A 56326-nucleotide genomic window follows, 5' to 3' on the forward strand; every position below is an offset into this window, starting at 1 on the left:
GCGCCACCATGTTTTGCGAGTCGGACAACGAGGTCATCAGCCACGCCGCACCCACGGCCTGAACCAGCCCGCCGAAATTCGACGCCAGCGCCGCGATCCAAAGGGACCGGAACGTCTGGTTGCGGAACAATATCAATGGCGAAATGCGGTCTGGCACGGACAGGGTCCCTTCTGAGCACCTTGTCTAGGTACGTGGTCCCGCCCCCGTCTGTCGAGGGGAATACCCGCACAAACAACCACTTCCCCATTCGAACTGGTTATTGTGTCATGCGCCTGCGCGGCCTGCCCTCAGGCCACGGGCAGCCATACGGTAAATTCTGCCCCTCCCCCGTCGCGGTTGCGGACCGAAATCAGCCCCCCTGCCCGCTGGATCAGCGTCTGCGAGATTGACAGCCCCAGCCCCGTGCCTTCGCCCCGCTTGGTGGTAAAGAACGGATCAAATACCGAACCCAGTTGATCCTCGGGCACGCCCGGCCCGGTGTCCTGTACCACCAGCGCCGCGCCACCACGTGGATCGGGGCCCAACCGCAGGGTCAACTGCCCGCCGTTGCCCATCGCCTGCACCGCGTTGACCACCAGATTGACAATCACCTGCTGAATCTCGCCGGTGTCCACGCGCACCAGTGGTACCGGATCAAACTGGCAGGTGACGGTAATCTGGTGCTGGCTGATCAAATGGTCAACCAACACCAGACAGTCGCGGACCACGGGGGCCAGATCAACCTGTTGCTGGTGGTCGGCAAAGTCCGACGGTGCGGCGAATTTCAGAAGCTTGCCGACGATGGCTTCAATCCGCGATACCTGTTTGTCGATCAGGTTCAGTTCGGTCTGCACCGGGGCGGCCCCCTCGCCAAGGGTCTGCCGGATGACATCGACATTCCCCAGGATCACCGCAACAGGGTTATTGATCTCGTGGGCGACCCCTGCGGTGATTTCCCCGATCGAGGCCAGCTTTTCGCTCATCACCAGTTGGCGGAATGTCTGCTCCAGCTTGGCGTTCGCCTCGCTCAGTTCCGCCGTGCGCTGGTCGACGCGTTTGTTCAACTCTTCGTTCCAGGCGCGCAGCCGCAGGTCGCGGTCCTGCACCTGTTCCAGCAACCCGTCGAGATGCTGCGCCACCTCCCCGATCTCCCCGCGCGCGCCCACGGGTCCGATCCGCGCCGACAAGTCGCCCTGCCCCACACGGTTGATCACCTGGGTCATCTTTTCCAGGGGCGCAAAAATGCCCCGCGCCATCCACAAAAACACCGGTGCCGAAAGGATCAGCACAGCGGCAAAGGCCGCCATCATCCACAAAAACGCATCCCGCTTGGCCAGGTTAAACGGCGCTTCGAGGAAACCAACGTACAGCATCCCCACACGGTCGCCAAAGCTGTCGGTGATCGGCAGATAACCCGAAATATACCAGTCGTTGACCACAAAGGCGCGGTCGAGCCAGATGCGCCCCTCGCTCAGCACGGCCTCGCGCACTTCGGCAGACACCCGCGTGCCAAGCGCGCGCACATCTTCGAACAAGCGCACGTTGGTCGAGATACGCACGTCATCCAGAAACAGCGTGGCGGTGCCCTGGCGCGCACCAACCGCGCCCGCGTGGGCATAGACAAGGTCGTTGATCGTGTCGATGAAATCCAGATTCCGGTTCAGCAGGATGCCCCCCACCAGAACGCCCCGATGCCCGCTCCGCATGATCGGGCTGGCCGCGTGGATCACCATGCCACGGGCTTCGACCGCGCGTGTGGTTGGAACGGCGGCCGGGGTTGCGATCAGCGGTATCCGTGCGACCTGTGCCACCTCGGGCGACAGTTGCGCCAGCGTATCATTGGCCATGATGTCGATCTGTGCGCTGCCCTGCCCTGCGACGGCCTGCGCAATCACGGGCCATATCTCACCAGCTTGGGTCGCTTGCTCGGCCGGCAAATAATACAGGAACGTCAGACCCAAGCGCGCACGCGTTTCGTCGAAATAGCGGGCGCGTTCTTCCTCGGGACGGCCCAGCCAGGCGTTGAACTCGACCGAGTCGGTAACGGCATTCAACTCGTCCCCCGTCTTGGCCCGCAAGCGCGACAGGTACTGGCTGGCAATTTTCAGATCACTTTCAACATTGGCGATCAGAACCTTGTCATAGTCCGCGGTCCAGCGTGTCATACCCAGCAGCAGCAACAGCGGCATCAATACAATCAACGGCGCAAGAGCAAGAACCAAAAGACGCAGGCGAACGGATGTCATGGGTGGGTTTCCCTAGGGCTGCGCCAGCCTAGTTCCGGCATCTGATCGGTTGGATCGAGTTTGAATCTTTCCGGCTCCGTTGTCCAGAATTTGCAGTGTATTCGGGTTTTGTCACACGAAAGTTCTGACAGGATCCCTGTCGCAAATCCAGTCCGGTATCTGGAAACATGAGGAGTTGGGCACCGAGAAAATACAAGCCCACGGTCCGGTTCGATCCGGCAATGATCTGGTCACCACTTCCGCGGGGCTGGACCGGGCGGCACCGGATTGCAACAGGTGGTGCAGCCTGCCGCAAATCCGTCGCCTCCTTCCGATCAGTCATTCTTCTACAGCGTCCCGCCTTTAACCTGATACACTCCGTATCGCCGATGTCCCGAGAGCGCGAAGCGCGGCAGGGTATCGGCGATACAAGTTTAAGGCGGGGCGCTTTAAAAGCGTCAGAATGCGCTGCGTAAGATCGCCTCATAGGCCCGTACCGGCAGCGGCACCGCATTTTTCTGACTGGAAGAGGCTTTGCTGCCCAGTTCTGCCAAAGCTGTGATGCGATCCTCTGACAGTCCCAAGTCAGACAATCTGGGCAACCCCTTTGCATTCACCCAGGCCTCGAAACCCGACAGCCGGTCGTTGGTGCGGACCGGGGCAAATGCATCAACGACGGCTTGCAGACAATAGGCGATCCTGTCCTGAACTTCCGGGTCTTCACGGCTGTACTCATGATTTACGCGCAGGGTCGGGATCAGCAATCTGCCACAGAGCGCGCCATGTGGTGCCCCAAGCTGTGCACCAAGCACGGAGGCAAGCCCATGCGCCGCGCCCAGTCCCGAGTTGGCAAGCGCAAGCCCGCTGAACAGGCTGGTCCAGCACATGTTTTCCCAGGCCTTTGTGTCGGGCGTTTCGATGACCTGCCGCAGGGCGACGAGGCCCAGCGGTATGGCGGGGCGGCACAGGGCCATTGAAAAGGGTGTCGCCGCACTGGAGGTGTAGCTTTCGATCACCTGTGTGACAGCATCCAGCCCGGAGGCGAGTGCGACGCTGACAGGGGCCGTTTGCGCCAGTTCCGGATCGACCAGGGCGATATCGGGGATCAGCGCGGCACCCCTGATGCTGATCTTTGCCCCCATGGCAGGCACGTCGATGACAGCATTGGCTGTCACCTCTGCCCCTGTTCCGGCAGTCGTTGGCAGGGCGATCAGGCGGATGTTCTGCCGCGCCGTCAGCGGCGGCAGCGTCGCAAAATCCGCCGGCAAGGTCAGGCCGTGTTCAGCCAATGCCGCCAGCGCCTTGCCCATGTCCAGCACCGCACCGCCACCGCAGGCAATCACATGGGTCGGATGGCCCAGCTTAGCCAAGGCCGCGTTGACCGTTTCAACCGACGGCTCGCCGGGGCAGCAGACAAGGGTGACATCGTGACCCGCCCCGCGCAGCGCCGCAAGAACCCCTGCTGCGGCCTGGCCGCTGGCCCCCTGAACAAAGAGGATGCGCGCCGGTGCATCCGGCAGCAATCCTGGCAGATCCGCGGCCCGGCCTGCGCCAAAGTGTACCGCCGTGGGGCAGGAAATGCCGAAGTGTCTGGTGCCCTCCGCCAAGATCAATACGCCAGCGTACTGTCCACGGCGCGCTTCCAGTTGGCGTACTTCCGGTCACGGGTCTTGGCATCCATCGCCGGTTCGAATTGCCGGTCCAGCGCCCATCCCTTGGCAAAGGCATCCCGGTCCGGCAACGCGCCTGCCTTCATCCCGGCCAGCCATGCAACGCCAAGCGCGGTGGTTTCCAGCACCTTGGGACGGTCGACCGGCGCGTCAATGATGTCGGACAGGAACTGCATGGCCCAGTCCGATGCGCTCATCCCGCCATCGACGCGAAGCACGGGGGCGGCGCCCTGCCCGGTCCAGTCGGCATGCATCGCCTCCAGCAGGTCGCGGGTCTGGTAGCCGACACTTTCCAATGCCGCCTTGGCCAGTTCCTGCGGGCCGGAGTTGCGCGACAGCCCAAAGATCGCGCCCCGGCAGTCGGGGTTCCAATAAGGCGCGCCCAGCCCGGTAAAGGCGGGAACCAGCACGACCTCCTGTGTCGGGTCGGCGGCTTCGGCCAGCGGCTGGGTCTCCGAGGCTTCGCGGATGATTTTCAGCCCGTCGCGCAGCCATTGCACCACGGCCCCTGCCACAAATATCGACCCCTCCAGCGCATAGGTCGGCTTGCCGTCCAGCTGATAGGCAATGGTGGTCAGCAGACGGTTTTGCGACCTGACCGGCGTGTCACCGGTATTCAGCAAGGCAAAACATCCGGTGCCATAGGTGGATTTCAACATGCCCGGCTCAAAGCACGCCTGCCCGATGGTCGCGGCCTGCTGGTCGCCTGCCACCCCCAGAATGGGGATCGGACGGCCAAACAGATCGGCACGGGTTTCGCCAAATTCGGCGGCGCTGTCGCGCACCTCGGGCAGCATGTTCATGGGAATGTCGAACAGATCGCAGATGGTCTGGCTCCACCGACCCTTGCGGATGTCATAGAGCATGGTGCGCGCGGCATTGGTGGCATCGGTCACATGGGAGGCACCGCCGGTCAGTTTCCAGATCAGGTAGGTGTCCACTGTACCGAACAACAACTCCCCCCGCGCCGCGGCATCCCGCGCGCCTTCGGCATTGTCGAGAATCCACTTCAGTTTCGTCGCGGAAAAATACGGGTCCAGCAGCAGGCCGGTGCGGTCCGCGAACATCTCGGCATGGCCCGCCTCGCGCAGCTTGCGGCAGAACTCGCCGGTGCGGCGGTCCTGCCAGACGATGGCGTTATGCACCGGTTCGCCGGTCTTGCGGTTCCACACGACAGTGGTTTCGCGTTGATTGGTGATGCCGATGGAAATGATGTCTTTTGCGTCGATTCCGGCGCGTTCGATGACCTGCCGGCAGGTGCCAGCGGTCGTGGCCCACAGATCCCTTGGGTCATGTTCGACCCAGCCGGATTGCGGGAAAATCTGGGGAAATTCCTCTTGCGCGGTGGTCCGCAGGTTCAGCGTTTCGTCAAACAGGATCGCGCGGGAAGACGTGGTGCCCTGGTCAATGGAAAGTACGTATTTCATGGCGTGTCCAACGGGTCATTAAGGGTCTTGAAATGGCATGGGGGGCCAGCGCCCCCCACACCGTTATCATGATCGCAGATTATTCCCAGGACTTGATCAGCTCGTCATAGGCGACGGTCTTGGGCTCTTCGTCCTCGTTCTCCAGCTTGGGATAGGGCGCACCGGGCTGTTCGAACCAGTATTCGGCGGTTTGCTCTTCGTTCAGCTTGGGGCCAAGGTCGCCCTGCACACCGGCACGTTCCAGACGCTCAAGTACGCGTTCCTGATCGGAACACAGCGCATCGAGTGCTTCCTGGGGAGTTTTCGCACCGGACATGGCGTCGCCGATGTTCTGCCACCACAATTGCGCCAGCTTGGGGTAATCCGGTACGTTTGTACCAGTGGGCGACCATGCCACACGGGCGGGCGAGCGGTAGAATTCCACCAGACCCCCCAGGCGCGGGGCGCGTTCTGTGAAGTGGTCGCTGTCGATGGTCGATTCACGGATAAAGGTCAGACCCACATCCGATTTCTTCAGATCAACCGTTTTCGACACCACGAACTGAGCATAAAGCCAAGCGGCCTGAGCGCGGTCCACGGGGGTCGATTCCATCAGCGTCCAGCTGCCTGCATCCTGATAGCCGATCTTCTGGCCCTCTTTCCAATAGACACCGTGCGGCGAAGGGGCCATGCGCCACTTGGGCGTGCCGTCTTCGTTCATCACGGGCAGGTCGGGTTTCACCGTGTCAGCGGTAAAGGCCGTGTACCAGAACATCTGTTGCGCAACATTGCCCTGGGCGGGGATCGGGCCCGCTTCGGAGAATGTCATGCCGGCAGCGGCGGGCGGCGAATAGTTCTGAAGCCATTCGATTGCCTTGGTCACCGCATAGACGGCAGCGGGCGCATTGGTCGCCCCGCCGCGAGTCACACAGGAACCTGTGGGCTGCGACTGTTCGTTGACGCGAATGCCCCATTCATCGACCGGCAGGCCGTTGGGTTCACCGACGTCGCCCATGCCAGCCATGGACATCCACGCATCGGTATAGCGCCAGCCCAGGCTCGGGTCCTTCTTGCCATAGTCCATGTTGCCAAAGACGTCGCCTTCGACGCCCATGCGGCTGAGATCGCGGCCGGTAAAGAATTCCGCGATATCCTCATAGGCCGACCAGTTGACCGGCACGCCCAGATCGTAACCGTACTTCTCCTTGAAGTCGGCCTTGTTCTGTTCGTCGTTGAACCAGTCATAGCGGAACCAATAAAGGTTCGCGAACTGCTGGGTCGGCAGTTGGTACAGCTTGCCATCGGGGCCGGTTGTAAACGACGTGCCGATGAAATCTTCCAGATCGAGGGACGGCAGGGTCACGTCCTTGCCTTCGTTTTCCATCCAGTCAGTCAGGTTGCGCACCTGTTTGTAACGCCAGTGGGTGCCGATCAGGTCCGAGTCGTTGATATAGGCGTCATAGATGTTCTCGCCCGACTGCATCTGTGTTTGCAGCTTTTCGACAACGTCGCCTTCGCCGATCAGGTCATGGGTGACCTTGATGCCGGTGATGGCTGTGAACGCAGGTGCCAGCACCTGTGATTCATATTCATGGGTCGTGATGGTTTCGGAAACCACCTTGATCTCCATGCCCTGATAGGGTGCTGCCGCATCGACAAAGAACTGCATCTCTGCTTCCTGGTCTGCGCGGCTGAGCACCGAAGTATCGCCGATCTCGGCATCCAGAAACGCCTTGGCGGCATCCATGTCGGCAAATGCCGGACCGCTGAGCATTCCAAGTGCCAGCACAACGGCTGTACTTGATTTCAAATTAAGTTTCATCGTTTCCTCCCTTATTTTCGAAACATCGTTTGATCGTATGCAGCCGGACGACAGCCCGACTGCGGCGGAACCACATTGCCTAGACCCAGCGAAATACCGCCGCTGCATAGACAAGGCAGACAATCAGCGCGAAAGGTTGGTTCGCGCCGACAATTCCAAGCCACACCAGATTGATAAAGGCGCTGCCCAGAAGTGTGATGAAAAGACGATCGCCGCGCGTCGTCTCCATGCCCAGAACGCCACGGCGCGGCGTCTCGGGGAATTTGATCGCCAGAAAGGTGAAGGTGATCAACGTGCAAGCGATACAGATAAAGAAGATCGCGGTGGGCCATGTCCATGCCATCCAGTCCATGTCAGCGTGCTCCTGTCTTTGCGATTGTGTCTTGATGTGTAACGTCCGCACTGCTGCACGAGATCCTCGGGTCAGGCCCGAGGATGACCGCCGGTCTGCCGTGGGTAGCCCCGTCATCCTCGGGCTTGACCCGAGGATCTCGACCCGTCTGCCCTGCGCTCAGATCACGCTGCCGCGGCCCGGCTGGCCCAGGATATCCAGCCACAGGTCCTGCCAGTCCGGGTTCTCGCGTGCGATCAACGCAGTCTTCCAGTTGCGCTGCCAGCGCTTGAGCGATTTTTCCCGCTGGATCGCGACCGGTGCCTCCGTATGCACTTCGAACCAGACCAGCCTGGTGAGATTGTAGGTATTGGTGAAGCCCCGTACCATGTGATTGCGATGTTCGTAGACGCGCCGCAGGAGGTTGTTCGTCACGCCGATATACAATGTACCCTGCGGCTTGTTGGTCATGATGTAGACGAACATATTGCCCGGCATGACGTCGCCCATTCCCACTACTCTCCGAGATCCTCGGGTCAGGCCCGAGGATGACGGGGAAATGGTTAATGATTGGTTGCATCACACCCTCCCCAGGGCAAAGCCCTTGGCGATGTAGTTGCGCACGAAATAGATCACCAGGGCCCCCGGCACGACGGTCAGGATGCCCGCCGCCGCCAGCACGCCCCAGTCGATGCCGCTGGCACCCTGGGTCCGTGTCATGATGGCGGCGATGGGTTTTGCATCCACGGTGGTCAGCGTGCGGCTCAGCAGCAGTTCGACCCAGGAGAACATGAAGCAGAAGAATGCCGCGACGCCGATGCCGCTGGCAATCAGGGGCATGAAAATCTTGATGAAGAAGCGTCCAAAGCCATAGCCGTCGATATAGGCGGTCTCGTCGATCTCCTTGGGCACGCCGCGCATGAAGCCTTCCAGAATCCAGACCGCCAGCGGCACGTTGAACAGGCAATGCGCCAGCGCCACCGCGATATGGGTGTCGAACAGGCCGACGGATGAATAGAGCTGAAAGAACGGCAGCGCGAAAACGGCGGGCGGGGCCATGCGGTTGGTCAGCAGCCAGAAGAACAGATGCTTGTCGCCCATGAAATGATAGCGGCTGAAAGCATAGGCCGCAGGCAGCGCCACGGTCAGGCTGATCACCGTGTTCATCACCACGTAGATCAGCGAATTGACATAGCCCATGTACCACGCCGGATCGGTCAGGATGGTCGCGTAATTGTCAAACGTCAGGTTGCGCGGCCACAGGGTAAAGCTGTTCAGAATTTCCGTGTTGGTCTTCAGGCTCATGTTCAGCAGCCAGTAGATCGGCAGCAGAAGGAACAGCAGATAAAGCGTCATGACCACGGCCGAGCCGTTGATGCGCAACCGCCGTTTTGCGGGCGCACGGGCGGTCATGTCGGCGGGGATGGTTGCGGTATCGGTCATCTTATCCCTCCTTCGCGTCAATGGTGGTCATCACGGTGTAGAACACAAAGGAGATGAGCAGGATTACCAGGAAATACATCAGCGAGAACGCGGCAGCGGGGCCAAGGTCGAATTGCCCCAGCGCCATCTTGACCAGGTCGATGGACAACAGCGTCGTGGCGTTGCCAGGGCCGCCCCCGGTGACCACGAAGGGCTCCGTGTAGATCATGAAGCTGTCCATGAACCGCAGCAGGATCGCGATCATCAGCACGCCTGCCATCTTGGGCAGTTCGATGAAGCGGAACACGGCCCAGCGGTTGGCCTGGTCGATCTTGGCGGCCTGATAATAGGCATCGGGGATGGATTTCAGCCCGGCAAAGGCCAGCAGCGCCACCAGCGAGGTCCAGTGCCAGACATCCATCACCACGATGGTCGCCCAGGCCGCGAACGTGTCCTGCGTATAGTTGTAGGAAATCCCAAGTGCGTCGAGCGTATAGCCCAGCAGGCCAATGTCCACGCGGCCAAAGATCTGCCAGATGGTGCCAACCACGTTCCACGGGATCAGCAGCGGCAAGGACATCAGCACAAGGCAAAAGCTGGACCAGAAGCCGCTTTTGGGCATGTTCAGCGCCACAAAGATGCCCAGCGGAACCTCAATCGCCAGAATGATCCCGGAGAACATCAATTGACGTCCCAGTGCCGCCCACATGCGGTCGGAATCGAGCATCTCTTCGAACCATTCGAGACCGGCCCAGAAGAACTGGTTCTGGCCAAACGTGTCCTGCACCGAATAGTTCACAACCGTCATCAGCGGGATCACGGCGGAGAAGGCGACAAGGATCAGGACCGGCAGGACCAGAAACCATGCTTTTTGATTGACTGTCTTGTTCATGCTGCTGCCCCTTCCTTGCGCCAGTCATCGACGTAGACGTTCACGTGATCCGGGGCGAAAGTAACGTGGTTCATGTCGGGTGAAATCTCTTGCCCTTCGGCGGCGACGATGTTGATTTCCTTGCCAAAAAGATCAGCGCGCACGATCTTGTGGCGGCCCACGTCTTCTACCCGGCGCACCTTGACCGGCAGGCCCTCGCCGCTTGTCAGGTTGACGAACTCGGGCCGCACGCCCAGGGCGACGCTGCCCGTCAACGCGCCGTAGTTCTGCGGCAGGGTCAACGCGGTGCCATTGACCACCGCCTGCGTGCCCGAGACTTCGGCAGGGATCACGTTCATCCCCGGAGAACCGATGAAATAGCCGACAAAGGTATGTTCGGGACGTTCGAACAATTCCTGCGGCGTGCCGATCTGGACCACGCGGCCATCGTACATGACCACCACCTTGTCGGCGAATGTCAGCGCCTCGGTCTGGTCATGGGTCACATAGATCATCGTATGGCCGAATTCATGGTGCAGGGATTTGAGCTGTGTGCGCAATTCCCACTTCATATGCGGGTCGATGACCGTAAGCGGCTCATCGAACAGCAGCGCGTTCACATCCTCGCGCACCATGCCGCGGCCTAGCGAAATCTTCTGCTTTGCATCCGCCGTCAGCCCCCGCGCACGGCGGTTCAAGTCTTCTTCCATGCCAATCATCCGTGCGATCTTTTGCACACGCTCTGCAATATAGCTGGGGTCTTCGCCCCGGTTGCGCAGCGGAAAGGCCAGATTGTCGCGCACCGTCATCGTGTCGTAGACCACCGGAAACTGGAACACCTGCGCGATGTTGCGCGCAGCGGTGGTGGCGGGTGTGACGTCCTTGTCATCAAACAGGATGCGCCCCTGGCTGGGGTGCAGCAGGCCGGAGATGATGTTGAGCAGCGTGGACTTGCCGCAGCCCGAAGACCCCAGCAGCGCATAGGCCTCGCCATCGGTCCAGACGTGGTTCAGCTCCTTCAGGGCAAAGTCATCCTCGCCCTTCGGATTGGGCAGATAGGAATGGGCGAGATTGTCGAGAGTGATCTTGGCCATGTCCTGCTCCTCAGGCTGCCAGCGCGTAGGACGCTGGTGCCACCAGGTCGCCCGTTTCGCTGAAGATGTAGATGTGACGTGGATCCAGATAGACGGGCAGCGCGCTGCCCAGCTTCAGATCATGCACGCCGTGAATAAGGCCGACCCACTTGCGCCCTGCATAGTCCAGGTGAACGAAGGTTTCGGACCCGGTCAGTTCCGTGACGGAAAGGCGGGTGTCGAACATGATGGCCCCGGCTGCGGGCTGCGCGATTTCGACGTGGTTGGGCCGGAAGCCCGCAATATAGCTGCCATCGGCAAGCTCTGCCAACGGCCCCGTTGCCGGGGCGGTCTGCCCCTGCCCAAAGGTCAGTGCCTCGCCCTTTTTGGTTAGGTCGAGGAAATTCATCGGGGGGTCGCTGAACACCCGCGCCGTGGTGGCATCGACCGGCTGGCGATAGACCTTGGGGGTCAGGCCGAACTGGGTCACGCGCCCCTCCCACATGGTGGCGGTATTGCCGCCCAGCAAAAGCGCCTCTTCCGGTTCGGTGGTGGCATAGACGAACACCGCGCCGGATTCCTCGAATATCTTGGGGATCTCCACGCGCAGTTCCTCGCGCAGCTTGTAGTCAAGGTTGGCCAGCGGTTCGTCCAGCAGGACAAGGCCCGCGTTCTTGACCAGCGCCCGCGCCAGCGCGCAGCGCTGCTGTTGGCCACCGGACAGCTCCAGCGGCTTGCGGTCCAGCATCGGTTCCAACTGCATCAGCGCGGCGGCCTGTTTCACCGCCGTGTCGATCTCTGCCTTTGACTTGCCCATCAGCCGCAGGGGCGAGGCGATGTTGTCATAGACGGTCATCGACGGGTAGTTGATGAACTGCTGGTAAACCATGGCGACCTTGCGGTCCTGCACCCGCATCCCGGTCACATCGGTGCCTTCCCAGAAGACCTGACCGGCGGTGGGCACGTCCAACCCCGCCATCAGCCGCATCAGTGACGTCTTGCCCGAGGATGTCGGCCCCAGAAGCACGTTCATCGTGCCCGCCTCAAGTGTCAGGTCCGTCGGGTGAATATGCGTCTCACCGTTCACCACCTTGGACACGCTTTTGAATTCCAGCGCCATCTTCCCCCCAGTTACTCTGCGGCCTTTGAAACAGGACGATCCGCCGCGTCGGCGATCCACCCGTCAAGAGCCTTGATTTCAGCCGCCGTCATCCGCAGACCCAGCTTGCTGCGCCGCCAGACCACGTCATCGGCGCGTTGCACATATTCGTTATCCATCAGCCAGCGCACTTCGCGTTCGGTCAATCCCGCCCCGAAATGCCGCCCCAGATCAGCAGCGACCTTCGCATCGCCAAGCATCATTCGGGCATGGGTGCCATAGGCGCGCACCAGACGGCGGGCCCATTTCGGGTCAAGAAAGCTGTAGTCGCGCATCAGCCCGTCCATCAGCGGCAACACCCCGTCGACCGGGAAATCCCCGCCCGGCAGGGCCACACCGGCGGTCCATGGCCCCTTGACGTGCAGCACCTCGCCAACCTTTTCCAGCGCGCTTTCGGCCAGCCGCCGATAGGTCGTGATCTTGCCGCCAAAGACGTTTACCGCAGGGGCGCCCCGACTTTGATCCAGATGGATGGTATAGTCGCGGGTCGCCGCCGTCGCGCTGCTGGCCCCTTCATCATAAAGCGGGCGCACACCAGAATAGGTCCAGACGATGTCATCGGTCGAAATCGGATCGGCCAGATATTCGTTCACGAAGTCGATCAGATATCGCTGTTCTTCCGGGGTGCATTCCGGCTTTACGTCAGGGTCGTGATGTTCCTGATCCGTGGTGCCGATCAGGGTAAAATCGGTCTCATAGGGAATGGCAAAGATGATCCGCCCGTCGGTCCCCTGAAAGAAATAGCATTTGTCGTGGTCGAACAGCCGTCTGGTCACGATATGGCTGCCGCGCACCAGCCGCACGCCGCCGGTCTGGTTGCTTTTGATCGTGCCGCGCAGCACATCACCCACCCAGGGGCCCGCCGCGTTCACGATCATCCGCGCGGTGACCTTGATCTCCCGCCCGGTATTGGTGTCCTGCATCGTCACGGTCCAGCCGTCATCGCAAGGGTCCGCGCTGACAACCTTGTGACGCGGCAGGATACGTGCGCCCCGCATCTCCGCATCGCGGGCGTTCAGAACCACCAGGCGTGAATCCTCGACCCAGCAGTCCGAATATTCATAGGCATGTTCGAACTTGGCGTTCAGCGGCGCGCCCTCGGGGCTGTTGCGCAGATCGACACTGGTGGTGCCGGGCAAGATCTTGCGACCGCCCAGGTTGTCATACATGAACAGCCCCAGCCGGATCAGCCAGGCGGGCCTGCGCCCTTTCATCCAGGGCATCAGCGTGTTCAGCAGTTTCGAGGTCGGCGTGGTTGTGTCGAACCGCATCGACGCGTGGTAGGGCAACACGAACCGCATCGGCCAGGAAATATGCGGCATGGCCCGCAGCAGCGTTTCCCGCTCCACCAGCGCCTCGCGCACAAGGCGCACTTCGAAATATTCCAGATACCGCAGCCCGCCGTGAAACAGCTTGGTGGAAGACGCCGATGTGGCGGACCCGATATCGTTCATCTCGGCCAGGCAAACGGACAGACCCCTGCCCGCCGCATCGCGTGCGATCCCGCAACCGTTGATGCCCCCGCCGATCACCAGCAGGTCGAATTCGGGCGTCATGGTGTCCTCCCCCAGCGATTCAATGCTCGCTTTCGCAAAATGTGACAAGAAACGCATCAAAAAGGAAGAGAAAAATGTTCGTTTTTGTGCGTTTTCGATAGCATACTGAAAAATATCGACAATTTTTGCCGGATGAAGGGGTCGAACATCAGGGATCGGGCGTAGAACCGGGTGCATATCTCCGTGAATAACGTGACTGGGGCGAACCAAACGGTGTAGCAAGGTCGCAATCTTTCGAATCGAGGGGAAGAATGAGCCAGACCTTGCGCAAACCGGAGATCATCCAGATCGCCCGCCGTGAGGGCAAGGTCACGGTCGACGGGCTGGCGGAACATTTCAGTGTGACGCCGCAGACCATCCGCCGTGATCTGACCGAGCTTGCCGACGATGGCAGGCTTGAACGCGTCCATGGCGGCGCGGTCCTGCCTTCAACCACCACCAACATCGGCTACAGTGAGCGGCGCGAGCTTAATCAGGCGGCCAAGGTCGACATCGGCAGCGCCTGTGCAAAGTTCATTCCCAATGATTGTTCCGTGTTCCTGAACATCGGCACCACCACCGAGGCCGTCGCGGCAGAGCTGCTGCACCACGAGGGGCTGCTGGTTGTAACCAACAACATCAATATCGCGATGATCCTGTCGCAGAACCACAACGTCGAGGTGATCGTTACCGGCGGGCACCTGCGCCGGTCGGATGGCGGGCTGGTCGGTGACCTTGCCACCCAGACGATCCGGCAGTTCCGTTTCGACTACGCCGTGATCGGCTGCTCAGCGCTGCGCCACGACGGCGAAATTCTTGACTTTGACGTGCAGGAGGTCGGCGTCAGCAAAACGATCATCCAGCAGTCGCAAGAGGTCTTTCTGGCCGCCGACAGTTCAAAGTTCGGGCGCAAGGCACCGGCGCGGATTGCCTCCATGGCCGATGTGGACCGGTTTATCACCGACAGGCCCCTGTCTGCCCAATGCCGCCTATTTTGCGAAAAAGCAGGCACCAAGGTGCATTATGCCTGACCGCAACAGCGGCACCTCATGAGCGGCTTTATCGGCATACTGATGCTGGACACCGCCTTTCCCCGTGTCCTCGGGGATGCTGGCAATCCTGACAGCTATGCCTTCCCGGTTCGGCTGCGCGTGGTTGTTGGGGCTGGTCCTTCCGACATCGTGCGGGGGTGCACGCCTGATCCGAAGCTGACGGCTGCCTTTATCCACGCGGCCCGCGCGCTGGAAGCGGAAGGGGCCGTTGCGATCATTTCAACCTGCGGGTTTCTGGTGCATATTCAGGCCGAGCTGGCAGCATCCGTGAATATTCCGGTAATGGTGTCGGCGCTGTCACTCTATCCGGTCCTGCGGCAATCGTTCGGCGCGCAACCCATCGGTATCCTGACCGCCTCGCGGGACAGCCTGTTGGGCGGCACTCTGCATTCGGCAGGGATTGATCCGCGCACGGTACATGTTGCCGGCATGCAGGACTGTCCTGCCTTTGCCGATGCCATCCTCAGCGACAAATCCGATCAGCCGGATGTGCTGGACAGCGAAGCAATCGCGCGCCATTGCACCGATCTGGCTGTGGGTATGGTGGCGCAGGACCCCAAGCTGAGCTGCTTCCTGCTGGAATGTGGAAACCTGCCGCCCCATGCCGCCGCGATCCGGCAGGCCACGGGGCGTCCTGTCTATGGCATTCTGGATGCCGCCGCGCTGTTGTGGCGCGGTGCCCAAGGTTGAAAGCCGCAGCGCCGGACGGTAGCCTTGCAATGCACTCATGGAACGGCAACCAAAAGGAATTCGCAATGCGCGACGTCACCTTGTCCCGCAGACGTCTGCGCACCTGGATCAGGTTGCTGCGTCTGACCCGGAAGACCGAAAACACCCTGCGCGAATACATGCGGGTCAGCCATGGCACCACCCTGCCCCGCTTTGACGTGATGGCAGCGCTTTACCGCGCCGATGCACCGATCAAGATGAGCGCACTCAGTCAGATGTTGCTGGTCTCCAACGGCAATGCCTCCACCGTGGTGGACCGGCTGGAAAAGGATGGTCTGGTCATCCGCATCGCCGCCGCAAACGACAGGCGCGTGGTCAATGTCACCCTGTCCGACAAGGGCCGCACCCAGTTCGAGGATCTGGCCGCAGGGCACGAGGCCCTTGTTGACCGGATCTTTGCCGGGCTGGGGCCCGAAGACCTGGACCTGATCCGCGACCTTTTGCACCGCGCCGAAGCTGAAGTGCCCGCGCCCGGCGCAAGCCGGGTCAGCGATGTAACCTAAAGCGCCCCGCCTTAAACTTGAATCGCCGATACCCTGCCGCGCTTCGCGCTCTCGGGACATCGGCGATACGGAGTGTATCAGGTTAAAGGCGGGACGCTGTAAACCCGGTTTTGCCCGACAGTTGGCGCTACGGCAGAACCGCTGTCGCTTCGATCTCCACCAGCGCCTCGTCCTCGATCAGCCCGGCAACAACAACCATCGCCATGGCCGGAAAGTTGCGGCCCAGCACCCTGCGATAGGCTTCGCCCATTTCGCGTTGCCTGGCCAAGTATTCGCGCTTGTCGGTGATGTACCATGTCAGGCGCACCAGATCCTCGGGCTTGCCGCCAGCGGTTTCAAGCACGGCCAGAATGTTGCGCAGCGCCTGTTCGGTCTGCCCAATGAAATCATGGCTTTCGAACTTCTGCTCGGCGGTCCAGCCGATCTGGCCGCCGATATAGACCTGTTGTCCCGCCGCTTTCACACCGTTGGCATAGCCTTTGGCCGGGGCCCATCCTTCGGGCTGAATAACCTCATTTGCCATCTGGCGTCTCCTTTTTGATAAATCTGTCCAGCCGGGTGCGGATTGCATCCGTCCATGGTGCGGACCGGCCATTGCCGTCGATGAAAACAACAGTCGAGGTTGCCGTGAAACGCAGCTCCCCCTTGCAGCGCGCGTCATAGGCTAAGCCAAGGCTGCTCCGACCCAGCCGGGTGATGGTCAAGGCGATCTCAAGCTGATCACCCAACCGGCTGGGGGCCTGAAACTGCGCCTCGATGCCTGCCGTGGGAATACCGCAATCCTGGTGCATATCGGCAAAAGGAAGCACTGCGACCTTTTCAAAGAAATCTTCGACCGTGTCGTTCATCATCTCGAAATAGCGGGGATAAAAGACGATGCCCGCCGGGTCGCAATGCCTGAACTTGATCTTCTGATGATACACAAACGGCACAGCTCAGACCCCCAGGTACTGATCTTTGACGGCACCGGACAGATCGTCCATGCTTCCCGTCCAGACAGATTTGCCGCGTTCCAGGATGACAACCCGGTCCGCAATCCGGCGCAATTCGCTGATTGTCTTGTCCACCACAAGGATCGACAGGCCCGCATCCCGTTTCAGCGTCGCGATGGCCGCCCAGATTTCCTGCCGTACCACGGGGGCCAGCCCTTCGGTCGCCTCGTCCAGGATCAGCAGGCGCGGGTTTGTCATCAGCGCGCGGCCAATCGCCAGCATCTGCTGTTCGCCCCCCGAAAGCGAGCCCGCCAACTGATCGCTGCGTTCCTCCAACCGGGGAAACAGCCCATGCACGCGGGCAAAATCCCAGGCACCGGGGCGGGCCGAGGCGTAGAGGTTTTCGCGCACCGTCAGATTGGTGAAGCACCGCCGCCCCTCGGGGACCAGCCCAAGACCCAGCTTGGCGGCACGATGCGCGGGCATCCCGGCCAGATTCTGGCCCGCAAACTGCACCTCGCCATGGGTGTTTTGCAACAGACGGCAGATCACCTTGATCGTGGTCGATTTGCCCATGCCGTTGCGGCCCATCAGCGCCACGACCTCGCCCTCGCCCACAGTCAGGTCGACCCCGAACAGGGCCTGCGACGCACCATAGCTGGCGGTAATTCCACTGAGCGAAAGCAGGCTCATGCCGCGTCCTCCTCGCCCAGATAGGCGGTTTTGACATCCGCATTGCTGCGGATTTCGTCAACACTGCCGGTCGCGATGATCTTGCCATAGACCAGCACGCTGATCCGGTCCGCCAGGGCAAAGACCGCGTCCATGTCATGTTCGACCAGCAGGATCGGTGCCTGATGTTTCAACTCCCTAAGAAAGCCGGTCAGCTCCCGCGACCCTTCGGCCCCCATGCCGGCCATCGGTTCGTCCATCAGAAAGGCCCTGGGGGCCAGTGTCAGCGCAACCGCAACTTCAAGCTGTCGCCGCTGGCCGTGGGACAGTTCAGACGTCACCGTGCTGGCATGATCGGCCAGACCGACCCGTTCCAGCGCCGCCCCGGCGATGTCCAGCAGCGCGCGGTCCTTCATCGCGGGGCGGAAGAAACCAAAGGTGCGCCCGCTTTGCCCGATCGCCCCCAGCACGGCGTTTTCCATCACGGTATACTCCATCGCCAGCGCCGAAATCTGGAACGTCCGCCCCAGACCTGCCTGCGCCCGCTGCGCCACTGACAGCGCGCTGACATCGCGCCCCATGAAATGCACCGCCCCCCGGTCGGGCTTCAAACCCCCGGCAATCTGCTTGATCAGGGTCGATTTTCCCGCCCCGTTCGGCCCGATCAGCGCATGAATCTCGCCCGCCCGCAGATCCAGCGAAATACCGTCACTGGCCTTGAGCGCGCCAAAGCTCTTGTGCAGGTCCCGCACATCCAGGATCACCTCATCCGGCATGGCGCACCTCCCGTCTGGACAGACCACCAACCAGCCCACCCTTGGCAAAGAGCACGACAAACAACAGGATCGCGCCAAGGTAAATGTGCCAGTATTCCGACAGCCCCCCCAGCACATGTTCCAGCAGGATATAGACCGCCGCACCCGCCACCGGACCACAGAGCCGCGCGACACCGCCGAGAATGATGAACACCATGATCTCGCCCGAGGTGTGCCAGCTGAACATCGTCGGGCTGACAAATCGGTTCAGATCGGCAAAGAGCGCGCCAGCCAACCCGGTGATCGCGCCCGAGATGACAAAGGCGGTCAGCCGCAGGCGGTAGACGTTGATCCCCACGGTGCGCGCGCGTTCCTCGTTCTGGTGCGCGCCGTTCAGGGCCAGGCCAAAGGGGGATTTGTTCAGCAGGTTAACAACAAAAAGCACGATCAGTAGAACAGCGAAACACAGGCCGAAGAACTGGATCGGGTCCAGTGTGTTCAGGCCGGGGAATCCGTTGCGCACATAGATCGACAGCCCGTCCTCACCGCCATAGGCAGGCCATGAGATTGCGAAGTAATAGAGCATCTGGCCAAAGGCGAGCGTCACCATGATGAAATAGACCCCAGAGGTCCGCAACGACAATGCGCCGACCAGCAGGGCCACCAACGCGCTGGCGACAATCGCCACCAGCCAGATCACCAGCATGGACTTGGTCCCCTCGATCAGGAACGGCACCTCCATGATCGGCGTATAGCTTTGCGCGTGGCTGGCGAGGATGCCCATGGCATACCCCCCCACCCCGAAATAGGCGGCATGGCCAAAGCTGACCAGCCCGCCCTGCCCCAGGGCAAGGTTCAGCCCGACGCCTGCCACCGCAAGCACGGCCGCCTTTGTCGCCAGTGTGATGATAAAGGGTTCATCCATGGCCAGCGCCACCAGCGGCACCGCCAGCAGCAAACCAAGGATCAACAGGTTGATCATGCGTTCCGGCAACATGTCAGGCGCTCCCGAAAAGGCCGGTGGGTTTGAACAGCAAGACCCCCGCCATCAGAATGTAAATCAGCATCGAAGCCAGCGCCGACCCGACCGAGGTCGCGGCAGAAGGCTCCATGAAACTGGCGAATAGGACGGGCAGCAGCGTGCGGCCCAGGGTATCGGTCAGCCCGACCAGAATGGCACCGGCCAGCGCCCCCTTGATCGACCCGATACCGCCGATCACGATGACCACAAAGGCCAGGATCAACACCGGCTCTCCCATGCCGACCTCGACCGACTGGATCGCGCCGACCAGCGCACCGGACAGCCCCGCCAGCGCCGCCCCCAGGGCAAAGACCATGGTGTAGAGCACCGAAATATCGACCCCCAGCGCGCCGATCATCTCGCGGTCGTTTTCACCGGCGCGGATGCGCATGCCGACGCGGGTCTTCGAGATCAGCAGGAACAGGCCCACGGCAACCGCCAGCCCGATCAGAATGATCGCAAGACGGTACTTGGAATACAGGATGCCCCCCGGCAGCGTCACGGTGCCGGACAGGAAATCCGGCGTGTCCAGAAACAGCGGGAAAGAGCCGAAGACCCAGCGCGTCGCCTCTGAAAAGATCAGGATCAGGGCAAAGGTTGCCAACACCTGATCCAGGTGGTCGCGGGCATAAAGCCTGCGGATCACGGTCAGTTCGATCAGCGCGCCAAACAGCGCCGCCGCCATGAGCGCGGCAATCAGGCCCAGCACAAAGGACCCGGTCGCGGCAGCACCGGCTGCGGCGGCAAAGGCACCGATCATGTAAAGCGATCCATGCGCGAGGTTGATCAGCCCCATGACACCAAAGATCAGCGTCAGGCCGGCAGCCATCAGGAACAGCATCACGCCGAACTGCAGGCCGTTCAGGATTTGCTCTATCAGCAGAATAATCGACATGCCGTTCCCCGGAACAAATGTGGCGGCCCACACCGGGCCGCCATTGCCAACTCAGTTGCTCAGGCCGCACTCGGCAGCATAGACATCCTGGTGGTCCGTCAGAACAGTCGAGATGATCTTGTTGGTGTAGACGTCACCTTCCTTGATCACTTCCCGCACATAGATGTCCTGAATCGGGTGGTTGTTGTTACCAAAGCTGAACTTGCCGCGCACCGAGTCGAAATCGGCCTCTTTCAGTGCCGCGCGGAACGCGTCGTGATCGGCAATGTCGGCCTTGGCGGCAGCCGACAGGATCAGGTTCGCCGTGTCATAGGCCTGCGCTGCATAAAGCGATGGCAGACGGCCATAGGCCTCTTCGAAGCCTTCGACGAACGCCTTGTTGGCTGCGTTGTCGATATCCTTGTTCCACTGCGACGTGTTGTGCACACCCAGCGCGGAATCGCCAACCGCCGGAAGGATCGTCTGGTCAAAGCTGAAGGCTGGCCCGATCACCGGCAGGTCGATGCCGCTGTCGGCAAACTGCTTGAGGAACGAGATCCCCATGCCGCCCGGCAGGAAGAAAAAGATGCTGTCGGCATCGGATGCACGAATCTGCGCGATTTCGGCGGCATAGTCGGTCTGGCCCAGCTTGGTGTACAGCTCGCCGGCCAACGCGCCGCCGTATTGGCGCTTGAACCCGGTCAGTGAATCCTGTCCGGCGGGATAGTTGGGGGCCAGGATGAATGTGTTTGTGTATCCGGATGCCTTGGCATGCGCGCCTGCGGCCTCGTGCAGGTTGTCGTTCTGATAGGACACGGCAAAATAGTCCTTGTTGCATCCCTTGCCAGCCAGTTGCGCCGGTGCCGCATTGGTCGAGACATAGAACTTGCCCTGCGCATTTGCGGCGGGTGCCACGGCCAGCGCCAGGTTGGACCATACGATGCCGGTCAGGATGTCCACCTTGTCGGACTGGATCATCTTGTCGGCGACCTGCACGGCGATATCCGGTTTGCGCTGATCGTCCTCGACCACGACTTCGACGGCATCATTGGCCGCCTGGTCGATGGCCAGCATGAAACCGTCGCGGGTATCAATGCCCAATGCGGCCCCACCACCGGTCAGGGTAGTGATCAGACCGATCTTTACTTTTCCCGAATGCGCATCTGCCAGCGCGGCGTTGCCAAAGGTCATCGCCAATGCAGCAGCGGCAAGGGCTGTGAATTTCATTGTCATCATAATCTCCCAATTGGACCGGCGCGTTTTGCGCTCGACTGAGCTTGTAAAAGTTCTGCGCCGCACGCAAGCGACTGCATGACACCCTTTTGGCTCAGACCCCAATTTAGCGGTCACGCAAATTTACTTCAAGCAAAAATATTTTGAGCTTGAAATTAATCATTGAAGAAAACTCGACGGCCGCCCTCTCCGTCAGCGGCATACCCTGAAACCGCACTTGTTAGACGTCAGATGACTTTGACCTTTACGTCATCGACTGACCCAAACCTTAGATTGTTGCCCGCCTGCCATTCGGACAGGGAAGATGGCCGAGGCGTTCCGGGCGCAAGCCTGTCTGCCGGCTGTGGCCTGGAGCAGGATGACACGCCCAAAGGGGGGGGCAGTGGCCAGCGGTCGTTTATGGAAAATGCAGCGAAGGCCCGGTTTGTGTCGATTTTGTTGAAAAACTCCATCGCTCTGCGAATGCAGGCCTTGAAACGGAATTTCGTTCTGCACGCGGTCGATTTTGTCATCCCAGCTGGGCGTTGTCGTAGTTTGGCAGAACATGGGTTCTGAGAATTTTAGCCGTTTTGTTCGGGGCCGAGTTTCTCAACAAAGTCTGTCCCGCTCTACCGATTTTCTGTAGTGCGGCGAATGTCGCCTACCGTGAGGTTTGCCAAAAACGTGTAAAAAATGGCAAAGGTTTTGCCAAGGGTTTGAGCCCACAAACTTTCTACCGTTTTCGGAATTCAACACTACTTGGACAAAAACCACCGTTTTTGGCGTATAGGTATTGGCAATAGGTTTATGGCCCGTGCGCGGGACGGAGTGATTGGTCGACACCTGCCGTCCTGCTAGACTCCGAGTTCTTTGATTTCCCGTTGAATGGACCACTCAATGAGCTCTGCCCAAAGCCTGACGGCAAGGTCGGGGTCCAAACCTTGGTTGGTCGCAGTTGCGCTGACCTTTTGAAGCACTTCTCCTACGCGATCCGTTGTTCTGGCAGGCAGGCCATCAATCTTTTTCAAGTCAACCGCGCGGTCAATATAGTGGCTGCGGATCACCAGCAGCGAAATGAGTTCAACGTCAATAGCGTCGATCTGCTCGCGAAGCTGCGCCATCGACTGGCAGGTTTCGGGCGGTGCAAGGGTGTCCATGTTCGGTGTCCAGTCTGTATTTGAGTGGGTGATCAGATTAATTCAGCAATCGGCGAAGGTGGCTTACGGCGCGTTCCGCGCGGTCCTGGCAGAAGGTCTGTGAGGGGCGTGGCTGGCGGCCAATGACGCGCCGGATCTGCTGGTCCCCGATCAACAAGTCGAGGTAGAGACCGACCGCCTCTCCACTGTGTTCGAAGGTAAGCTGGCCTTCCTCTCTGGCGCGCAGAAGCACCTGTTCCAATAAGGGTAAAACGGCTTCACGACCGGCCATTGACAGGGTTGTCCCCAGCTCGCCGCTGCTGTCTGCCGCTGCTGCCCGATTTAGGGCTACGGCTCTGTCCCCGATCAGCAGGGTCAGAAGTTTCGGGCCAAGTGTGCCTAGGATCGACAAAGCGTCGTTGTCGCCCTGCAGCTCGGCTTGGAGGTGGGTCTTCACCTCCTCGGCGTTGCGCGTGACAAGTGCCTGAAACAGGCCCTGCTTGTCGCCATACCAATTGTAGAGCGTCTCGTTCGAGGCACGGGCCTGTTTCGCAATGCCAAGCATCGACGTACCGCCATACCCCTTGGCCTCCAAGACCTCGTAGGCCGCCGCCTCGATCTGCTGTTGACGCAGGGATCGTTTTTCTTCGCGCATTTCTTTGCTCCGCTGTGTTGACAATCTACCGTAATCCTGATTACGGATATACACAACCGTAATCCTGATTACGCTTATTGGAGAAAACGACATGATACAATCTGACCGCCACACATATGCGGCACTGGCCACGCTGATCCTGTTGCAAGTGATCATGCTGTCAGCGCTTTACGCCGGGATCAGGCCGCATCCGCCGGTGGCCACACCGCTCTTTGGCATCGCGCCCTTTCTTGGGGCCTCGATCTCCGTTGCCGTGTGGGCCATGATTGCAGGGCCGTTGGCACACACGGCGGGGCGGGCGCTGAGCATTCTAGCCGCGCTGATGGCGCTGGTGTCGTTTGGGCCGCAAAAATACCTTGATGCGCAGTTTGCCCTGATCTGGCCTGCGGTCGTCCTGGGTCAAATCGCCGCCTTGGTGATTTTCAGCCAGGTGTTTTGTGCGATCCGCGCGCGCAAAGAGGTGAGCCTGACAAGCAATGCAAGCGCCGGGCAAATCTGATGGGTCGCTTGCTTTTGCCACTGTCGATGCTCTCACTTCTGAGCATCGGCGCGATCTTTGGGTTCTTCTACGCCTGGATATGCTCGACCATGTGGGGACTGGATGCCCTCGACCCCAAGATTGCCATTGTCGCGATGCAGGCAATGAATGCCTCTGTTCGAAATGCGGTGTTCTTTCCGGCCTTTTTCCTGACCCCTGTTATTCTGGCAATGACCGCGTTCATCGCAGTCATTCAGCATCGAAGACACTCGGCCATATTGTTCGCCGCAGCTGCCACGATCTATGTCGCGGGTGCGCTTCTTGTCACTGCCATGGTTAATGTGCCGATGAACGAGACCCTTGCTGGGGTTGTCATTCCAACCGACAGCGAAGCCGCACGCGACCTGTGGCAAACCTACTCAGCCCCTTGGCAGTTCTGGAACACCCTCAGAACCCTTGTCAGCGGTCTTTGCCTCATTCTTACCGGCCTTGCCATATATCTCCTCAACCAAGGGAAAATCTGATGGAAATCTCGCATTTGACATTTGCCGTGATGGCTTTGGTCATCGTCATAACACCAGGGCCGACCGTTCTGCTGGCGCTGTCCAATGGGTCGAGACTCGGACTTGGCCGGGCGAGTTTCGGGATAATGGGCGCTGCGCTATCTGACGCCGTCCTGATCGCGGCGTCGGCGCTCGGATTAGGCGTGGTTCTCGCAACCTCAGCCTTCTGGTTCACTGTCGTGAAATCAATCGGTGTCGCTTATCTTATCTGGCTCGGTGTCCAGATGCTGCGATCTTCGGGGGCACTTGAAGCGGTGCCAGTTGACACCGCCGCGGACAGGGCGAAAGGCTCGAACCGTTCGTTGCCGGTCTTCAGGAAAAGCCTGTTGGTGGCGGTGACCAATCCGAAGGGCTACCTGTTCTTCACAGCCTTTCTCCCCCAATTCGTGATCCTGTCCGAGCCGCTCTTCGCTCAATACCTCACGCTGGCGCTGATCTTTATTGCCGTCGATGTCGCGGTAATGGCTGCCTATGCAAGCCTCGGGGCAACGGCAATGCAGTTTCTGAGCGAGCGGGGTGTGCGCTGGATCGACCGGACCTGCGGTGGTTTCCTGGTTACCCTCGGCATCGCCTTGGCCTTTGTGCGTCGCAGCGAGGTTTGATTGGCGAGGCAATCAGAGGGGGCGATTCCTGGTGCATTCAGCAGTATCCGTAACAATGAGCTCAAATCGAGCCTCGGGTGCGGCGCAGTATGTGCCAAAACTCAGACCTTTGCGCCACCGGCACATAGGACCGTTTTTGGCTGGTTTAAATGTCTGAATGCGAACCTTGGCGCAACCGCAGAGAACTGGTGCTTCGTTCGCCCACCGGCCCTTGACCCATCCTGCGCCCAAGGTCCGGTCTGGATCGGAAATGTTGACGGTTGGTTCAGGATTGCCAGACGCGACCCACCGACAGGATTAAGAAAATCGGCGGCTCCGCGAAGGCAGCACCGCCAATCTTTGGCCGGCCGCCAAAGGTCAGTCTGTCGCTTCGACCTCGGGACCGACAGACACCAGATAGGCCCAGAGATTCCGGGCGTCGTCTTCGTCACGCAGTTTGAACGACATCTTGGACCGCGCCTTGCGGTCATCGAGATAGTTCTGCAGAAAGTCGCGCGGGTCCTGAACATAGACAATGAAATCCTGTTCATTCCACGTCAGCCCGGCCTCTCCCGCCTCGGTCATCGAGCCGCCGTATTTGCTGGCGAATTCTTCCTCTGTGCCTGCAACGCGGGTGTAGATGCCATAAAGGTTTGGGCCGGTCCGACCCCCTTTGACAAGCTTGTTGCCCGCCGCATCGACAATCGCATGGCACGCCTTGCACTTGGCAAAGACCTTTTTGCCCGCTTCGGCATCGCCTGTTGCATGACCGTCCGCAAACGCAGGCCCGGCTGCCAGCGCAAAACCAAGTACGGCTGTCTTTACAATATTCATGGCAAACTCCCGTTTTCCTACTTCACCCATGATACCTACTGCATCTTCCGCGACAACAAATGCAACCATCCAAACCCCAGGCTTCATCCGAATATGAACGCAGTCGGCCCTCACCACCAATGATAACATTACATTACATGAGACCCGCAATCGCCCGCTGCGTTCATATGTCGCCCTCGGCTGCATCCGAAAAGGGTCGGCACATGGCCGATCTCAGGATCGGACGGAAGACCTTGCGCAGCCAGCAGGATTGGTGGCAGTAACCGCCCGTTGAGAGACACATCAGGAACGGCAGCATGACGCCCACCGACATCATGATCCCCGCCTGGGTCGACGGCACCCTGACGCCGGTCGAAAAACTGGCCGCGCACCGGCGCGGGCTGCGGCACCTGGCTGTTTCCGTCTTTGTCGTGCGGGATGGAGAAATCCTGATCCAGCAACGGGCGCTTGGCAAATATCATACGCCGGGGCTCTGGGCGAACACCTGCTGCACCCATCCGGAATGGGGCGAGGCGGCGCTGGCCTGCGCCAACCGCCGCCTGGACGAGGAACTGGGCATCACCGGGCTCGACCTGCATCATCGTGGTCAGGTCGAATACCGCGCCGAGGTGGGCAATGGTCTGATCGAACATGAACTGGTCGAGGTGTTCCTTGCCGAAGCCCCCGCCGATCTGGCACTGGCCCCGAACCCCGCCGAAGTGATGGCGACCCGCTGGATCACCCCCGCCGCGCTGACGGCAGAGATCGACGCAACGCCTGCCCTCTTCACCCCATGGCTGCGCATCTACCTGGCACAGCACAGCGGGATGATCTTCGATTGAGGCTTATCCCGTGGCCATCTGCTCTGCCGGTGCCCATGCGGGCGCATCGGATGTGAATTCATGATAGCTGACACGCAGGCCCGGATCGTCGTCCAGACATTGCGCGTTGATCGGAAAGGCGTCGTACGGTGACAAAGGCTCACCCAGTGATGTGCCGCAGGCCTTGCAGAAAGAGCGCATGTAGGTGCTGCCCGCCGGTGGCGCGATCGTTTCGAGCATGTCTTTGCCCCGCGTCAACCTGAACTGATCCCGCCCGACAAAAACCACCGTCGATGAGCCCAGCTTGCGGCAGCGCGCGCAGTGGCAGGTCCCCATGCTCTTTGGCGCCCCGTGATGACAAACGCCACTGCACCACAAAGGCAGCTTCCCTCGATTTCCATGATCCGTTCCATTTCCTGGTTGAGTACAGAGCGGATATATCTGCACCATGCTGACAGCGTGGTGGCAGCAGCATGTCACCATGATACCGGCAGAACGAAGGAGACCCAGATGCGACGCGGCGACCGATTGTTCGAGATCATCGAGATCCTGCGCCGCACCCATGGCCCGATCCCGGCAAGCCGCATCGCCGCCGAACTGGAGGTCTCGCAGCGCACCGTCTACCGCGACATTGCCGCCCTGATGGCGCAGCGCGTTCCGATCCTGGGCGAGGCGGGCGTGGGCTATGTCCTCGAAAGCGGGTTCCACATGCCGCCACTGATGCTGAAAGCGGAGGAGATCGAAGCCGCCGTCCTCGGCGCGCAATGGGTGCGAACACGCGGAGAGCCGGAACTGGCCCGCGCCGCCGATGCCCTGCTCGCCCGACTGGAGGCTGTTGCCCCCACCGCCACGCAGGCCCTGTTCTATCAGCCAGCAACCAGCGTGGCCCCCGTGACCCCACCGGCGGAGATGCTGGAGGCCTCAGCGATCCGCGAGGCCATTCGTGAACGATCAAAGATCAGGCTGACCTACCTGGATGATGGCGGAACCAGAACCAACCGTATCATCTGGCCAGTCCTGCTGGGCTACCGCGACGAGGGCAGGATCATCGCGGCCTGGTGCGAACTGCGGCAGGCCTTTAGATATTTCCGGACCGAACGCATTGAAAGCGCCGAGGTGCTGGAAGACAGGATCCCGCGCCGCATGGATCATCTGCGCGGCGACTGGAAAACCGCGATGGACGCGGAACGCGTGCGTTTCGAGGCTCTGCAAGGGCCTTTAGGCACTATTTCAGTCACTGACATTGGTCTTTCGGCAGGGCCCCGGCATCCGTTTTCGGCTGTTGTCACTGCCATGGTTCCACTTTGGTTCAGATCGCCTGTGGTCGGGTTCCGTTCACCGCAGGCCGCAGCAATGTGACAATATCCCCGGCGTCGAACGCGCGCGGATTCGAATATTTGTTGCGCGTGGCAATCTCTGCCGCGCGGGGCAGGTCCTTTTCCGTGAACCCAAGGTCGGACAACGCCAGCGGTGCACCCGCCGCCTTGGCAAAATCCCAAAGGCCGCCGCCCAGATCTTCACCAAAAAGCGCTGTCGCCGGGGCAATCTGCGCCCTGGCCGCCGGGGCATTGAACCCCGCCGTATGGGGCAGCAGGATCGCATGGGTCTGTGCATGGGGCAGGTCAAAGGAACCGCCCAGAACGTGGCAGAGCTTGTGATGCAGGCCCATCTCGGCCTGTCCCAGAACGGTCGAGCACAGCCAGGCCCCATACAACACTTCGCGGCGCCCTGCCGCATCTGCCGGATCGGCCACCACCCTCGGCACACCTTCGAAAAGCGCGGCAAGGCCCGCGCCCGCCATCTGGCTGATCACCGGATTGCCGTCCGAGGCGTAGAGCGCCTCTATCGCATGGGCCGCTGCATTCAGCGCCGAGGTCACTGTCATGTCAGTCGGCAAGCCCAGAGTCAGGGCAACATCGTAAATCACGGTTGCGGGGCGAATGCCCGGATCGCGGCGGGTGGTCTTTTCGCCGTCCCTGGTCTCGCCCAGGATATCGGTCATCTCGGACCCTGCATAGGTCGTAGGCACTGCCAGATGCGGCAAACCCGTGCGGATCGAAATCGCCTTGCCCAGCCCCACGGTGGACCCCCCGCCCAGCGAGACAAGGCAATCCGCCCCAAGGGTTCTTGCCACCTCCAGCGCCTTTTCGGTGACGGCAACAGGCGTGTGCATCGCCGCTTCGGAAAACTGCCCGACACAACAATCGCCAAGATCGGACACAAGCCGCGCGGCATCGTCCGTCTGGTGGGACGTGGACAGAACCAGCGCCGCCTTGCCGCCCAGCCGGTCCACTTCTTCGGCCACTGCCGACAGCGTGCCGGTGCCAAAGATCACCCTGCTGGGGATGCCTTTGAATACGAAACCGTCCATGTCTGTCATACCTTTTCCATCTCAATGGGCCGATACGCCCTGTACCGCCGCGACGTTGCGCACACGCAGCAACCGGTCCACCACGCCCATGACCGGCGAGCTTGCCGCCGCTTCCGGGTCACCGGGCGGATGCTCCTTGTCGGTGGCGGCGTGACCGTCGGCTGATCTGCACGGCTGGACTGTCCCCCGTCATCGTGAATGAGTGCTCTGCGGTTCAGGCCCTGAACCGTGTCACACGATCCCTAGGTTCGCGGCGACCTGACGTGAGATGTCGGCAGCCAGCTCGGCGGCGTAATCTTCGGTGATCGAGGCGACATGCGGCGTCAGCAGGACATTCGGCAATTGTGTGAAACGTGGATCGGGGCGCGGTTCGTTTTCGAAAACATCCAGCGCGGCACCGGCAATCGTGCCTTCCGTCAGGGCCGCAATCAGCGCCTCCTCGTCAACCACCGACCCGCGCGAGACATTGACGAAATAGCCGCGCGGCCCAAGGGCGCGCAATACCGCCATGTCGAACATGCCCCGCGTTGCCGCACCGCCGGGCACGGCAGCCACCAGGAAATCGGACCGTGCCGCCAGTTCCTCCAGGTTGCTCTCATGGGGCCATGGCGCATCCGGTTTCGGCGTGCGGGTGTGATAAACGATCTTCACACCCAGACCAGTCAACCGCTCCGCGATCAACCGCCCGATCCGGCCCAGACCGACGATCCCTGCCGTCTTGCCGGCCACGCGGGTACGGTGCCCGAAATGCGCGTTGCTCCAGCGTCCGCTGCGCACATGATCATCCGCCCGGACAAGGTCGCGGGCTATTGCCAACACCAACATCACCGCCATTTCCGCCGTGTCGGAACTGACCAGATGCCCGGTGTCGGTCAGCGTGATGCCCCGCGCGCGCAGATCGTCAAAGTCGAAACGGTCATGCCCGGCACCAGCGGACACGATATGGGTGAGGTTGGGCAACAGGTCCAGCAGCTCGGGCCGCGCGCCGTTGAAGGCCGACGTGACCGCACAGGTGATCGCGGCACGCCGTTCGGGCGGCAGCGCTGAAATGTCGTCAACCAGCACAGGTGTGGAAAATTCAGCAACCTGCGTGACCACAGTTTCCATCATGAATCCCAGAAAAGCGACGTCAGGTCTGCTCATGTCTTTGTGCTTTCGATTGTTGTCAGGAAAAGGTCGCGGGTGGTCTGCCATGCGGTGCGGATCAGCCGGTCGGTCATGTCTGCGGCCCGTTGGCCCTGGCCATTGTGGATTTCCGCAATCAGCGCCCTGTTGCCCTCGATCATGTCATCCAGCATCCCCGCCGTGCTCAGATAGGCCCGGAACCGATAGCGCAGTGCGGAAGTATCGAGCTGGTCCAGCAGACGCATCAGCACCGAATTGCCGCAACGCTTGTGCATCAGGGCCGTCAACCGCACGTTTGCCTCGAACCCCGATCTGAAATCGCGTTCAGCCCTGGCCTGGCGCATCTCGGCCAATATCTGGTCCAGCGCATCGGCGATGGCGGCGTGGTCGTCGCGTTCGGCCAGCAAACGGCTGCAGGTACATTCCAGCGCCAGACGGCAGGTGGTGATCTCGTCCAGCACTTCGACGGTCATCTCGGTCACGCGCGTGCCAAGCCGTGGCCGCCGCTCCACCAGCCCGCGCGCTTCGAGGATCTGGAACGCCTCCCGCAGTGGCGACCGAGAGACGCCAAAGCGCGTGCAAATGTCCACTTCGCGCAGTTTCTCGCCCGGTGCGAAAGTCTCGCGCACGATGGCGGCTTCCAAACGGTCGGCAACCTCAAGCCCGATGGGCCGCAGCCCCAGCGATGTATCCACAGTATCGTCCATCCCGGTCAGTCGCGCCCGAACAGCATGTTGGACACGGTGACAAGGACGAGAGTCAGCAGGATCGACACGGTGGACACGGCGGCAGCCTCGGGTGTGAAATTGAAACGCAAATAGTCATAAAGCTGGATCGGCAGCGGTGCTGACCCGGTTCCCTTCAGGATGAAGGAAATTCCGAAGGTATCAAAGCTGATAATGAATGCAAACACGCCCCCCGTGGCCATGCCCGGCGCGATCAGTGGCAGCGTGATGCGCCGGAACGCCGTCAAGCGCGACGCGCCCAGCGTGCGCGCGGCCAGTTCGACCGCATCGTCGCGTCCCTGCAAGGACGTGGTCACGTTGAGAAAGACAAACGGCAGCGTCATCAGCACGTGGCCGGTGAACAGCGCAATCTTGTACTGCGTACCGATGCCGATCTCGTAGAAAAAGAACAGCAAGGCGATGGCCGTCAGGATCTCGGGCAGGATCAGCGGCAACAGCACAGCGATGCGCACCGCTTCGGCCTCGCGCCGCGCATGACGCACAAAATAGAGCGCGGCCATCGTGCCCAATACCAGCGAGACCGCCGTGGCGAGCGCCGCAAGGATCAGCGAATAGACAATGGCGTCGATGAAGACGTCGTTGTTCAGAAACGTCCAGAACCAGCGCAGGCTCAATCCCTGCGGCGGAAAGGTCAGGAAATTGCCCGCGTTCAGCGAGGCCAGCACAACCACGACGATGGGGGCCAGCAGAAAGACATAGACAAGGGCGCGCAGCAGCGACAGCAACGGTGTGACAAGACCCATGGCTCAGCTCCACCTGATGCGGGTCAGGCGGGCAAAGATCAGCACCACGATCCCCGCACTGACCGCCAGCGTCAATGCCATTGCCGACCCGAAGGGCCATTGGAACTGGTCAATCAGCGCATCCACCACCAGCAATGTCGTGGTCTTGACCCGCATGCCGCCCACCAGCGCGGGCGTTACGTAAGACGAGATCGCCAGCACGAAGACCAGGATGCAGCCGGACTGTATGCCCGGCATCGACATCGGCAGGGTCACACGGCGAAACACCGTGAACCGCCCTGCCCCAAGCGACCGCGCCGCCTGTCGCACCGCCGGGTCAGCCGTTTGCAACGAGGCCAGCAGCGGCAGCACCATGAACGGAAGAAAGACATGCGCCAATGCCAGCACAACACCGAATTCGTTGTACATCAGCGGCAGCGGCCGCTCGATCAACCCAAGATTGCGCAGCGTCGTGTTGATCACTCCGGCATTGCCCAGCAGGATCGTCCAGCCATAACTGCGCACCACGATCCCCACCAGCAGTGGCGACAGTACAATGCCATAGAGCAACCCGCGCCAGCGTTTTGGCGCGGTGGCGATATGCAGCGCCACGGGATAGCCCAGCAGCAGGCAAACCAGCGAGGTCACAATGCCCAGCCCCATCGTCTGCGGCAAGGACAGCGCGTAATAGCTCTGGCTGAAGAACTGGCGATACCCCTCGACGCTGAACCCCGCGCCATAGGGTTGGCCCTCGGCGGGGGCGCGAAAGCTCATCATCAGCACGGTGACATAGGGCAGCACGATGAACAGAAAGATCAGCGCCGCGACAGGGGCGATCAGCATCAGGATGCGCGCCCGCTTCATGCCGCAGGCTCCGCCGTGACATGGGCAGCACCCGGCAGCGGCCAGAGGCGCCGGGTATCGAAAGACAGGCCGACATTTGCCCCCTCGGCCACGTTCTGTGTGGTCGGGCAGAGCACGTTCAACGTCCCGCAATCGGTGTCTACGTGGTACTCCACATGGCCGCCGCTGAAATAGCGTTTGGCGATCCGCCCGTCGATATGCCCCTCACCCGGCCCGGTCAGCGCAATCTGTTCGGGCCGTGCCATCACCCGCAGCCGCGATACGGGCGCATCTGCGCCACCTGTCACAGCCAGTCTGCCACCCCCCGGCAAGCTCAGCGAAGTTTCCGCATCCGCCTGATCCGCCACGGCAAGGTCCAGGATATTCGCATTGCCCACAAACCGCGCAACCCGTTCAGACGCGGGGCGGTCATAGACATCCTCGGGCGGAGCCGCCTGCGCGATCTCGCCGTCGAACATGACAACCACCCGGTCCGACATTGTCATTGCCTCGTTCTGGTCATGGGTGACATAGATCGTGGTGATCCCCACCCGTTTTTGCAGATCACGGATAAACCCGCGCATCTCGTCGCGCAGCTTGGCATCCAGGTTGGCCAGGGGTTCGTCCAGCAACAGGATCGCCGGTTCGATCACCAGCGCACGCGCCAGCGCCACACGCTGCTGCTGCCCGCCCGACAATGCCTTGGGATAGCGGTCAGCATAGGGCGTCAATTGCACCATATCCATCGCGCGGGCCACGCGGTCGGCAATTTCAGACCGCGCCATGCGCCGCATTTCCAGCCCGAAGGCCAGATTGCGCGCCACCGTCATATGCGGGAACAGCGCGTAGGACTGGAACACCATGCCAATGTCACGATCCTCGGGCAGCTTGCGCGAGATGTCCTTGCTATCGAACAGGATCTTGCCGTCGGTCACATCCTCGAAACCGGCGATGCATTTCAGCGTCGTCGATTTGCCGCATCCCGACGGCCCCAGAAGCGACACGAACTCGCCATGGCCCACGTCAAGCGATATGCCCTTGAGCGCCGTCGACTTGCCATAGGATTTGACAAGCGACAGCAGCGAAACTTCGGTCATGCAGGGAACCCTCTTTCCGGCATCGCCCGCCCCCGAGGGGGCAGGCATTCACTATTACTCACGCGCCGAAAGTCTCGTTCCAGCGGCGCGCGATTTCCTCGGCGTTGTCGTTCATCAGCTTCCAGTCCCAGTCAATGAACTGCGCCATCGCCTCGCCATAGACCGGCACGTCGCGCTGCAGATCTTCGGGCACTTCGACGTTGCGATTGACCGGCGACACGAAGAATTCACGCATCAACAGGTCCTGCCCCACAGGGCCCAGAACAAAGTTGAGGTACTTATACGCATCCTCGCGCGCCGCGCCATTCACGCAGATGTTGAAGGTCTGGTCCCACATCATCAATCCCTCTTCGGGAATGATGCAGTCCACCGGCAGGCCCTGCGCCCGCAGGCGCGCGATCTCACCGAAATCGAAGGGGGCAATCGCCACTTCGCCGGTGGCCAGCGCAGTGCTCATGTTGAAATCGGTCTGATAGACCTGCCCCAGTTCCGCCAGCTTGGCAAAGCCTGTTTCAAGGTCGTCGATGCCTGACCCATAGATCATCGAGGTCAGCATCAGGAACATTTTCCCGGCCGAGTTCTGGATATTGTACAACCCCAGTTGCCCCGCAACCTCGGGGTTCTCCCACAGGTCTTTCCACGAGGTCGGCGGCGTCTGGATCAGATCGGTGCGATAGCCGATCCCGATGGGCGAGATCAGCCCAACCGCCGCATAGCCATCCGATGCCTTTGTCGCCACCGGGTAGAGATCGGCGTAATTCGGCAGCATCGACAGGTCCAGCTTCTCGAAATACCCCTCATCACGCAGGACGGTGGAATATATCTCGTTCGTCATCAGGCAACTGTAGGGCGGGTTCTCCTTCCCGGCGGCGCGCAGGTTGGTGGTATAGACCCGGCCCAGCCCGATATCGAGCTGCGGATCAATGCCCGTTTCTCCGGCAAAGCCGGGGATCAGCGTATCGCGCCAGAATTTCTCCCAGGACCCGCCATAGGTGGTGATCACCAGCTTTTCTGCCTGGGCGCGCACGCCCGGCACCTGCAACACGCTCGCGCCACCCAGCGCAAGCAGAGCCGTCAACAGTTTACGTCGGTTCATCTGTGTCATTTCAATTTCCCTGTTTTGTATGATGCGTGATGCGACCCGCGCCCTTCACGAGGCTTTTTTGCGGTAGTCGTAGTTCTTGTTGAGCCGCTCCAGCAGGTAGTCGCCGTAAAGCACAGGCTCCATTTTCGCGGTCTCGCCCTCGTCCAGCATCTCCGCCGGACAGGCGACCAATGCGCTCATCGACGGATCATAAAAGAAGGGCTGCGAATACCTGTCGCGGCGGCTGAGGTTGCGGACCCTGTGCGGGGTCGAGACAAGCCGCCCGTTCGACCATTTCGCCAGAATGTCACCGACATTCATCACGAATGTGCCCTCGATTGGCGGCGCCGGGATCCATTCGTTGCGCTTGTTGCGCACTTCAAGGCCACCGACATTGTCCTGCTTGAGCAGCGTGACAAAGCCGTAATCGGTATGCGGCGCCGATCCGAACAATTCCTCCTCATCGGGCTGTTCAGGATAATGCAGCAGGCGCAGGAACAGCGTGGGGTTGTCGAAATGCTCCTTGAACCAGTCACGCGGCAGCCCCAGCGCCTCGGCAATCCCACCGGCCAGCCGTGCGCCAAGCGCGGTCATCTGGGTCATGTATTCCAGCGCCGTGTCGCGCACGTCTGGCAGGTTCTCGGGATATTGGTTCGGCCCCTGCAATGGCTCGCCCGCATAGGGGGCGTCCTCGGGAACCTCATGCATGAACATCAGGCTTTCCGACCGGTTCGGCTTGGTCACCTTGGCAACCGACGAGGTGACAATCGTGGAGGTGGACATGGGCATATACCCCCGGTGAAACTCATTGATCTTCAGCTTCAGCTTTTCTTCCATCGGCTGATCGTGAAAGGCGACATTCTGCTGCCGCATCCGCTCCACCAGATTCTCGGATACGCCATGATCCGACAGATAGGCAAAGCCCGAAACCTCCAGCGCCTCTTTCAAGGCCGCCACGGTTTTGGACCTGTCGCCTGAATTTGCATCATCAGCCAGACCGGCAAGGCTGACGATCGGGATATTGTCGAAATCGCCTTTCATGGACTCTCTCCTTTTGCCAATTCTGTATACAATGTACAGAAATAGGATCAGGGCAACCCTTTCCCTTCCCAAATCCGGCCCTTCAACGGGAAAAACCACGCAACGCCTAAAATTCGACCTTCTCCTCCACTCTCACCCAAAAGGATACCGCCATGCCGCCCAAGCCCGTCATCATCGACACCGACCCCGGACAGGATGATGCCTTTGCGATTCTGCTGGCACTTGCCACCCCGGAACTCGACGTGCTCGGCCTCACAACTGTCGCCGGGAACATGGGGCTGGCGCAGACAACCGATAACGCACGCCGCATTGTCGAACTGGCCGGGCGGGGCGACACCCCGGTTTACGCAGGCGCGCCGCGTCCGCTGATGCGCGCGCCCCGTCCGGTGCCGGAAATCCATGGCGACACCGGGATAGACGGCTGGGACTGGGCCCCGGCCGCGCAGCCCCCTGAAACCGGCCATGCGGTGGATTTCATCATCAACACCGTCAGCAGCCATTCAGGCCCGGTGACGCTAATCGCGCTTGGCCCCCAGACCAACATCGCACTGGCGCTGCGCCGCGCCCCGGAGATCGCCGCGCAGATCGACCGGATCGTTTTCATGGGGGGAGGATTCTTCGAAGGCGGCAACATGTCGCCTGCGGCCGAATACAATATCCTCGTCGATCCCGAAGCCGCGCGGATCGTGCTGGGCTCCGGGATACCGATCACCGCCGTACCGCTGGATTGCACCCACAAGGCGCCCGCCCCGCTTGGCTGGTCACAGACCCTGGCCGATCACGGCACCCCGGTGATGCGCGCCTGCGCCGGCATGATGGAATTCTTCGAACGCTACGGCAACGCCAAATACGGCACCGCGACCCGCCCGCTGCATGACGCCATCGCCGTGTCCGCGCTGCTCTGGCCCGAGCTCTTTGACGGCAGGCACTGCCCCGTCGACATCGAATGCGCCGGAGAGCTGACAACCGGCATGACCGTCGTCGATTGGTTGCGCCAGACTGGCAAGCCGGACAATTGCCTCTGGCTCAATGCCTGCCACGATCCGGCAGAGGTTTACGCAAGAATGGGCGCAGCGCTGGCCCGGCTGTGAGCGCGCCCCCGGTGACGCCTCGGTCAAATCCCCGTCAACGCCTGCGCCAAGGCGTCAACAGACACCGGCTTGTCCACGCGGGCAAAGCGGCCCCGGTCGGCGTCATCAATCCGGTCGGCGGTGGGCAATCGCGTTGACATGGCAATTGCACGGGTCTGCGGGTGGCGGTCCAGCGCCTTGCGGATCAGGTCCCAGCCGCTGTGCTGCGCGTCCAGCTTCAGGTCGCTCAACACCAGATCGGGTTGCAATGCCCCCTCCAGCGCCGCACTGCCACCTGCAAAATCCGCGGCGGTGGTGACTTCGAAGCCCAGCGTTTCCAGCGCCGTCGCGGCCGCCGCCAGCGCGCGGGGATCGTCATCAATCACCAGCGCACGCCCCCGGTGCTGGTGGGTCACAGGCGTTTCCTCTGCCGCCGGGGGGAACAGCAGGGTCACGGTTGTGCCCTCGTCCGGCTCTGAGGTAATATGCAGACTGCCCCCCGACTGATGCACAAACCCGTCCACCATCGACAGGCCCAGCCCCGTGCCGCTGCCATCACGGCGCGCGGTAAAGAACGGCTCGGTCGCAAAGCGCAGGGCCTCCGCGCTCATCCCGTGGCCGTCATCCGCGACCACCAGCGCGATATGGCCATCCTCCTGTTCAGCCACCGAGATCTCGATATGCCCGCTGCCGCTGATCGCCTGACCCGCGTTGACACACAGGTTCAGGATCGCGCTTTCCAGCTGGCCGGGGTCGATTGTCGCCCAGATCGGCCCATCCGGCGCAGTGACCGACAGCCTGACCGTTTCCGGCAAAGCAATCTCCAGCAGGTCATGCATCGCATGCAGCAGGTCGACAATATCGGTGCGCTGCGGCTCAAGATGCTGTTTGCGGGCAAAGGCGAGCAGCCGTTCGGTCAGGGTCACGCCCAGATCCACCGCATCCTCGATCCGCGCGCGCAGGCGTTTGGCCGCGTCGCCCTCGGCGCTTTCCAGCAGATGCAGATTGCCCGAGATCGTCGACAGGATATTGCCAAAGTCATGGGCCACCTCACCCGTCACCTTGCCCAGCGTCTCGACCCGCTGGATCTCCGCCAGCCGCGCATCGACCAGCCGGCGTTCGGTCACTTCGGAAAACAGCCAGACCGCGCCGCCCTCGGGAAAGGGCGACCGCCGCAGTTCCAGCACATGTCCCGCCGCAGTTTCGTATTCCAGATACCCCGCCGCCGTCACCGCAGTGTCGCGCAATGCAAAGGGCGATTGCGCCAGCATATCCTCCACCGTTTCCACTGCCCCCACCCCCTCGGGCAGACGCAGCAGGGCGCGGGTGCGCTGGTTCTGCGCCAATATCCGGCCCGAAGCGGCGGTAATCACCACCCCGTCGGTGATATTCTCGAACACCCGCGAAAACAGCGTGTTCTGTCGCCGGATCAGCCGCGAATTGCGGTCCAGCCGCAGCGCATTGGCGCGAAAGATGCGAAAGGCCGAAAAGAGCTGCCCGATCTCGTCATCGCTTTCCAGCCTGCGCTCCAGCCGCGTCGCCCGGTCCCCTGCCGCCAGCCTGCGCATGGCGCGGGCAATGCGGTGCAGGTTCATCACCACATAGCGCGAGACAAAGACCGCCGAGACCACCGCCACCCCCACGCTGACCGCCATCAGCGCCAGCATCACCCACTGCGCAACCGCCAGACGGGCGCGGGTGTCGGCCTGTGATTCCTCCAGCCGTTGGCGTGCGCCAGTCACCTTTTGCGCGGCCAGCAGGTTGATCCGCTCCGCCTCGGTGCGGATACGAAACAGCGCGTTCTCCGCGTCCAGTGAAATGGCCAGACTGCGATAGACCAGATTGAACAGCGTATCATCGCGGGTGATCGTGCGGTCAATCTCCTGCACATTGTCGGCAACCTGCGGCGTGGCGACCGCCAGAATATCGGCACGGATGTTCCTGTACCCCAGACGGAATTCCCAGATCGACGTCAGCGTATTGGCACGCGCGGTCCCCACCGCCTCCATCGCCAGTTGTTGCAACGCCGCCCAGGCCTGCCGTTGATAGGTCGTGGCCTCGCGCGTGGTGATCCACTGCCGATAACGGCGCAGCAGCACCTCCAGCGCCGCATCAATCCCGGCAATATCCTGACGGATGTGATTGCGCTGCGGAATGATCTCAACCAGATCGTCCACCGCCGCCCGCATCCGCGCCACCGAAAGCGACAATTCCGCGTCACCCTCGGCCATGCCTTCCAGCCGCGTGATGGCGGCATAGATTTCATCGGTTTCAGTGGCGATCCCGAAGGGCGGGTTCAGCGACAACAAGAACGGCGCGGACTTCGACAGTGTCGCGGCGTTCTGCGACAATTCCAGCGCCCGCGTCACCTCGGTCAGGGTCACGCTGTGCAGCAATTCGATCTGCCGGTCAGCCCGCTCCAGCGTATAAAACGCGATGATCCCGATCACCGTGGCCACAACTGACAGCAGCCCGATGGCCCCCAGAAGCCGGGTGCGAATGCTCAACCACGACAGGCCGCGCCGGGTCATGCCCCGCGCCCATCCAGCACAAAGATATAGCCCTGCGCACGACGCGTTTGCAGATGCACCGGCTTCGACGGGATCGGCTCTATCTTGCGGCGCAGGCGCAGGATCAGCACGTCGATGGTACGGTCCAGATAGCGTTCGGTGTCGCTTCCCAGTTCCTCCAGCAGTTCCGGGCGCGGGATGATCCGGCCCGGATTGCGCACAAAGTAATCCAGCAGCCGGTATTCCGCATTGGTCAGCGGAATCTCATTGCCCGCCGCATCCTGCAACTCGCGTTTCTGCAAATCCACCCGCTTGTCGCCAAAGCCGATCTCGTGACCCGTCGCGGGCGGCGTGACCGCGCCGTGCCCATAACGGCGCAACACCGCACGGATGCGCGCCACCAACTCGCGCGGGTTGAACGGTTTGATCAGGTAATCATCCGCGCCGGTTTCCAGCCCGATGATCTTGTCAATCTCGTCGCCCACGCCGGTCAGCATGACTATGGGCAGATTGTATTTCTCGCGGATGTGTATGGCCAGCATCAGCCCGCTTTCGCCCCGCAGCCGCAGGTCGATCAGCGCCAGATCAATCGCGGGCGGATCACCCAGCGCATGAAACGCCGCACTGTCGGCACAGGCAATCGCCCGGTATCCGCTTTGCTCAAGCAAGGCGGACAGGGTCTGCCGGACCTGGCCATCGTCATCGACAATGGCGATCGTGGGCTGTGGGTTGGCGCGTGTCATGACACAGCTATGTCACGGCACAGGCGCAACCGCCAAGCGTCCTGAAACGGCGACAGGGCGAAAATCCAACCAAACGCCCCCGTATTGTAACTCTGTTAACATTGCAGCGCACTCCGGTAACTCTGTTAGTCACTTGGGCAGTGGCTCGGGCGGGCCATTGCCGAATAGCATCGGCCCGGATCGACCACACCGGGGGCTGCGGAGGAGTGCACGCCCCTGCCCCGCTGGTCGGCAGATGTATTTACGGGAGGAACAAAATGCATATCACCAAAACCCTGCTGGGCTCTGCCATTGCCGTGACCCTTGGCAGCACGGCGGCCTTTGCCCAGGACGACTGCGCCGAGCGTGGCGTGCTCGATGCCATCTATTGCGACGCCAACGGCGATCTGGTCGCCGACGCGCCCACCGACCCGGCCAAGCTGAACGATCCGTCAACGCTGGTCTTCGCCTATACCCCGGTCGAAGACCCCGCCGTTTACGCCGACATCTGGGCACCGTTCATCACCCACCTGGAAGAGGCCACAGGCCGCGACGTGCAGTTCTTTGCCGTTCAGTCAAACTCCGCAGAGGTCGAGGCCATGCGCTCGGGCCGCCTACACATCGCGGGCTTCTCGACCGGCCCCACACCCTTTGCGGTGAACCTGGCCGGTGCGGTCCCCTTTGCCATCATGGGCGCGGATGACGGACAGTTCGGTTACAAGCTGCAAGTGTTCACCCAGGCCGATTCCGACATCAAGGAAATGCCCGACCTCAAGGGCAAGCGCGTCGCCCATACCTCGCCCACATCGAACTCGGGCAACCAGGCACCGCGTGCGCTGTTCCCCGGTCTGGGCGTGATCCCCGACACCGACTACGAGGTCACCTATTCCGGCTCACATGACCAATCCATGCTGGGTGTGGTCGCGGGCGATTACGACGCCGCCCCCGTGGCCTCCGAAGTGGTGGACCGCATGGCAGAGCGGGGCCTGTATGACCCCGAAGACGTGCGCCTGATCTGGGAAAGCGCGCCCTTCCCCACAACCTCCTTCACCGTGGCCCATGATCTGGACCCGGAACTGGCCGAAAAGATCAAGCAGGCCTTCTTCAGCTTCGAATTCGAAGGCACCAAGCTGGGTGAGGAATTCCAGGGCGTGAGCAAGTTCATCCCGATCACCTACAAGGACCAATGGGCGGTGATCCGTGAAATTCAGGCCAGCAACGGCGTCGAATACACACCACAGGGCCTCGCTGCCGACTAAGCGTCAATAAAGGCACGGGGCCACCCATCGCGGTTGCCCCGTGCCCCTTTGCGCCTGCCCTTCTGTCCGTAAGAGGTCCCCATGCTGAAAATCGAAAAACTGGTCAAACGCTACAACGGCGGCGATCCCGTGTTGAAAGACCTTGATCTTGAGGTTGGCGGCCAAGAGGTCGTGTCGATCATCGGATCGTCCGGCGCGGGCAAAAGCACGCTGTTGCGCTGCATCAACCGTCTGGTCGAACCCACATCCGGCACGATCACACTGAACGGCACCGATCTGACCAAACTGAAGAAGTCCGAACTGCGCCTCGCCCGCCGCCGCATCGGCATGGTGTTTCAAAGCTTCAATCTGGTGGACCGTCTGACAGTGATGGAAAACGTCCAGTCCGGGCGTCTGGGCTATATCTCGACCTGGGCCGCGCTGACCCGCCGTTATCCCAAATCCGACATCCGCCGCGCCTACGAGCTGATGGAGCGTGTGGGCATCGCCCATTACGCCAACAAACGCGCCGACGAACTGTCCGGCGGTGAACGCCAGCGGGTCGGCGTGGTGCGGGCACTGATGCAGCAGCCCGAGATCCTACTGGCGGATGAACCCACGGCGTCGCTCGACCCCAAGACTTCGGAGCAGATCATGGCGCTGCTGCGCGATCTGGCGAACGAGCTGGAATTGCCCGTCATCATCAACATCCACAATGTGACCGAGGCCAAGCAATACACCGACCGCATTGTCGGCATGCGCTATGGGCGGATCATCTTTGACGATGTGCCCGACGCACTGGATGCGGCGGCCATGGACGACATCTATGCAGGCGTGCCCGCCGAAGACCGCGCAGCCCAGGGGGCAGCGGCATGAGCGATTTCCCCGACACATGGCGCAAGCCGCCCTTCATCCGCAACACCCCGCTGCGGCGCGGATTGTGGATCGCCATTCTGGCCTATGTGGTGTTCACCATGGCCACCCTGCCGATTGACTGGGACCGCGTGTCCGCAGGGATGGGCCGCGCCGCCAGGATCTTCAGCGGGGCCTTTCCGCCCAGTTTTGCCCGCGCCGACCTGCTGATCGACGGCTTTATGGAAAGCCTGAAAATCGCCCTGCTGGCCACGGTGGCCGGTGTGGCCCTGTCGATCCCCATCGCCTTTTGCGCCGCGCGCAACATCGCGCCCCTGCCGGTCTATTATCTGGGCCGCGCCACCATCATCATCGCGCGCAGCTTTCACCCCGTCATCGTCGCCATCATCTTTGTCAAAGCCGTGGGTTTTGGCCCCTTCGCCGGTGTGCTGACGCTGACGGTCTATTCCATCGGCTTTGTCGCCAAACTGCTGGCCGAACGCATCGAGGAAATCGACTTTGGCCAGGTCGAGGCGATGCGCGCCGCCGGCGCCCCGTTCTTCAGCACGCTGATCTACGCCATCGCGCCGCAGATTCTGGCCCGTCAGGTCGGCCTGTCCATCTATCAGCTCGACAGCAACCTGCGCGCCTCAGCGGTGGTGGGTCTGGTGGGCGCAGGCGGCATCGGGGCCACGCTGGCCAACGCCTTTGGCCGCTATGACTATGACTTTGCACTGGCCATCACCATGGTCATCGTGGGCGTCATTCTGGTGTCCGAAGCCATCAGCGGCGTGATCCGGGAGAAACTGGCATGAACAGCCCCGCGACATTGGACCAGTGGTCCCGCTTCACCCCGAAACAACGCCTCAAACGCTATGGCGTGCTGCTGGCCACGCTGCTCGTGGTCGCCTGGGCGCTGCAAAGCATCAATGTGATCTGGGAATGGGTCTGGGATTCACCGGCACAAATGGCCGACCTCTTTGGCCGCATGGTGCCGCCCGACCCGCAAAACCTGCCATCCATCATGCAGGCCATGTGGGAGACCGTGAACATCGCCACCATCGCCACGCTCTTCGCCGTCATCATCTCGCTGCCCGTCGCCTATATCGCCGCGCGCAACACCACCCCCAATGTCGTGACCCTGTGGATTGGCCGCTTCATCCTTGTGTCGTCCCGCTCGGTCAACACGATCATCTGGGCGCTGCTGTTTGTCGCCATCTTCGGCCCCGGCATCATCGCGGGCATCGTGGCAATCATGTTTCGCTCCATCGGCTTCATGGGCAAACTGCTGGGCGAAGCGATCGAAGAGATCGACACACGCCCCGTCGAGGCCCTGCAAGCCAGCGGCGCATCGCGGTTCAAGGTGGTGCTTTATGCCATCGTGCCACAGGTCATGCCCACATTCTTTGCCGTCTCGATCCTGCGCTGGGACATCAACCTGCGCGAATCCACGGTGCTGGGGCTGGTCGGTGCGGGCGGCATCGGGATCATCCTGCAAGGCGCCATCGACACCTTCAACTGGCCCGAAGTCTCAATGATCCTGCTGGCGATCCTCGCCTTTGTCATCCTGGGTGAAGTGGTCTCGATGTACCTGCGCAAACGCATCCTGTGACATAGCCCGACTTGCTGCAACACGGCGCGGGCCCCTGCGCCTCAGGGCTTGATCCCCTGCCGGTTCATCTTGGCGTTCAACGTCCGGCGCGGGATGCCCAGCTGTGCGGCGGCCCGCGCCGTGTTGCCCCGGCATTGATCAAGGACACGCATGATCTCCAGCGCCTCGAACCGCGCCACGCGGTCCTTCAACGTGCCTTTCACAGCCAGATCACGGGTATCCGCGACCCCATCCAGCCCCAGTATCCGCCGATGCGCGGCCTGCCGCAACTGATGGGCATTTCCGGGCCAGTCATGGCTTTGCAGCGCCTTCCGCTCGGCAAAGTTGATCTCGGGCACGGGCACACCATGGCGCACAGCGGCCTGGGTCATGAAATGCACAAACAGAACCGGAATGTCCGGCGCGATCTGGCGCAGCGGCGGCAGCTGAATTTCAACCCCCGCCAGCCGGTAATAAAGATCCTGCCGAAAGCCACCCTTGCCGATCAGCTCTTTCAGATCTTCACTGGCCGAGGCCACAACCCGCAGGTCGACGTCAATCGGTGCCTGCCCGCCCACCGGTTCAATCTGCCGCGATTGCAACAGGCGCAGCAGCAGCGGCTGCAATTCCAGAGGCATCACATCAATCTGGTCGAGGAACAATGTGCCCCCCTCCGCAAGGCCCACACGCCCCGGTTGCAATATCCCGGCGGCATCCATGCGCCCGAACAGATCCGCACCAAATCCGCTGTTCGGCAAGGCCGCACAATTGATCGTGACAAACGGACCGCTGCGCCCTGACTGGGTATGAAGACTGCGCGCCGCCAGTTCCTTGCCGGTCCCGGTTTCGCCTTGCAGAATGACATCGACAGGCAGGCCCGCAATCTCTGCCAGCCTCTCGCGCACAGCGGCGATGGCGGTTGTCTCCCCGATCAGATGCGCCTGCTCAACCTTCAGACGCTCGCGCAGCATCTTGTTCTCCGCACTCAGACGCCCGGCGGCAAGGCTGCGGTCAACCACTGTCAAAAGGTGATCGGCGTCATAGGGCTTTTCCAGAAAATCCTGCGCCCCGCGCTGCATCGCCCGCACCGCCTGCCCGACATCGCCGTGCCCGGTCAGCAGCACCATCGGCAGGTCCGCAGCCACGGCACGGACCGCATCCAGCAACCCGATGCCGTCAAGACCGGGCATGCGCAGGTCCGACAGGATCAGATCGGGCAACGGCCCCCCCAGCGCATCGCGCGCGGCAATACCCCCGGACATTGCAACCGGATGATGGCCCGCCGCCGCGATCAGATCACACAGACCTTCGCGATGGTCGTCGTCGTCATCGACCACCCAGATATCGGCCCGGCTCATGCAGCGGTCTTCCGGCTGCGCGCCTCGGCGCGGGGCAGCGTGACAGTCGCACAGGTGCCTTCACCCGGACGTGCATCATACTGCAGCGTGCCGTGAAAATCCTGCACGATGGACTGGCTGATCGCCACGCCCAGCCCCAGCCCCTCGCCATCCTGCTTGCGGCTGAAAAACGGCTCCCCGATCTTGGTCAGCGCTTCGGCATCCAGGCCCACGCCATTGTCCTTTACAGTCACGATCACCGCATCCGGGGTCACCCTGCGCGTGACCTCGACCTGCCCCGCCGCGCTGGTGATCACCGCATCCAGCGCATTCAGCAAGAGGTTCACCAAGACCTGCTCCAACCGCACCATGCCGCCCATCACCGGGGCCGCGTCGCCGGGGCAATCACAGGTCAGCTGCGCACCGATGTCCTCGGCGCGGTGGCGGACAAGCTCGATGGCGTTGTCGATCACCCGGTCCAAGTTGACCGGCGTCAGCGTGCCCGTATCCTTGCGGCTGAAGCTCTTGAGGTGCTTGATCGTCCGCAACATCCGCCGAATATGGCCGCGCGTGGTTTCGATCCGTTTTGCCGTCCCGCGATGGTCGCGCGTCCCGCCAATGGCGGCGGCGGCCAGCGTCGCCTCCATCGCGGCAAGCGGCTGGCTGATTTCATGGACGATGGCGGCGGACATCCGGCCAAGCGCCGCCATCTTCTCGGAATGGATCAACGCGTCCTGGGCGCGGTTCAGCTCCTTTTCCGCCGCAATGCGGGTTTCGATCTCGGCGGCCAGCTCGCGGGTCCGGCGCTCCACCTGTTGCTCCAGCAACCGGCTTTGCTGCAACCGCATGCCGATCATCCGCCGACGCTGCAAAAGCGTCTGCATCAGCAGCGCCGCCGCCAGCGTCGTCAGCCCAAGAATCGCCGCCGTCGCCAGCGCGGTCAGCCGTGCAGGGGCAACCGGGCTGGCCTGGATCACCTGCCAGTCTTCCTGTGCCATGGCCAGACGCCGCAGCAGCAGGGACCGCCCCGACAGATCCACAGGCTGCACATCGGTCAACGACGACCGCTGCTCCGCCAAAAGGGCCTCTGCCGTGTCGAAATCGACCCCTTCGTAGCGCCGGGTCACCGCAACCCGTTCACGCGCCTGCGCCCCCAAACTGAACAGAGGGCGGTAAATCCAGTCGGGCTGACCCGACAGGAATATGATCCCGTCCGCATCGGCAATGGCCGTATCGACAGCGGCCAGCCGCCATGTCGCCTGCAATGGCATGAGGTCGATTTTCACAACCAGAACGGCAATGCCCCCTCCGCCCAGATCCAGACGCGACGACAGGAAATACCCCGGCCGCCCCGTCGTGACGCCAATCGCATAGAACCGGCCAGTGCCCGCGGACATCGCATCCCGGAAATAGGGCCGGAAACTGTAATCGCTGCCCACGAATGTGTCCGGCGTGTTCCAGTTGCTGGCGGCGATGGCGATGCCGGACTGGTCCAGCAGGTACAGCTGGTCCGCCCCCGAAACGGCGGCAATTGTCTCAAGATATTGGTTCGCGGCCGCCACCGCCCTTGCATCCTGCGGTGTCGTGACCGCCCGGCTGATCCGTATGTCCTGCTCTGCCACCTCCGGCAGATACCGAAACCGGTCGATCTCCGTTTCGATGGACCGCCGCGTCAGGGTCAGCGACTGATCCAGCGTCTCGGCAAGTCGCAAAAGCTCCACCCGATAGGCCACCACACCGCCCAGCCCCGCCACCAGCAGCGCAAGGCACAGCATGAACGAGAAGGTGCGTATATGGCCGGTGCGGATCATGACGCTCAGTCTGGCACGGGATCGGTACGTTTTACAGCCTCCGTTTTACACGGCGCAACCATGATCGGCGCGCCGGGGTCAGCGCCGATCACCCGACAGCGCCCGTCCGCACAAAGCGTCCAGCCCTCCCCCGTCGCCCCGGAGGCCGCCAGCATCAGCGCCGGCACCTGCAAATCACCGGCAGAGACCCACCAACCATCCTGCAACACGGCATCCGACCCCGGCTCCATCCCCGCGCCTGAGCCCTTGAGACGCGATTGGTCCAGCCTCAGCACGTCACCATCGACGCGCCAGTCTTCCTGCCAGGTCACATGTTCGACCGAATGGGTCCAGTGCAGCGTAAAGGACCCCAGCGCCAGATGCAGCACCGCGGCCCCCACGCTCAGACAGGCCGTCATGCCAGCGCCTTGCGGCCCGACAAGACGACCACACCGACAAACACCGCCGCCAGGGCAAAGCCGATCTCATCCGTGATCGGCACCGCAGCGATCAGCGTGGCTGCCGCGACAATACCCAGGATGCGCAGCGGCCAGCCCAGCGGTCGGCCCAGCCATCCGATCACCGCAGCGCCCCACATCCCGATGCACACAACCGTCTTGAACACGATATAGGCAACCGCAGGCCAATAGCCGATCGTCTCGGCCAGCGGCCCGCCCGCCTGCAACATAAGCGCAGGCGTGTAGACCGCCATGAACGGAATGACAAAGCCTGCGGCGGCCACCTTGATCGCCTCGATGCTGATCTTCAGCCCGCTTTCCTTGGCGATGGGTGCCGCCGCAAAACAGGCCAGCGCAACGGGCGGCGTCAGATCCGCAAGGATACCGAAATAGAACACGAACATATGGCTGACGATCAGCGGCACGCCCAGCTCAAGCAAGGCAGGCCCGGCAATCGACGAGGTGATGATGTAATTCGGGATTGTTGGTATCCCCATGCCCAGCAGGATGCAGGTGAACATCGTCAGGATCAGGCTCAGCAGCAGACTGCTCTGCCCGACCGCCACGATGAACTGACCAAAGGTATTGGCCGCCCCGGTCAGGGTCATGGTGCCGATGATGACACCGACCAACGCACAGGCAACACCAACCGGCAGCGCGGTCTTGGCCCCCTCGGCCAGAGAATCCCGACACAGGATCAAGGTTTCACGCCCGCCGCGTGACAGCGCGCACCACCCGATCAGCGCCGCCAATGCCGCAATCAGCACGTCGATGCCAAATTGCAGGAACCCGGCGGCAACCAACCCAAGACACATCCAGAACACCGTGCGCATGGCCCCCGCCGGAAGGTTCAGCACCGCCGACCCGCCAAGGATCAACAGCACCGTCAGCCCCAACCCGATGGTCCCCGCAAACAGCGGCGTATAGCCGCCGAACAACAGGTAAACCAACACGCCCAGGGGCACGAGCAGCATCCAGTTTTCCTTGATCGCCTTGCGGGCAGAAGGCAGTTCATCCTTGCTCAACCCGCGCAACCCATGGCGCCCGGCCTCAAGATGCACCATCCAGAAGGCCGAAGCGAAATACAGCAGCGCCGGGATCAACGCAGCCTTCACCACTTCGACATAGGCCACGTCCAACGTCTCGGCCATGATGAAGGCAACCGCCCCCATCACCGGCGGCATGATCTGCCCGCCCATCGACGCGGTCGCCTCGACCCCCCCGGCAAAGGCGGGGCGGTAGCCGAATTTCTTCATCAGCGGGATCGTGAACTGGCCGGTCGTCACCACATTTGCAACGCCCGAGCCTGAAATCGTGCCCATCAGCCCCGATGACACCACCGCCACCTTGGCCGCCCCGCCCTGCCGCTGACCAAACAGCCCCAGGGCCACATCGGTGAACAGACGGATCATCCCTGCCCGTTCAAGGAATGACCCAAACAGGATGAACAGAAAGATATAGGTCGAGGACACATAGGTCGGAATGCCGTAAATCCCCTCGGTCCCATAGGCCATGTGATCAATGACCTGAGAGAAATCGTAACCGCGATGGTTCAACGGCGAAGGCAGATATTCACCAAACAGGCAATAGGCCAGAAACAGACCCGCAATCAGCGGCAGCGCAAAGCCCATCATCGTCCAGGCGGCGGCAAAGACCACAACCAGCGCCACCACGCCCATCACGATGTCTTGGGTCAGGGGCCGTCCGGCCCGCAGGATCAGCGGCTGATACTGCCACCACTGGTACAGCGCGACCGCAACACCGGCGAGGGCAAAACCCCAGGCCAGCGCCTTCAGCGATACCGACATGCGGCGGCCATAGGCGATCAGGGGAAAGGCCAGCACCATCAGGAAACCGACGTGAACCGCGCGGGTGATCTGGCTGGACAGATCGACAAGATGTGCGGCGGTGACAATCTGAAAAACCGAAAACACAACCGCGATCCAGAACAGCAAACGGCCAACGGGACCGGCACCAAAAGACACCTCGTGTCCCTCTTGCGGGTCGGGGGGCGAAACAGGATTGGACATGGTAACTCCTTGGTCAAGGACATCGGACGGGGCGCGCCAATGCGACGCGTCCCGCCTCGTCATGGAAAACGGGAGTGCTTACTTGAGGATGCCCATCTCGCGGTAATACCGCTCTGCACCGGGGTGCAGCGGTATCGGCATGCCCTCCAGCGCTTTCGCCATGTCGATCTGCGCCGCCGCCTGATGGGCCGCAACCAGGGTATCGAGGTTCTCGAACAACTGCTTGGTCATCTGATAGGCGATCTCTTCGCTGACGCCCTCGTGGCTGACCAGAAAGTTTGATACGGCTACGGTCGGCACATCTGCCTCCTGGCCATCATATGTGCCTGCCGGGATCGTGGTCGCCACATAGGGCGCGCCCAGCTTTTCAGCCACATCGCCGGGGATCGCCACAACCGTGATCGGCACCGAAGACGCCAGATCGCGGATCGAGGCAACGCCAAGCCCCGCAGATTGCAACGTGCCATCCAACTGACGGTTCTTGATCAACTCGACCGATTCAGCAAAGGGCAGATATTCGATCTTGCCCAGATCCTCATAGGACATGTCCATCGCGCCAAAGATCGCCCGCGCGTTCAACTCGGTGCCCGATGCCGGGGCGCCCACCGACAGGCTCTTGCCCGCCAGATCGCTGAATTCGGTAATGCCGCTCTCGGTGCTGGCAACAATCTGGATGTAGTTCGGATAGATCGCCGCAATGCCCCGCAGCTTGTCCAGCTTCTGAACAAAGCCCGCATCCGCGTTGCCTTCCCAGGCCATCGCAACACTGTCACCCAGCGCAAAGCCCAGCTCGCCACGTCCGTCCTGCAACAGGTTCAGGTTCTCGACGCTGGCCTTGGTCGATTGCACCTGCGTGCGCACGCCGTCGATTTTCTCGCCATAGATATTGGCCAGACCCGCGCCCAGCGGATAATAGACGCCCGATGTGCCACCGGTCAGCACGTTGATGAACTCTTGCGCCTGGACGGCAAACGGGGCCGCTGCCAATGACGTCGCCAGTGCACAGCCGCGCATGGCGGATTTGAAATTGATCATGGTTTTCCTCCCAGAAATGATCGAAGGCCCTTGGGCCCGACGCTGGCCACAGTGGGTTGCGCGGCAGCTGAGAGACAAGAAAATGCCAACAGACCCCCCGATAATACCTGGCAAGAAATGACCCCCCACTTGGCCGGAAATGGCCACGACCCACGCCCGGTGGCTTTTCCCGGCCCTGTTCCGCTCCCGGCCAACCTCGGACCCAAAAGCCACAATCCGTAGGGTTCTGAAATTTCCGCAGTGACCGGGCCGGGCAGCCGGGATAAATATTCTCTGTCGCTGCACAAATCCGGCTGAAACACTGGCGGATTTTTTACGGCGCTATTTCCCAAGAATTCTAGGCCAAACCGCCGCGCCCTGTCCGGCCTGTCTATGTCCGATAAGACTGGCTTGTCAGATGTAGAATGGGTCCGCGCCCAACAGCGCTCCACCTTGAGCTAAAACGGCCAAGACCTACCCCCTTCAAACCAAAACATATATAAGATATTGTTTTTGCTGTACTTTTTTGAGGGTAACCCATGGGTTACCCTACTAGAGCGACTTTATTCCCGGACCGGCGCGCAGTTCATCCTCGAATGCCTTGATCGCCCGCTCCAGCAATGGTTTGGGAAGGGCTGCAAAATCATCCTTACTGACAATCCGACACTCGCCGCGCCGCGCGGTGACCTTGAGGCTGCCAACGTGGAATTCAAACTTCTCCCGCGGCTCCAGCTTTTTCTTTTGGATCTGCGGCACGGCCTTGGCCGCATCGACAAAGGCCGACAGCACCTTGTTTTGCTCGTCTGCTGTTTGGCACAGAAGCAACTGTTCCCTCAATGCCGCGGCGGCCTCTTGCGACTTGAAAGCCCGCGAGACATCCACACCAAGATTGCGCGAGATCGCCTTTGGAAAGGGCAGCGCATCGCCAACCTGCGACAGCAGGAAAACAAAGCTGCGGATGTAGGACTTTTTCATCTTGTGCAGCGACCCGTACAGCCGCGCCACCAGCGCATCCGGGTCCGGCTCCCCTACCCCGTCGTCGTGTGCGGCGGTGATGACAACCTGCGCCATTTCGGCAAAGGTCAGATCCTCGCGCACCACGTTTTCCTCGACCATGTCGATATAGCGCGCAAGCCGTCCATCTTCGCCCTGCTCAACCCGCGCGGTGATGGTGCCAAACCGGTCATCGCCCGTTTCTGCCAAAAGCTGCGAAAGTGCTGTGAACCGGCGCCAGCCTTTCTTGAGCTGGAAGCTGCCGTCCGGCCCGCGATAAACCTCGATCGGTTCCTTCTGGCCCCGCTCGCGGATCGACGCCTTGAGCTCTTCCATCTCGTCCGAGACCGCGACCGCATCCAGATCCATCCGGTCGCGCGGCAGGTCATCTGTTGAGATTTCCGACAGCTCCAGCACGATCAGCACCCGCCCCTCGTCCTGTGCGGCGCGAAAGGCTTCGGCGTCCTTGGCGTTCTGGCGGCGTTTCTCGACCTTGGCGTCAGTGGCGTCTGTCAGGCTTTCCGCCGCCTCGCGCACCGCCGCCCCCATCGGGCCAACCGACCGTTCCCGGCGTGCGGGGGTGTCGACATCCAACGGGGCAAAACCGAACTTGTTGCTCTTGGCCATCTTACATCACTCCTGTTTCTATGGCGTGTTCCCATGCGGTCAGCATGGTCGCCTTGAATTCCTCATAGGACCTGTCGAAACTCTGCCGCGCGCGTTTCCATGTTTCGCGGGTCATCTGGCGATAGTCCTGTTCATAGACCGACATCTGGAACCGCCCCGATTGCTCGACCGCGCGGGTCATCTCGATCGGGTTCAGGCAGACATCTGCGCCGAACACATTACGAAAGGCATCCATCATCGCACTGTGCAGCGGGTTGTTTGTCTCAAAACGGGTCATCAGAATACGAATGTCCATAAACCGTTTAGGAAGCGTTATGCCTGCGTCCGCCGCCAGCTTGCCAAAGCCGTCGGAGATATCTTCCATCGCGTCGCCCAACTGGCCCAGATAGCTCGTGGTCGAGTCGTATTCCCAATAGCCAGGGCCGGAAGGGATATAAAGAATATCAGCCGCAAACGCCGCGTTCAGAGACTGATAGCCGATGGCGGGCGGGCAGTCGAAAATGATGACGTCATATTGGTCGTCCGGCAGTTCATCCAGATACCGGGCGACGCAACCGAAGAATGACCACGCCTTGTGCAACGCGCGGTATTGCGCGCTGGCAAATTCGACAAAGGCGGCGTTGGCGCAGCTTGGGATGATGTCGATGGTGGGCCAGCAGGTGGGTTGGATAAAGTCCTGCGTCCGCTGTGCGCCGATGCTTTGCACATCTTCAGGCAATTCATCCGCAGCGGGGTAGGGGCATTCCTCGGGCAGATCATAGCTGTTCATGATCCGGTCCGCCTCGCGGCACAGATCGCGACACATGATGCCCCAGACGGTGTTGCCTTCCTTGACCTCGACCAGCCCCATGGAATGGGTCAGTGTGGCCTGCGGATCGAAATCAATGCACAGCACGCGATAGCCGTCGAGGGCCGCAGCGTTTGCCAGATGTTGTGCCACAACAGTCTTGCCAACGCCGCCCTTGAAGTTCGACACAGCAACGCGCAAAGCGCGGCCGTCGGGGCGACGGGGCAGCAATGTCTTTCCGCGAAAGCGCAGACGGCGGCGCAGCTCGTTGATCTCTTTCAGCGAGAACCAGCGCTGGCGCCCATCATCCTGGGTTTCGCCCTGCGGCAGGGTTGGATCTTCGGCCAGTTTCTTGCGCAGGGTATCTGGCGGGATATCGAACATGAACTGGCTGATCTCCCAGATGGAGAAAGGTCGAAGCGCCTTGACCACACCGGGGTCAAAGGTCGCTCGGCGCACAGAGGCCTGCTGTGCAAGGCTGCGCGCGTTCATGTCCTGTAGGTCTGAATGATCTCTCATGGTACTGCTCTTGCTATTCAACTATATTGCCTCAATAACGGGATATGGCAAAATTGGCAAAAACAAACTTTCCGGTTTTTGATCCTGTAAAACCGGCGCGCCTTCAGGATCACAGGAAAATGAATCTATATTTAGTGACACATTCAGAGCCGACATGGGGGATTTGGTGACACGAACCCAAGTTTAAGGTGACACACAGGCGTCACCCTATACCAAGTATACCGGATTCTTTTATTCTGTTTGTAATTCGTGTAATTCGACGGGCGTTGACAGAAAACGGGATTTTATGCACTTATCATCCTCAATGAGAATCGGCCCGCAGATGGCCGCCGTTAAGAGGTGAGACAGTGAGAACAACATGGAACCAAAGCGACTGACAGGACCCGGAGCAGGGTCCATGAAATATGACGTGCTGACCGCGCTGAGTGTTCTTGGCCTGCATGGATCCCCGGCCCGACAGATTTCAATGATGCGTCTCTGTGCCCTGATTACGGCGCGGTACAATTGGAAACTTGATCACTTCTGTGTCGGCCAACCAGAGATGGCGCGGATGTGGCATGTGACCGAACGCACCGTGAAACGCGAGATAAAACGCTGGGTCGATGACCGGCTGCTGATCTGCGTGCGCAAGGGTGTGCGGGGCAGGGTAGGGGCCTATCGGTTGAACTTGCTGAGGGTCTACGAAGTGTCACGTGATGTCTGGATGGCGGTTGGCACGGATTATGCGGAGCGGATGGAGGGCCTGCAGCCCGCGTCGCCGTCTTCGGTGGTGCAGGTCGACTTTGCCAAACCGGCCCAGGACGACACGCCGACGGTGGATGATGGCACCTCATGGTACGCGGTCTCGCAACGGCTTAAGACGCTTTACCCTGGAAAGCACCGGAACTGGTTTGCGCCCCTGCGCTTTGTCTCTGACAAGGACGGGCGTTACACTCTGGCGGCGCGCAGCGGCTTTGTTGTGCGCTATTTAGAGACGCATTTCAGCACTGTCATGGCGGAGGCCGTAGAGGCTGAAGTGGGCCTTGGCCGCCGCATTGTCTTTGTTGTGGATGACTGACCGGCAGCGCAGCGGCGCGCATCTGGTGAGCCATCCACTGGCGGGGCAGGGAGGAGCACATGAACGGTCGGATGGCCTGAGGCCGCTCAACCGTAGCGCACCGCGTCAGACTTGGACCAGCCAAGGCTGCCTGAATGTACGGGCTCAGCGCGCCAGGCGATAAAAGATGTTTGAAGGTAAACCCGAAACGCTCTTCTGTCACAAAAACGCAAAATTATTGGACACAATGAGGTGCCACAAGTTAGGGCGGTTTATAGGCTAATTCTTGGGAGAAAGCGCCGCCAATATCCAGGCCCCTGGCATAACCCTCGCCCGGCACGATGACAGCAATGACCCCGAAAGGCTACACCGGATGCCCGTATCGGTCACCACCGCAGTTTCTGAAACCCTTGAAGATGTTGCGTTTTTGTCAGGCCCGCCGCTGAACCACCGGCTTGTTGTGTTTGCAAATGCGGCCATCCGCTATGCACCGTTCCGGGCGTGGCTCGCGCTCAAGGTTGCAGTTGCTTGTGTCGCAGTTTCCGATACGCGCCGGCCGTCGATTTCGCCGTGATCCGCGGCGAGGGGACATGCCATCGCAATCCCCGCCTGAAACAATGCGCGCTACAAGGCCGCTTGCGGATCAACAGGCCGGATTTCCTGAATGTGCCATGGACCCCGCAGGGTTCGCCAAACCACAGAAATGCATTGAGAACCCGACAAGAGGCTTGACTCAGGGGCATGAAGGCAAATTATAAGTGTGTTAATAGTACTTACGACTCGCTGATGCGCGATTCACCGATCCCGTAATAGCCAACGGTGCGCGGTGTATGACGGCAGAGGCAAGTTGACCTGAAATTGCCAATTGACCGAGACGGTTTGCGGGCATGTATCAGCGTTAATGGCTAAGTCGCTTGTTGCCAATCGAAAGTCGGGGAGGACTTCGTATATGGCAGAAATCTCTTCCACATTGCTGCGCTGCGTTTCGTCAACGCGCGCGGAGGTTGTGGATTAACAACACAGAGGTGTGGAGAGAGTTTCGAATCCAAACGTGACCAACCCGCGGTCTCCGCGGAACAACTACAGCACTGTCAAAGCAGACAGCATGGGGAGAGAAAAATGAACATACTCAAAATTGCAATGGCCACTGCCTTCACCTTGGGTCTCGGGATCTCGGCGCAGGCGCAGACAACACTCAGCGCCGCGAGCTCATTTCCGGAAGGACATCTGTTCTCCGTGACATTCGAGCAGTTCATCAAGGACTTCAACGCGGCCAACGGTGCTGAAATAACCATCGACTACAAAGGCGGAGCGCCCGCCATCGGCAGCCCATTCACCTTGGGAGAGCGCGTGCAGCGCGGCCAGTTTGACCTGATGAACAACACTGGCCCCTATTATGAAACGACCGTCCCGGTATCGCTGGCGCTCAGCCTGTCCGACCAGCCGATGGAAAAACTGCGCCAGACCGACTGGATTGATGCGATGCAGGAGGCGCACGAGTCGCGCGGGCTGCATTATCTGGGCAAATTGGTGCAAGGGGCACCATTCCAGCTCTACCTGCGCAACCCGCTCGAATCCGCCGATCTGACAGGGCTGCGCTTGCGCGTTGCGCCGCATTATCAGCCCTTCTTCGGGTCGCTTGGCGCAACAACGGTACGTTCCGACCTGGGCGAAATCTACACACTGATGGAAAACGGGTCTATCGACGGATTTGGCTGGCCGATCATCGGCTTTCTTCCGGATTGGCTGAATATCACACCTTACCGTGTCGAACCCGGTTTCTATGATGCCGATCTGAATCTCGTGATCAACCTCGAAACCTGGAACCGTCTCACCGACGACCAGAAAAAGCTCTTTCAAGACCTGGCAATCGACTTCGAATCCAGAAGCATCGAGACATCGCAGGGCTGGGCAGAGGAAGCGCGGGACAAGATGGAAGCCGCCGGGATGAAGATCAACGAACTGCCCGGTGACGAGGCCGAGAAGTTCACGACCACGGCGCTTGAAAGCGCATGGGAGACGATTATTTCACGGGACCCCGAAATCGGTAATCGGCTTCGCAAAGCCCAGTATGGCGAGTGAAGCGAACCGTGATCAAAAGGCAAGACGCAGTGGCAGGCGAAAGTGCCACGCCCGGAGTCGAAAAGTTTTTGCTGGCCGTCTTTGACCGGCTCATGGCGGGTTTGGGTTTGGTTTCGGCTCTGGGCCTTTTGGCGGTGCCGATCCTGGTGACAGTGGATGTGATCACCCGCCATGCAAATCTGGGTAATATCGTCTGGGTGGCAGACGCGTGCGAATACCTGCTTTTCGCCTCCACGATGATCGGTGCCCCGTGGCTTTTGCATCTGGGTCGGCATGTCCGCATTGATATCCTGCCCGGAATTTTGCCCGGACAGGCCTCCAAGGCCCTGGAGGCGGCAATCCACCTGATC

At 61.1% G+C, this 56326-nt stretch carries 58 protein-coding genes (1 of these 58 cut by a window edge); 18 read left to right on the forward strand and 40 right to left on the reverse strand.

Annotated elements, in window-relative coordinates; translation table 11 throughout:
- The 12 genes from A8B82_RS23580 to glpD form a co-directional block, all read right to left on the reverse strand.
- Positions 1–157 (reverse strand): MFS transporter (locus A8B82_RS23580; protein WP_138069740.1); only part of this gene is annotated, 157 nt, incomplete at its 3' end.
- Between the two features lie 131 nt (positions 158–288).
- The gene (locus A8B82_RS10720) at positions 289–2226 is read right to left on the reverse strand and encodes a sensor histidine kinase (RefSeq protein WP_067291927.1); all 1938 of its coding nucleotides are present in this window, start codon (positions 2224–2226) and stop codon (positions 289–291) included.
- 437 nt (positions 2227–2663) lie between these two features.
- On the reverse strand, positions 2664–3812 hold the full coding sequence (locus tag A8B82_RS10725) for an iron-containing alcohol dehydrogenase (RefSeq protein WP_161489448.1): 1149 nt from the start codon (positions 3810–3812) through the stop codon (positions 2664–2666).
- A gap of 2 nt (positions 3813–3814) precedes the next feature.
- Entirely contained in the window at positions 3815–5302 is a 1488-nt protein-coding gene (gene glpK, locus A8B82_RS10730; protein ID WP_067291929.1) for a glycerol kinase GlpK, read from the reverse strand.
- 79 nt (positions 5303–5381) lie between these two features.
- Positions 5382–7103, reverse strand: a complete 1722-nt coding sequence (locus A8B82_RS10735) for an ABC transporter substrate-binding protein (protein WP_067291933.1) — start codon at positions 7101–7103, stop codon at positions 5382–5384.
- A 79-nt stretch (positions 7104–7182) separates the two neighbouring features.
- The gene (locus A8B82_RS10740) at positions 7183–7455 is read right to left on the reverse strand and encodes a DUF2160 domain-containing protein (RefSeq protein WP_067291936.1); all 273 of its coding nucleotides are present in this window, start codon (positions 7453–7455) and stop codon (positions 7183–7185) included.
- A gap of 159 nt (positions 7456–7614) precedes the next feature.
- Entirely contained in the window at positions 7615–7944 is a 330-nt protein-coding gene (locus tag A8B82_RS10745) for a GIY-YIG nuclease family protein (RefSeq protein WP_235604671.1), read from the reverse strand.
- A gap of 69 nt (positions 7945–8013) precedes the next feature.
- Positions 8014–8877 carry a carbohydrate ABC transporter permease gene (locus A8B82_RS10750; protein WP_067291938.1) on the reverse strand — a complete coding sequence of 288 codons (864 nt, stop codon included), beginning with the start codon at positions 8875–8877 and terminating at the stop codon, positions 8014–8016.
- A gap of 1 nt (position 8878) precedes the next feature.
- Positions 8879–9748 carry a carbohydrate ABC transporter permease gene (locus A8B82_RS10755; protein WP_067291941.1) on the reverse strand — a complete coding sequence of 290 codons (870 nt, stop codon included), beginning with the start codon at positions 9746–9748 and terminating at the stop codon, positions 8879–8881.
- Positions 9745–10821 carry an ABC transporter ATP-binding protein gene (locus A8B82_RS10760; RefSeq protein WP_067291944.1) on the reverse strand — a complete coding sequence of 359 codons (1077 nt, stop codon included), beginning with the start codon at positions 10819–10821 and terminating at the stop codon, positions 9745–9747. Before A8B82_RS10760 ends, A8B82_RS10755 begins: the two co-directional genes overlap by 4 nt.
- Positions 10822–10831: 10 nt before the next feature.
- The gene (locus A8B82_RS10765; protein WP_067291946.1) at positions 10832–11920 is read right to left on the reverse strand and encodes an ABC transporter ATP-binding protein; all 1089 of its coding nucleotides are present in this window, start codon (positions 11918–11920) and stop codon (positions 10832–10834) included.
- Positions 11921–11931: 11 nt separating this feature from the next.
- Positions 11932–13515 carry a glycerol-3-phosphate dehydrogenase gene (gene glpD / locus A8B82_RS10770; RefSeq protein WP_067292504.1) on the reverse strand — a complete coding sequence of 528 codons (1584 nt, stop codon included), beginning with the start codon at positions 13513–13515 and terminating at the stop codon, positions 11932–11934.
- 251 nt (positions 13516–13766) lie between these two features.
- Between glpD and A8B82_RS10775 the strand changes: the two genes are divergently transcribed.
- The 3 genes from A8B82_RS10775 (at position 13767) to A8B82_RS10785 (ending at position 15778) form a co-directional block, all read left to right on the forward strand.
- Positions 13767–14525, forward strand: a complete 759-nt coding sequence (locus A8B82_RS10775; RefSeq protein ID WP_067291949.1) for a DeoR/GlpR family DNA-binding transcription regulator — start codon at positions 13767–13769, stop codon at positions 14523–14525.
- 18 nt (positions 14526–14543) lie between these two features.
- Positions 14544–15236 (forward strand): hypothetical protein, encoded by a 693-nt coding sequence (locus A8B82_RS10780; RefSeq protein WP_067291952.1) that lies wholly within the window; start codon positions 14544–14546, stop codon positions 15234–15236.
- A gap of 65 nt (positions 15237–15301) precedes the next feature.
- Positions 15302–15778 carry a MarR family winged helix-turn-helix transcriptional regulator gene (locus tag A8B82_RS10785; RefSeq protein WP_067291954.1) on the forward strand — a complete coding sequence of 159 codons (477 nt, stop codon included), beginning with the start codon at positions 15302–15304 and terminating at the stop codon, positions 15776–15778.
- Between the two features lie 127 nt (positions 15779–15905).
- Here the strand turns inward: A8B82_RS10785 and A8B82_RS10790 are convergent, their stop codons facing one another.
- From A8B82_RS10790 to A8B82_RS10830, 9 genes are all read right to left on the reverse strand, one after another.
- A complete protein-coding gene (locus A8B82_RS10790) occupies positions 15906–16301 on the reverse strand; it encodes a RidA family protein (protein ID WP_067291957.1) in 396 nt (131 codons plus the stop codon).
- The gene (locus tag A8B82_RS10795) at positions 16291–16710 is read right to left on the reverse strand and encodes an acyl-CoA thioesterase (RefSeq protein WP_067291960.1); all 420 of its coding nucleotides are present in this window, start codon (positions 16708–16710) and stop codon (positions 16291–16293) included. The genes A8B82_RS10790 and A8B82_RS10795 overlap by 11 nt, the downstream gene beginning before the upstream one ends.
- Before the next feature lie 3 nt (positions 16711–16713).
- Positions 16714–17403 carry an ABC transporter ATP-binding protein gene (locus A8B82_RS10800; RefSeq protein WP_067291962.1) on the reverse strand — a complete coding sequence of 230 codons (690 nt, stop codon included), beginning with the start codon at positions 17401–17403 and terminating at the stop codon, positions 16714–16716.
- Positions 17400–18158, reverse strand: a complete 759-nt coding sequence (locus tag A8B82_RS10805) for an ABC transporter ATP-binding protein (RefSeq protein WP_067291965.1) — start codon at positions 18156–18158, stop codon at positions 17400–17402. Before A8B82_RS10805 ends, A8B82_RS10800 begins: the two co-directional genes overlap by 4 nt.
- The gene (locus A8B82_RS10810; protein WP_067291968.1) at positions 18148–19134 is read right to left on the reverse strand and encodes a branched-chain amino acid ABC transporter permease; all 987 of its coding nucleotides are present in this window, start codon (positions 19132–19134) and stop codon (positions 18148–18150) included. Before A8B82_RS10810 ends, A8B82_RS10805 begins: the two co-directional genes overlap by 11 nt.
- Position 19135: 1 nt before the next feature.
- A complete protein-coding gene (locus A8B82_RS10815) occupies positions 19136–20053 on the reverse strand; it encodes a branched-chain amino acid ABC transporter permease (RefSeq protein ID WP_067292507.1) in 918 nt (305 codons plus the stop codon).
- A 51-nt stretch (positions 20054–20104) separates the two neighbouring features.
- Complete coding sequence (locus A8B82_RS10820; protein WP_067292510.1) at positions 20105–21259, reverse strand: ABC transporter substrate-binding protein; 1155 nt, start codon at positions 21257–21259, stop codon at positions 20105–20107.
- A gap of 839 nt (positions 21260–22098) precedes the next feature.
- On the reverse strand, positions 22099–22401 hold the full coding sequence (locus tag A8B82_RS10825; protein ID WP_067291971.1) for a chorismate mutase: 303 nt from the start codon (positions 22399–22401) through the stop codon (positions 22099–22101).
- A gap of 37 nt (positions 22402–22438) precedes the next feature.
- Positions 22439–23035 (reverse strand): TetR/AcrR family transcriptional regulator, encoded by a 597-nt coding sequence (locus A8B82_RS10830; RefSeq protein WP_067291974.1) that lies wholly within the window; start codon positions 23033–23035, stop codon positions 22439–22441.
- Between the two features lie 91 nt (positions 23036–23126).
- Here A8B82_RS10830 and A8B82_RS10835 point away from each other — a divergent pair, with 91 nt between their 5' ends.
- The 3 genes from A8B82_RS10835 to A8B82_RS10845 are packed head-to-tail and all read left to right on the forward strand — an operon-like array spanning position 23127 to position 24678.
- Positions 23127–23534, forward strand: a complete 408-nt coding sequence (locus A8B82_RS10835) for a hypothetical protein (protein WP_067291985.1) — start codon at positions 23127–23129, stop codon at positions 23532–23534.
- Positions 23534–24037, forward strand: a complete 504-nt coding sequence (locus tag A8B82_RS10840) for an anthrone oxygenase family protein (protein ID WP_067291988.1) — start codon at positions 23534–23536, stop codon at positions 24035–24037. The genes A8B82_RS10835 and A8B82_RS10840 overlap by 1 nt, the downstream gene beginning before the upstream one ends.
- Positions 24037–24678, forward strand: a complete 642-nt coding sequence (locus A8B82_RS10845) for a LysE family translocator (RefSeq protein ID WP_201120784.1) — start codon at positions 24037–24039, stop codon at positions 24676–24678. The genes A8B82_RS10840 and A8B82_RS10845 overlap by 1 nt, the downstream gene beginning before the upstream one ends.
- 357 nt (positions 24679–25035) lie before the next feature.
- Here the strand turns inward: A8B82_RS10845 and A8B82_RS10850 are convergent, their stop codons facing one another.
- A complete protein-coding gene (locus tag A8B82_RS10850) occupies positions 25036–25491 on the reverse strand; it encodes a c-type cytochrome (RefSeq protein ID WP_067292514.1) in 456 nt (151 codons plus the stop codon).
- A gap of 296 nt (positions 25492–25787) precedes the next feature.
- Between A8B82_RS10850 and idi the strand changes: the two genes are divergently transcribed.
- Entirely contained in the window at positions 25788–26312 is a 525-nt protein-coding gene (idi, locus tag A8B82_RS10855; RefSeq protein ID WP_235604673.1) for an isopentenyl-diphosphate Delta-isomerase, read from the forward strand.
- Between the two features lie 3 nt (positions 26313–26315).
- On the opposite strand, the gene A8B82_RS24715 is transcribed toward idi, so the two are convergent.
- Positions 26316–26855, reverse strand: coding sequence for a GFA family protein (locus A8B82_RS24715; RefSeq protein ID WP_328586495.1), 540 nt, complete (start codon positions 26853–26855; stop codon positions 26316–26318).
- Between A8B82_RS24715 and A8B82_RS10865 the strand changes: the two genes are divergently transcribed.
- Positions 26802–27650, forward strand: coding sequence for a helix-turn-helix transcriptional regulator (locus tag A8B82_RS10865; protein ID WP_067291990.1), 849 nt, complete (start codon positions 26802–26804; stop codon positions 27648–27650). The two genes, A8B82_RS24715 and A8B82_RS10865, sit on opposite strands and share 54 nt — an antisense overlap.
- On the opposite strand, the gene A8B82_RS10870 is transcribed toward A8B82_RS10865, so the two are convergent.
- The gene (locus A8B82_RS10870; protein WP_201120785.1) at positions 27601–28662 is read right to left on the reverse strand and encodes a maleylacetate reductase; all 1062 of its coding nucleotides are present in this window, start codon (positions 28660–28662) and stop codon (positions 27601–27603) included. The two genes, A8B82_RS10865 and A8B82_RS10870, sit on opposite strands and share 50 nt — an antisense overlap.
- Here A8B82_RS10870 and A8B82_RS24190 point away from each other — a divergent pair.
- The gene (locus A8B82_RS24190) at positions 28661–28816 is read left to right on the forward strand and encodes a hypothetical protein (protein WP_161489449.1); all 156 of its coding nucleotides are present in this window, start codon (positions 28661–28663) and stop codon (positions 28814–28816) included. The two genes, A8B82_RS10870 and A8B82_RS24190, sit on opposite strands and share 2 nt — an antisense overlap.
- A gap of 77 nt (positions 28817–28893) precedes the next feature.
- Here the strand turns inward: A8B82_RS24190 and A8B82_RS10875 are convergent, their stop codons facing one another.
- From A8B82_RS10875 to A8B82_RS10905, 7 genes are read right to left on the reverse strand one after another with little or no spacing between them, the layout of a single operon-like run.
- Positions 28894–29805, reverse strand: coding sequence for an NAD(P)-dependent oxidoreductase (locus A8B82_RS10875; RefSeq protein WP_161489450.1), 912 nt, complete (start codon positions 29803–29805; stop codon positions 28894–28896).
- A complete protein-coding gene (locus A8B82_RS10880) occupies positions 29802–30494 on the reverse strand; it encodes a GntR family transcriptional regulator (RefSeq protein ID WP_067291996.1) in 693 nt (230 codons plus the stop codon). Before A8B82_RS10880 ends, A8B82_RS10875 begins: the two co-directional genes overlap by 4 nt.
- Positions 30495–30499: 5 nt before the next feature.
- Positions 30500–31276, reverse strand: coding sequence for an ABC transporter permease (locus A8B82_RS10885; RefSeq protein ID WP_067291999.1), 777 nt, complete (start codon positions 31274–31276; stop codon positions 30500–30502).
- Between the two features lie 3 nt (positions 31277–31279).
- The gene (locus A8B82_RS10890; RefSeq protein ID WP_067292000.1) at positions 31280–32119 is read right to left on the reverse strand and encodes an ABC transporter permease; all 840 of its coding nucleotides are present in this window, start codon (positions 32117–32119) and stop codon (positions 31280–31282) included.
- Positions 32116–33195 (reverse strand): ABC transporter ATP-binding protein, encoded by a 1080-nt coding sequence (locus tag A8B82_RS10895; protein ID WP_067292003.1) that lies wholly within the window; start codon positions 33193–33195, stop codon positions 32116–32118. The genes A8B82_RS10890 and A8B82_RS10895 overlap by 4 nt, the downstream gene beginning before the upstream one ends.
- Before the next feature lie 58 nt (positions 33196–33253).
- On the reverse strand, positions 33254–34300 hold the full coding sequence (locus A8B82_RS10900; RefSeq protein WP_067292014.1) for an extracellular solute-binding protein: 1047 nt from the start codon (positions 34298–34300) through the stop codon (positions 33254–33256).
- A gap of 45 nt (positions 34301–34345) precedes the next feature.
- On the reverse strand, positions 34346–35320 hold the full coding sequence (locus A8B82_RS10905) for an isopenicillin N synthase family dioxygenase (protein WP_067292019.1): 975 nt from the start codon (positions 35318–35320) through the stop codon (positions 34346–34348).
- Positions 35321–35472: 152 nt separating this feature from the next.
- Between A8B82_RS10905 and A8B82_RS10910 the strand changes: the two genes are divergently transcribed.
- Positions 35473–36411, forward strand: a complete 939-nt coding sequence (locus A8B82_RS10910) for a nucleoside hydrolase (protein WP_067292021.1) — start codon at positions 35473–35475, stop codon at positions 36409–36411.
- A gap of 23 nt (positions 36412–36434) precedes the next feature.
- Here A8B82_RS10910 and A8B82_RS10915 read toward each other — a convergent pair whose 3' ends face one another.
- Both A8B82_RS10915 and A8B82_RS10920 read right to left on the reverse strand, forming a co-directional pair.
- Positions 36435–38921, reverse strand: coding sequence for an ATP-binding protein (locus A8B82_RS10915; protein ID WP_067292035.1), 2487 nt, complete (start codon positions 38919–38921; stop codon positions 36435–36437).
- Positions 38918–39643, reverse strand: a complete 726-nt coding sequence (locus tag A8B82_RS10920) for a response regulator (RefSeq protein WP_067292036.1) — start codon at positions 39641–39643, stop codon at positions 38918–38920. Before A8B82_RS10920 ends, A8B82_RS10915 begins: the two co-directional genes overlap by 4 nt.
- 257 nt (positions 39644–39900) lie before the next feature.
- On the opposite strand from A8B82_RS10920, the gene phnD reads away from it, so the two are divergent.
- The 4 genes from phnD (at position 39901) to phnE (A8B82_RS10940) (ending at position 43324) form a co-directional block, all read left to right on the forward strand.
- Positions 39901–40881, forward strand: coding sequence for a phosphate/phosphite/phosphonate ABC transporter substrate-binding protein (gene phnD / locus A8B82_RS10925; protein WP_067292039.1), 981 nt, complete (start codon positions 39901–39903; stop codon positions 40879–40881).
- Between the two features lie 81 nt (positions 40882–40962).
- Positions 40963–41736: a phosphonate ABC transporter ATP-binding protein gene (phnC, locus tag A8B82_RS10930; RefSeq protein WP_067292041.1), complete on the forward strand. Its 774-nt coding sequence runs from the start codon at positions 40963–40965 to the stop codon at positions 41734–41736.
- Entirely contained in the window at positions 41733–42527 is a 795-nt protein-coding gene (gene phnE, locus A8B82_RS10935; protein WP_067292044.1) for a phosphonate ABC transporter, permease protein PhnE, read from the forward strand. The genes phnC and phnE (A8B82_RS10935) overlap by 4 nt, the downstream gene beginning before the upstream one ends.
- Positions 42524–43324 (forward strand): phosphonate ABC transporter, permease protein PhnE, encoded by an 801-nt coding sequence (phnE, locus tag A8B82_RS10940; RefSeq protein ID WP_067292047.1) that lies wholly within the window; start codon positions 42524–42526, stop codon positions 43322–43324. Before phnE (A8B82_RS10935) ends, phnE (A8B82_RS10940) begins: the two co-directional genes overlap by 4 nt.
- A 41-nt stretch (positions 43325–43365) precedes the next feature.
- On the opposite strand, the gene A8B82_RS10945 is transcribed toward phnE (A8B82_RS10940), so the two are convergent.
- From A8B82_RS10945 to A8B82_RS10975, 7 genes are all read right to left on the reverse strand, one after another.
- On the reverse strand, positions 43366–44661 hold the full coding sequence (locus A8B82_RS10945) for a sigma-54-dependent transcriptional regulator (RefSeq protein ID WP_067292050.1): 1296 nt from the start codon (positions 44659–44661) through the stop codon (positions 43366–43368).
- Positions 44658–46451 carry an ATP-binding protein gene (locus A8B82_RS10950; RefSeq protein WP_138069742.1) on the reverse strand — a complete coding sequence of 598 codons (1794 nt, stop codon included), beginning with the start codon at positions 46449–46451 and terminating at the stop codon, positions 44658–44660. Before A8B82_RS10950 ends, A8B82_RS10945 begins: the two co-directional genes overlap by 4 nt.
- Positions 46452–46456: 5 nt before the next feature.
- Positions 46457–46849 carry a DUF1850 domain-containing protein gene (locus A8B82_RS10955; RefSeq protein WP_067292052.1) on the reverse strand — a complete coding sequence of 131 codons (393 nt, stop codon included), beginning with the start codon at positions 46847–46849 and terminating at the stop codon, positions 46457–46459.
- Positions 46846–48918: a TRAP transporter permease gene (locus A8B82_RS10960; protein ID WP_067292055.1), complete on the reverse strand. Its 2073-nt coding sequence runs from the start codon at positions 48916–48918 to the stop codon at positions 46846–46848. The genes A8B82_RS10955 and A8B82_RS10960 overlap by 4 nt, the downstream gene beginning before the upstream one ends.
- 78 nt (positions 48919–48996) lie before the next feature.
- Complete coding sequence (locus A8B82_RS10965; protein ID WP_235604678.1) at positions 48997–49932, reverse strand: TAXI family TRAP transporter solute-binding subunit; 936 nt, start codon at positions 49930–49932, stop codon at positions 48997–48999.
- A gap of 552 nt (positions 49933–50484) precedes the next feature.
- The gene (locus A8B82_RS10970) at positions 50485–51552 is read right to left on the reverse strand and encodes a ParB/RepB/Spo0J family partition protein (RefSeq protein ID WP_067292064.1); all 1068 of its coding nucleotides are present in this window, start codon (positions 51550–51552) and stop codon (positions 50485–50487) included.
- A 1-nt stretch (position 51553) separates the two neighbouring features.
- Positions 51554–52858 carry an AAA family ATPase gene (locus tag A8B82_RS10975; RefSeq protein WP_138069743.1) on the reverse strand — a complete coding sequence of 435 codons (1305 nt, stop codon included), beginning with the start codon at positions 52856–52858 and terminating at the stop codon, positions 51554–51556.
- A 397-nt stretch (positions 52859–53255) separates the two neighbouring features.
- Between A8B82_RS10975 and A8B82_RS10980 the strand changes: the two genes are divergently transcribed.
- From A8B82_RS10980 to A8B82_RS10995, 4 genes are all read left to right on the forward strand, one after another.
- Complete coding sequence (locus A8B82_RS10980; RefSeq protein WP_082899252.1) at positions 53256–53915, forward strand: hypothetical protein; 660 nt, start codon at positions 53256–53258, stop codon at positions 53913–53915.
- Positions 53916–54267: 352 nt separating this feature from the next.
- A complete protein-coding gene (locus A8B82_RS10985) occupies positions 54268–54468 on the forward strand; it encodes a hypothetical protein (RefSeq protein WP_067292084.1) in 201 nt (66 codons plus the stop codon).
- 545 nt (positions 54469–55013) lie between these two features.
- Positions 55014–55976: a TRAP transporter substrate-binding protein DctP gene (gene dctP, locus A8B82_RS10990; RefSeq protein ID WP_082899253.1), complete on the forward strand. Its 963-nt coding sequence runs from the start codon at positions 55014–55016 to the stop codon at positions 55974–55976.
- 8 nt (positions 55977–55984) lie between these two features.
- On the forward strand, positions 55985–56326 hold the 5' portion of the coding sequence (locus A8B82_RS10995) for a TRAP transporter small permease (RefSeq protein WP_138069744.1). The gene runs 213 nt beyond the window's last position; 342 of the gene's 555 nt are visible here — the first part of the coding sequence; the start codon lies at positions 55985–55987; its stop codon lies off the right edge, out of view.

Source organism: Sulfitobacter sp. EhC04 (assembly GCF_001650875.1).
Classification (GTDB): Bacteria; Pseudomonadota; Alphaproteobacteria; order Rhodobacterales; family Rhodobacteraceae; genus Sulfitobacter.

Coding starts and splice junctions, on each gene's coding strand:
- A8B82_RS10890 (WP_067292000.1), bottom strand. CDS start 32,119: ATGAAGCGGGCGCGCATCCTGATGCTGATCGCCCCTGTCGCGGCGCTG.
- A8B82_RS10895 (WP_067292003.1), bottom strand. CDS start 33,195: ATGACCGAAGTTTCGCTGCTGTCGCTTGTCAAATCCTATGGCAAGTCG.
- glpK (WP_067291929.1), bottom strand. CDS start 5,302: ATGAAATACGTACTTTCCATTGACCAGGGCACCACGTCTTCCCGCGCG.
- A8B82_RS10800 (WP_067291962.1), bottom strand. CDS start 17,403: ATGAGCCTGCTTTCGCTCAGTGGAATTACCGCCAGCTATGGTGCGTCG.
- glpD (WP_067292504.1), bottom strand. CDS start 13,515: ATGACGCCCGAATTCGACCTGCTGGTGATCGGCGGGGGCATCAACGGT.
- A8B82_RS24190 (WP_161489449.1), top strand. CDS start 28,661: ATGTCTGTCATACCTTTTCCATCTCAATGGGCCGATACGCCCTGTACC.
- A8B82_RS10820 (WP_067292510.1), bottom strand. CDS start 21,259: ATGAAATTCACAGCCCTTGCCGCTGCTGCATTGGCGATGACCTTTGGC.
- A8B82_RS10780 (WP_067291952.1), top strand. CDS start 14,544: ATGAGCGGCTTTATCGGCATACTGATGCTGGACACCGCCTTTCCCCGT.
- A8B82_RS10950 (WP_138069742.1), bottom strand. CDS start 46,451: ATGATCCGCACCGGCCATATACGCACCTTCTCGTTCATGCTGTGCCTT.
- A8B82_RS10850 (WP_067292514.1), bottom strand. CDS start 25,491: ATGAATATTGTAAAGACAGCCGTACTTGGTTTTGCGCTGGCAGCCGGG.
- A8B82_RS10865 (WP_067291990.1), top strand. CDS start 26,802: ATGCGACGCGGCGACCGATTGTTCGAGATCATCGAGATCCTGCGCCGC.
- A8B82_RS10775 (WP_067291949.1), top strand. CDS start 13,767: ATGAGCCAGACCTTGCGCAAACCGGAGATCATCCAGATCGCCCGCCGT.
- A8B82_RS10985 (WP_067292084.1), top strand. CDS start 54,268: ATGCCCGTATCGGTCACCACCGCAGTTTCTGAAACCCTTGAAGATGTT.
- idi (WP_235604673.1), top strand. CDS start 25,788: ATGACGCCCACCGACATCATGATCCCCGCCTGGGTCGACGGCACCCTG.
- A8B82_RS10810 (WP_067291968.1), bottom strand. CDS start 19,134: ATGTTGCCGGAACGCATGATCAACCTGTTGATCCTTGGTTTGCTGCTG.
- A8B82_RS10975 (WP_138069743.1), bottom strand. CDS start 52,858: ATGAGAGATCATTCAGACCTACAGGACATGAACGCGCGCAGCCTTGCA.
- A8B82_RS10735 (WP_067291933.1), bottom strand. CDS start 7,103: ATGAAACTTAATTTGAAATCAAGTACAGCCGTTGTGCTGGCACTTGGA.
- A8B82_RS10790 (WP_067291957.1), bottom strand. CDS start 16,301: ATGGCAAATGAGGTTATTCAGCCCGAAGGATGGGCCCCGGCCAAAGGC.
- A8B82_RS10920 (WP_067292036.1), bottom strand. CDS start 39,643: ATGACACGCGCCAACCCACAGCCCACGATCGCCATTGTCGATGACGAT.
- A8B82_RS24715 (WP_328586495.1), bottom strand. CDS start 26,855: ATGGGTGCGGCGCAGGATCTCGATGATCTCGAACAATCGGTCGCCGCG.
- A8B82_RS10720 (WP_067291927.1), bottom strand. CDS start 2,226: ATGACATCCGTTCGCCTGCGTCTTTTGGTTCTTGCTCTTGCGCCGTTG.
- A8B82_RS10840 (WP_067291988.1), top strand. CDS start 23,534: ATGGGTCGCTTGCTTTTGCCACTGTCGATGCTCTCACTTCTGAGCATC.
- A8B82_RS10750 (WP_067291938.1), bottom strand. CDS start 8,877: ATGACCGATACCGCAACCATCCCCGCCGACATGACCGCCCGTGCGCCC.
- phnE (WP_067292047.1), top strand. CDS start 42,524: ATGAACAGCCCCGCGACATTGGACCAGTGGTCCCGCTTCACCCCGAAA.
- A8B82_RS10805 (WP_067291965.1), bottom strand. CDS start 18,158: ATGCCGGATGAGGTGATCCTGGATGTGCGGGACCTGCACAAGAGCTTT.
- A8B82_RS10740 (WP_067291936.1), bottom strand. CDS start 7,455: ATGGACTGGATGGCATGGACATGGCCCACCGCGATCTTCTTTATCTGT.
- A8B82_RS10965 (WP_235604678.1), bottom strand. CDS start 49,932: ATGCGCGGCTGTGCACTGGCGACGTCATTGGCAGCGGCCCCGTTTGCC.
- phnC (WP_067292041.1), top strand. CDS start 40,963: ATGCTGAAAATCGAAAAACTGGTCAAACGCTACAACGGCGGCGATCCC.
- A8B82_RS10905 (WP_067292019.1), bottom strand. CDS start 35,320: ATGAAAGGCGATTTCGACAATATCCCGATCGTCAGCCTTGCCGGTCTG.
- A8B82_RS10785 (WP_067291954.1), top strand. CDS start 15,302: ATGCGCGACGTCACCTTGTCCCGCAGACGTCTGCGCACCTGGATCAGG.
- A8B82_RS10745 (WP_235604671.1), bottom strand. CDS start 7,944: ATGGGCGACGTCATGCCGGGCAATATGTTCGTCTACATCATGACCAAC.
- A8B82_RS10765 (WP_067291946.1), bottom strand. CDS start 11,920: ATGGCGCTGGAATTCAAAAGCGTGTCCAAGGTGGTGAACGGTGAGACG.
- A8B82_RS10875 (WP_161489450.1), bottom strand. CDS start 29,805: ATGAGCAGACCTGACGTCGCTTTTCTGGGATTCATGATGGAAACTGTG.
- A8B82_RS10815 (WP_067292507.1), bottom strand. CDS start 20,053: ATGTCGATTATTCTGCTGATAGAGCAAATCCTGAACGGCCTGCAGTTC.
- A8B82_RS10760 (WP_067291944.1), bottom strand. CDS start 10,821: ATGGCCAAGATCACTCTCGACAATCTCGCCCATTCCTATCTGCCCAAT.
- A8B82_RS10755 (WP_067291941.1), bottom strand. CDS start 9,748: ATGAACAAGACAGTCAATCAAAAAGCATGGTTTCTGGTCCTGCCGGTC.
- A8B82_RS10825 (WP_067291971.1), bottom strand. CDS start 22,401: ATGGACACCCTTGCACCGCCCGAAACCTGCCAGTCGATGGCGCAGCTT.
- A8B82_RS10835 (WP_067291985.1), top strand. CDS start 23,127: ATGATACAATCTGACCGCCACACATATGCGGCACTGGCCACGCTGATC.
- A8B82_RS10900 (WP_067292014.1), bottom strand. CDS start 34,300: ATGACACAGATGAACCGACGTAAACTGTTGACGGCTCTGCTTGCGCTG.
- dctP (WP_082899253.1), top strand. CDS start 55,014: ATGAACATACTCAAAATTGCAATGGCCACTGCCTTCACCTTGGGTCTC.
- A8B82_RS10830 (WP_067291974.1), bottom strand. CDS start 23,035: ATGCGCGAAGAAAAACGATCCCTGCGTCAACAGCAGATCGAGGCGGCG.
- A8B82_RS10870 (WP_201120785.1), bottom strand. CDS start 28,662: ATGGACGGTTTCGTATTCAAAGGCATCCCCAGCAGGGTGATCTTTGGC.
- A8B82_RS10885 (WP_067291999.1), bottom strand. CDS start 31,276: ATGGGTCTTGTCACACCGTTGCTGTCGCTGCTGCGCGCCCTTGTCTAT.
- A8B82_RS10980 (WP_082899252.1), top strand. CDS start 53,256: ATGAAATATGACGTGCTGACCGCGCTGAGTGTTCTTGGCCTGCATGGA.
- A8B82_RS10970 (WP_067292064.1), bottom strand. CDS start 51,552: ATGGCCAAGAGCAACAAGTTCGGTTTTGCCCCGTTGGATGTCGACACC.
- A8B82_RS10880 (WP_067291996.1), bottom strand. CDS start 30,494: ATGGACGATACTGTGGATACATCGCTGGGGCTGCGGCCCATCGGGCTT.
- A8B82_RS10945 (WP_067292050.1), bottom strand. CDS start 44,661: ATGAGCCGGGCCGATATCTGGGTGGTCGATGACGACGACGACCATCGC.
- phnD (WP_067292039.1), top strand. CDS start 39,901: ATGCATATCACCAAAACCCTGCTGGGCTCTGCCATTGCCGTGACCCTT.
- A8B82_RS10955 (WP_067292052.1), bottom strand. CDS start 46,849: ATGACGGCCTGTCTGAGCGTGGGGGCCGCGGTGCTGCATCTGGCGCTG.
- A8B82_RS10910 (WP_067292021.1), top strand. CDS start 35,473: ATGCCGCCCAAGCCCGTCATCATCGACACCGACCCCGGACAGGATGAT.
- phnE (WP_067292044.1), top strand. CDS start 41,733: ATGAGCGATTTCCCCGACACATGGCGCAAGCCGCCCTTCATCCGCAAC.
- A8B82_RS10845 (WP_201120784.1), top strand. CDS start 24,037: ATGGAAATCTCGCATTTGACATTTGCCGTGATGGCTTTGGTCATCGTC.
- A8B82_RS10915 (WP_067292035.1), bottom strand. CDS start 38,921: ATGACCCGGCGCGGCCTGTCGTGGTTGAGCATTCGCACCCGGCTTCTG.
- A8B82_RS10960 (WP_067292055.1), bottom strand. CDS start 48,918: ATGTCCAATCCTGTTTCGCCCCCCGACCCGCAAGAGGGACACGAGGTG.